Genomic DNA, 54,605 nt, shown 5'->3' with positions numbered 1-54,605 from the left:
CGTCGCCCTCAGCCCGCGCGGCGGCCTCTACCGGGGCGCGATGAACGTGCAGGACGGCCCGCTGAACCAGACCATCAAGCTTCCGCGCAGCGGCAACGCCCTCGCGCCCGATCAGCCCGTCTTGCTGTGGCGCTCGCAGACCGACCGCCTGCACATCGACTTCATCCCCGCCAGCGGGAGCAACCTGCCCGTCAGCCTCGTGTTCTACCGCGCCCGGACGCCACAGACGGGCGTGGGCGGCGTCGTCAAGACGTATCAGCCGTAGGGAGGGGAAAAGGGGCGGGGCCGGGTGGCTGGGGGTGATCCAGGCCCGGCCCCTACGCTTTGATTGTGGGAGTTGGGCGGTGGGGATGGTCGCACGCCCCCTCACCCCGGCCCTCCGCAAGCGGCTCTTCGAGTCACCCACGAGGGGAGAGGGAGAAAAGAAGCTGAGGCTTGGGCTTTTTGCTCCTCCCCCTTGATGGGGGAGGCTGGGACTGGCACAGCTCCGCAGGAGAGGGGGTGAACAGGCATTGCCACCCAGTCAACCCGCTCCCGACCTACTTCCCCTCCTCCTCGAAGTACTCGAAGCGGAAGTTGCCGATCTCCACGGTATCGCCCTCGCGTGCTCCGACCTTCTTGAGGGCGTTGTACAGCCCCTGCCGCTTGAAGACACCCGACAGGTACTCGGCGGCGTCGTCCATGTGGCGGGCGAAGCGCACCACGCGCTCCTCGAAGCCGCCGCCGTGGACCTCCCACACACGCTCGGGGGCCTCGCCGGGCTTGGCGGGGGCGTCCTCGCGGAAGGTGAGGGACAGGGCCTCCTCGCGCGTCTCCTCGGGTTCGACCTCCAGCGCGTGCGTCCGCGCCCACAGCTCCCGGTCGGGGAGAAGTTGGAAGAGGGCGGCGCGCAGTTCGTTCAGGCCCTGCCCCTCCCGCGCGCTGATCTGGAAGACGGGCAGGCCAAACTCTGCCAATTCGTCCTCCGCGAAGGCGGCGAGATCGGGGTCCACGAGTTCGACCTTGTTCAGCGCCACGCACGCGACCTGTTCGAGCAGGCTGGGGTCGTAGGCGCGCAACTCGGCCTGAAGCTGGCGCATCTCGCTCACGGGGTCGCGCGTCACGTCCAGCACGTACACGAGCAGGCGGGTGCGGCTGATGTGCCGCAGGAACTCCAGCCCCAGCCCCTTGCCCTCGCTCGCCCCCTCGATGATGCCGGGGATGTCGGCGAGCGTCAGACGTTCCTCGCCACCCACACTTTCGACCACCCCGAGGATGGGCGAGAGGGTCGTGAAGGGGTAGTCCGCGATGGCCGGATTTGCCCGCGAGAGGGCCGCGAGCAGGCTGCTCTTGCCCGCGTTGGGGTAGCCCACCAGCCCCACGTCCGCGATCAGGCGCAGTTCCAGCCGCACCCGCCGCCGCTGGCCCGGCGTGCCGAGTTCCGCGAAGCGCGGGGCCTGCCGGGTACTGCTGGCAAAGGTGGAATTGCCGCGCCCGCCGAAGCCGCCACGCGCGATCACCTGCTCCTGCCCCACCCGCACGAGGTCGGCGATGACCCGCCCGGAGTCGCTGTCGAAGGCGGTCGTGCCCACGGGCACCTCGATCACCACGTCCTCGCCGTCCGACCCCTGGCGCAGCCGTCCCTCGCCGTAGGCCCCGCTGGGTGCCTTGAACTTGCGCCGCCCGACGAGCCTCTCCAGGCTCTCCACGCCCTCGATGGCCCGCAGCACGATGCTGCCGCCGCGCCCGCCGTGGCCGCCGTCGGGGCCGCCCTTCTCCAGAAACTTGGCGCGGTGGAAGCTCATGCTCCCGTCGCCGCCGTTTCCGGCTTGGACCTCGATGTCCAGCACGTCTCGGAATGCCATAGGTTCACCTCCGTTGTCGGTGAGTCGAGGAGTCGAGGGGTCCAGGGGTCTAGAGGGGAGACTCGACTCCTCGACTCCTGACCTCTCGACTCAAAAAAAACACGCCCCGCCGCGTCATGGGCAGGGCGTGCCTGGAATCGCCGTGCTCAGTCGGCGGCGACCGCAGCAGCCGGAACCTGAACGCTGATGAAGCGCCCGCGCTCGCCCCGGTTGGTGAACACGACCTGGCCGTCCGTGAGGGCGAACAGGGTGTGGTCGCGGCCCATGCCGACGCCATTGCCGGCCTTGAACTTCGTGCCGCGCTGGCGCACGAGGATGTTGCCCGCGACGACCTTCTCGCCGCCGAACTTCTTCACGCCCAGGTACTTGGGATTGCTGTCGCGTCCGTTCTTGGACGAACCCACGCCTTTCTTGTGTGCCATGTCAGTCTCTCCTTAGCCCTGAATGCCCAGAATGCGGATCGCCGTGAAGCCCTGGCGGTGGCCGGTGCGGCGGCGGTACTGGATGCCGCTCTTGTACTTGCGGATGTAGATTTTCTTGCCCTTGCCGTGCTCGACGACCTCGGCGTTCACCGTGAAGCGGCCCGCGTCCTGCCCGAACACGACCTGCTCACCGCCCACGAAGATGGGGGTGAGGCTGAACTGATCGCCCGCCGCGCCCTGAAGGTTCTCGACGCGCAACACGTCGCCCTCCTGCACGCGGTACTGCTTGCCGCCGCTCTCGATAATCGCAAACATCCTGCTCTCCTCCTGCCGCGCCCGCCCGAAAAACGCTGCTCCGGGGGGCGCTCATGGTCCTTGCGAACCCGAGTCCGCCCCAGCGTGGGGGCGAGTCACCAGTGGAAAATCCTAGCACACCGCCAGCGGGCAGGCCAAACAAGAGCGCGCCCGAACCGGGAGGAGAGCACCGGAACGAGCCAAAGCATCACCCGCCCCCGTGTGGGAGCGTCTTTCTCGGTGATGTGCCGTCCGTCGTCTCTCGCGTGTCCTCGCGGTACACGCCCGCTCCCCCGTGGGAGAGCCGTCTTCCCGGTTGACCTCCAGGCGGGGCGCGCGGCCCCGAACCGGGGGAGAGTGTAGCAGGGGGCGCGGTCAGCCGTCAGCGCGGAACCTCCCACCCCCTCACCCCGTATTCCCTGCCGTGATCTCCCGACTTCGGCCCTTCTGGCGGGACGCGCTGGCGCTGCTGTTCGCGGTGGGCGACCGCCGGACGCCGGGGCGGGCGCGGCTGGCGGCGCTGTTCGCGCTCGTCTACGCCGTCAGCCCGGTGGACCTGTTGCCCGACCTGACGCCGCTGCTGGGGCTGGGGGACGACCTCGTGGTGGTACCGACCATCCTGGCGCTCGCGGCGCGGGGGTTGCCTGCTCCCGTCTTGGCGGACGCGCGGAGGCGGAGTGTGGACCTGCAAAGGCGGCTGCCGTGGTTGCTGCCGCTGCTGGGCGTGGGGCTGCTCGTCGGGGTGGGATTGGTGGGGTGGGCGCTCGTGCGTGCCTTGAACAGTTAACACCCCCTTCACCGCCGCCCCTACACTGACGCCCATGCGTCTGCTGCTCGTGGAGGACGACCCGCGCATCGCCGAACCCACGCTGGGGGCGCTGCGCGAGGCGGGTTACGTGCCGACCTGGGCACAGACCGGGCCGGAGGGGCTGGAGGCCGCCCTGCTCGGCGACTTTCCCCTGATCGTGCTGGACGTGATGCTGCCGGGGCAGGACGGCTTCGGGGTGGCGCGGGAGTTGCGGGCGGCGGGGGTGGAGGCCCCCATCCTCTTCCTGACGGCGCGGGGGGAGCTGAGCGACCGGGTGCAGGGGCTGGACCTCGGCGGGGACGCCTACCTCGTCAAGCCGTTTGCCATGCCCGAACTGCTCGCTACCCTGCGCGCCCTGAGCCGCCGCGAGCGGGGGCAGGGGGCGCCGCGCGTATCGTTCGCGGGCGGGCGCGGCACGCTGGACACCGTGGCGCGGACCGTCACCTGGGACGGGGCAGAGGTCGCCGTCACGGGCCGCGAATACGCCCTGATCGAGACGCTGGCGCTCTCGCCCGAACGCTGGTTCACCCGCGAGGAATTGCTCGACCGGGTGTGGGGGCCGGAGTTCGGCGGCGAGGCGCGTATCGTGGACGTGTACGTGCGCTACCTGCGCCGCAAGCTCGCGCCGGAGGCCGTCACAAGCGAGCGCGGGCGCGGCTACCGGGTGGAGCGGTGAGTGGGCCGGTGTTGGAAACGGCCCGCCTGTCGCTGCGGCGCTTCACTCCCGCCGACGAGGACGACCTGTGGAAGCTGAACAGCGACCCCGCCGTCATGCGCTTTCTGAACGGGGGGCGTCCCATCTCGCGCGAGACGGTTAAGGAGGAGCTGGCCCGTCTTATCGCGGAAGACGGAAGCCGTTCTGGTCGTTGGGCCGCCGAGGACCGGGAAACGGGTGGGTGCCTGGGCTGGTTCGCGCTGCGCCCTCTTCCAGACGCGGAGCCGGGGACCCTGGAACTCGGCTACCGCCTGAAGCGTTCCGCCTGGGGCCAGGGCTACGCGACCGAGGGGGCACGCGCCCTGGTGCGCCGGGCCTTCACCGAGTTGGACGCGGAGCGCGTTGTCGCCTGCACGATGACGGTTAACGTCGCCTCGCGGCGGGTGATGGAGAGGGCGGGGCTGCGGTACGTGCGGACCTTTTTTCAGGACTGGCCCGACGTGATCGAGGGATCGGAGCAGGGGGACGTGGAGTACGCCCTGAGTCGGGAAGAGTGGGCGGAACGTGGCTCCTAGCCTGACCCTCCGCGCCCGGCTGACCCTCTGGGCGGCGCTGGCGACCGGGCTGGCGGTGGCGCTCGTGGCGGCGGGGCTGTTCTTCGCGGTGAACGGCTTCCTCTTCGCGGCGCAGCGGGACCGACTGACGGGGGCGGTGGGCGTCGTGGAGGCGCGGGTGGAGGCGGCGCTCGGGCGCGAGGACGATCTGCTCGGGGCGCTGCTGGGGGTGGGGGCTACCCTGAGCGCGGCGGACCTGGAGGCCATGCTGAACGCCGATCCGCAGACCCGGAACCTCGACCTGCGGCTGATTACCGTGAGCGGCGGCGAGGTGCAGAAGGTGGCGACCTCGCGTTTCCCGGAAGAGGTTCCACCTCGCCTGCGCCCAGGCACCTACCGGACGGGGGACCGACTGGTGGCCGTGCGGATTGTGGCGGGGGGACGGGCGGCCCTGACCGTCGTATCGGACGCGCGGGCGCTCGGGGAGGCGCGCTCGGCCTTCGCGCGGGCGCTGTGGATTCTCGTTCCGCTGGCGCTGGGGCTGTCTCTTCTGCTGGGCTGGACGGTCGCCGGGCGGCTCCTCGCCCCGGTGCGGGCGCTGGAAGGGGCGGCGCGCGAGATCGGGGCGGGCGGCGACCTGCGGCGGCCCGTGCCCGGCGCGGGGGAGGGGGACGAACTCTCGCGGCTGGCGCTGACGCTCCAGGGTGCCTTCGCCCGCCTCGCCGACGCCCGCGAGCGCGAGCAGGACTTCATGCGGGCCGCCGCCCACGACCTCCGCAGCCCCCTCGCCGCCCTCACCGCCCGCGTGGACGCGACGCTGGCCCGCGACCGGGAGCCGGGGCGCTACCGCTCGGAGCTGCGCGAGATCGGCACCGACCTCACCCGGCTCGCCACCCTCGCCAATCACCTCCTGCTGCTCGCCCGCGACGCCTCGGCCCTGACGCGGGGGGACGTGCCCCTGCGCGACCTCGCCGCCGACGCCGTGGACCGCGCCCGCGAACTCGCCCCGGAGGCCGACGTGGACCTCCTCGCGCCCCAGCCCGTGAGCGTGACGGGCGACCGGGTGCTGCTGGGACAGGCGATCTGGAATCTCACCGTCAACGCCGTGGGGCACGCGCCGGGGGCGACGGTGACGGTCACGGTAGTGGGGGAGCGGGAGGGCGGGGCCACTGTCACCGTCCGCGACGACGGCCCCGGCGTCATGACCGACGTGCTGGCCCGGCTGGGGGAACCCTTCTACCGCCCGGACGCGAGCCGGAGCGCGGCGGGGCACGGGCTGGGTCTCGCGCTCGCCCGACGCGCGGCGGAGTTGCACGGCGGCACCCTGACGCTGGAGAGTGCCCCCGGCGCGGGCTTCACCGCCACCCTGCGTCTGCCTCCAGCGGGAGAGGAGCGGGTGCTACGCTCTCCGGCATGAGTTCCCCCGAGGCCGGGCTGTTTACCGCTTCCCCGGCTCCTTCCCTCCCCACCTCCCCCGGCCCGCGCTGGAGCGCCGTCGTGCTGGGCGGCGGCGACCCCGGCGACCCCTTCGCGGCGGCGCATGGCGTGGCGGTCAAGGCCCTGATCCCGGTCGGCGGCGAGCCGATGGCCCTCCACGTCCTGCGTGCCCTGCGGGGCAGCGGGCGGGTCTCGCGCGTCGCCTACGTGGGGCCGACCACACCCGCGCTTGACAAACTGATCGACGAGCGCGTCACCGACCACGGCACCCTCCTGAGCAACCTGGAGGCGGGCGTGGAGGCGCTCTCGCAGGCGGGCCTCACGTCCGGTGAGCGCGTTCTCGTCGTCACCGCCGACATTCCGCTGCTGGGGCCGGGGCAACTGGCCGAGGTCCTCGCCGCCGCCCCCGTGGACGCTGCCCTCGTCTACCCGGTCGTCCGGCGCGAGGACTGCGAGCGGGCCTATCCCGGCGTGCGGCGCACCTATGCCCGATTGCGCGACGGCACCTTCACGGGCGGGAACGTCTTCCTGCTCGACCCCCGGCTGGTCGGCCAGTTCCTCCCGAGGTTGCGCGAGGTGCTCGCCGCGCGCAAGGCCCCCCTGCGGCTTGCCGGACTGATCGGCCCCGGCGTCCTCGTGCGGCTCCTCACGGGCCGCCTCACCGTGGCCGAGTTGGAGGCCCGCGTCAGCACCATCCTCGGCGTGTCCGCCCGCGCCCTGATCACCCCGCACGCCGCCGTCGGCAACGACGTGGACGGGGAGGGGGACCTTCGGCTGGCCGAGGCGCACCTGCAAAGCGGCCCCGCTCCGACCCAATCCTGAGCCTGACGCTCGGCTTTTTTCCGCGCCCGGACGTAAAAAACACCTGACTAGCCCCATTGGGGGATTGTCCTTGTCAGGCCCCTGGGGGGTGTGCATACTGTCTCGCATGCCTCACGTGATTACCAGCCCCTGCATCGGCGTCAAGGACCAGAGTTGCACCGAAGTCTGCCCCGTGGAGTGCATCTACGACGGCGGCGATATGTACCTCATCCATCCCGACGAGTGCATCGACTGCGGTGCCTGCGTGCCTGCGTGCCCGGTCAGCGCCATCTTCCCCGAGGAGGACGTGCCCGGTGCCGAGACCGAGTTCATCGTCAAGAACCGGGCGTTCTTCGGGCTGTAAGCCGCCTCGGGTTGCTGCGCCCCGGTCCTCGTGCCGGGGTGTTTTTTGTGGCTGTGGGGCGGCTGGTCGAGGAGTCAAGAAGTCGAGGGGTCGAGGCGAGGAGGCGCGTGGGGTTGCTCGACTCCTGACCCCTCGACCTCTCGACCTTCCCTTCCCTCTGCTTGCCCGACTCCCACCCCGCCCGCTAGCATGACCCCTGCGCCTACGCGCGCCGAAGGAGGGGAGGTGATGAACGTGAACTTAGCCCTGGACGCCGAGCACGAGCCGCCCAGTTTCGCCCCCACGCCATCCCTTCCCCACCGGAGGACGCGCCATGCACCACACTGAGAAAGCGGGGGGGCACCCGTGCTGACGTACTACCGCAGCGTCGGCGGCAAATTGCAGGTCGTCGACGGCTACGTGGACGGCTGCTGGATCAACGCCACCGCCCCCACCGCCGAGGAACTCGCCCGCGTGAGCCGCGACACGGGCCTGCCGCTCGACTACCTCAGCTACCCCCTCGACCCCGACGAACGCTCCCGCTTCGAGCGCGAGGACGGCGACCTGCTCATCATCATGCAGACGAGCTACCGCCTCGGCGAGGACAGCGACATCCCCTACGACACCGTGCCGCTGGGCATCCTCCACACCGATCACTGCGTCGTGACCGTCTGCGCGCTGGAAAACCCCGTCGTCAAGGACGTGGTGGGCGGCCTCGTGCGGCGGGTCAGCACCGCCAAGAAAAACCGCCTGACCCTGCAACTCTTCCTCCGCAACGCCCAACGCTTCCTGATCGACGTGCGCCAGATCAACAAGCGGGTGGACACCATCGAGGACCGGATGGAGACGGCGACCCGCAACAGGGAGCTGATGGACCTCCTGAAGCTCGAAAAGAGCCTCGTGTACTTCATCACGGGCCTCAAGGCGAACGAGGCGATGATGGAGCGGGTCAAGCGCGACCGCATCTTCGAGATGTACGAGGAAGATTCGGACCTGCTCGACGACGTGCTCATCGAGAACCTCCAGGCCATCGAGATGGCGAGCATCGCCAGCAACATCCTCACGAGCATGGCGGGAGCCTTCGCCTCCGTCATCAGCAACAACGTCAATCAGGTCGTGAAGGTGCTGACGGTGACGACGATCCTCGTGGCGATTCCCACCCTCGTCACGAGCATTTTCGGCATGAACGTGCCCCTGCCCTTTCAGGAGAACTCGGTGGCCCTGTGGATCGTGTTGGGCATCGCCACGGCGCTCGCGGGGACGCTGGCCTTTTTGTTCTATCGGTGGCGGGTATTTTGAGGGGCGGTCAGCTTTCAGCCGTCAGCGGTCAGCTTCCGGCCCATCTCAGGTCCTCCCATGACTGAGCCGCGCACAGCTACGCGTTTCGCCGTCTACCTCTGCCCGCCGGGGGATAGCCCGTACTACCGGGCGGGGAGCGAACTGCTCGGCTACGACGTGCGCGAGGGTCGGGAACTCCCGCTGCCGAGCTTCCTGCGCCCGGAGGATCAGACGGACGCGGGACCCTATGGCCTGCACCTGACGCTCGTGGAGGGCTTCACCACCGACCCCGCGTGGTGGCCGGAGATCGAGGCGGAGGTGCGCGCCTGCGTCGCCTGCCTGTCGCCGGGCGCGGTCCTGACGCTGACGGGCGGGCGGGTGGAGGCCTGGGACGACGGCACGACCTGGGTTCACCGCTTCGATGCCAACACGCCGCTGACCGTCCTTCACACGCTGCTCCTCGCCCGGCTCGCGCGCTTCGTGACCGCCTCGCCGTTCGACGGGAAGGAGGACGAGTATGGCCGACCTTTCGAGCGGGCGCGCATGGCCCTGCTCCGCACGCCGCGCGGCCTGGATTCCTGGCAACCGCACTTCACGCTCGTCCAGCCCTACGGCGGGGACGACGCGTCGGGCCTGCGCGAGCGGCTGGAACGCCTGACCGCCGCGCACCACACCCAGACGTACCGCTCCGTGTCCCTCTTCGAGCGGCGGGAGGGCGAGACGCGGTGGCGGGTGCGGGCGGAGGTGCCGTTGGGAGGGGAGCGGTAGGCGGCCAGCTTCCAGCAGGACGGTGTGTTGGCTTGGGTGAAGTCTTCCCGACGTACCGGTGACAGATTACAGGGAGTTACGGTCCTCCTCTCTGGGAATGCCCCGCCTGTTCACCCCCTCTCCTGCGGAGCTTTACAAGTCCCAACCTCTCCCCTCAAGGGGGAGGGGCAAAAGAAGGCGAGCGCGCCAGATGTGCTTTTGCTCCCTCTCCCCCTGCGGGTGACTCGTAGAGCTGCGAAGCAGAGGGCTGGGGAGAGGGGTGGCGAGCAACGCTCGTCCTTCTGTCAGACAGGAGAATCGGTCCACCTCCTGATCCGTTGATGACATCAAACGCCCCGAAAGGACAAGCTGGAGGAGGTGAACGTGCCTAGCCCCCCGCTCAACGGCAGAAAGACCTTTGTGCCAACGCCTCACCTACACTCGGAGGTGTGACGAGTGAAGCGAGGCGGCTGGAGGACGGAACGCGGGTGGTCGTGGCGACCGGGAATGCGGGCAAGGTGCGCGAGATCGCGGCGGCGCTCGGCGGGCTGGGCTGGCAATTGGAGGGCCTGAGCGGGCTGCCGCTGCCCGACGAGACGGGCACGACCTACGAGGAGAACGCGGCCCTCAAGGCGTGCGCGGCGGCCCTGATGCGCGGCGTGCCCGCCCTCGCCGACGACTCGGGGCTGGAGGTCGCGGCCCTGGACGGCCAGCCCGGCGTCTACAGCGCCCGCTTCGGCAACCGGGCGAACGACAACGAGCGCAACCTGTACCTGCTGGAGAAGCTGCGCGGCCAGCGCGACCGCCGCGCGCGGTTCGTCTCGGTGGTCATCCTCGCCCACCCCGACGGCCACGTGGAGACCTACCGGGGCGAGCTGACGGGAAGGTTGCTGGAGGGTCCACGCGGCGAAAGCGGCTTCGGCTACGACCCCCTCTTCGTCCCCGACGGCGAGACCCGGACGCTGGCCGAGATGACGCTGGAGGACAAGCAGGCGATCAGTCACCGGGGGCGGGCGCTGGCGGGGTTGCTGGCGGCGCAGCGGAGCGCGTAGACGAGGGCTTGTGGCCTGTGGCCCGTCGCTTGTGGAAAAAGAAAGGGTCTCCCTCTACAAGCGACAAACTACGTGCCACACGCCTACGCGTGCTCCCGCACCTCGTTCTTCAGCCGCATCAGAATCGCGCCCATGCCGCGCAGCCGCATCGGCGTGATGAGTTCGGACAGGCCCATATCCATGTAGAACTGATCGGGCACGTTCAGGATCGTCTCGGGCGACTCGCCTTGCAGCGCCTCGTGGAGGATGCCCGCGTAACCGCGCACGGTGGGGGCCTCCTCGGGCACCTTGAAATACATGTTGACGCCGCCGTTCTCCGCCCGTTCGGTCACGAGGAAAAAGGGGCTGGCGCACTCGGGCACCGCTTGCAGGAACTCGGGGTGTTCGACGTACTTCTCGGGCAGGGGCGGGAGCTTGCGGCTGTACTCCAGCAGGGCCTGGAGGCGCAGGGGCTTGGGTGCGGACTTGAACAGCGAGACGATGCTCTGGAGCCGTTCGGGCAGGGGCGCGGACGCGGGCTGGGTCATGGGGCCAACTGTACCCCCGCCCCGCGAGGCGGTATGGTGAGCGGCGTCCAGTTGACCTTTTCGGTCAACGACTTGCCCGGCCCGTCATTCCCCTGAAGCTCAAGGAGGCAGACCATCATGGAATACGCGAAAGATGTGCTCGTCAGCACCGACTGGGTGGCCCAGAACCTGAACACGCCCGGCGTCCGGCTCGTGGAGGTGGACGAGGACATCCTGCTCTACGACACGGGCCACATCCCCGGTGCCGTGAAGGTGGACTGGCAGCAGGACTTCTGGCACCCGCACGAGCGCGAGTTCATCTCGGCGCGGGAGCTGTCGGCGCTGCTGGGTCGTCTGGGCCTGAAGGAAGGCGACCAGATCATCCTCTACGGCGACAAGAGCAACTGGTGGGCCGCCTACGCCTACTGGTTCCTGAGCTACAACGGGGTTCAGAACCTCAAGCTGATGAACGGTGGCCGCCAGAAGTGGGTGGCCGAGGGCCGCGAGCTGACGACCGACGCGCCGACCTTCGAGGCGACGACGTACCCCACCCTGCAACGTGACGAGAGCCTGCGCGCCTACCGCGACGAGGTGAAGGCGCACATCGAGACCGTGCGCGCCGGGCGGGGCGCGATGGTGGATGTCCGCAGCCCCGACGAGTTCTCCGGCAAGGTGACGCATATGCCCACCTACCCGCAGGAGGGCGTGCTGCGCGGCGGCCACATCCCCGGTGCCCGCTCGATTCCGTGGGCGCGCGCCACGAACGAGGACGGCACCTTCAAGAGCGCCGACGAACTCAGCGCCCTGTACGCCAGCGAGGGCGTCACCCCCGACAAGGACGTGATCGCCTACTGCCGCATTGCCGAACGCTCCAGCCACTCGTGGTTCGTCCTGCGCGAGCTGCTGGGCTACCCGAAGGTTCGCAACTACGACGGCTCGTGGACCGAGTGGGGCAACGCGGTCGGCATGCCGATTGAGAAGACGTACAGCGAGGCGTGAGGCGGTAAGCAAAAAGTTGAAGGCTGAGGGCAGAGGGCTGGGGCGTTCCCGGCCCTTTCTTTTGGACGGCCACAGGAGGACGTGGAGCTGTTGTGTTGCCCCTCCCCCTTGAGGGGGGAGGCCGGGTGGGGGTGAGCTGGCTTGGCGTCCTCGAAAAATAGACGCACCAATTATTCGAGATCATTCACCCGCACCAGCGGCCCGCCCAACCCGCTCAATCTCGCAGGCAGCGAGGCCGTCCTCACATCCGCGCCCGTGTCCGCGTCGAAGGTCTGGAAGGTGGCGGTGCCCTGCGCCGTGTTCAGGCTGAGCAGCGTGACCGTACTCCGCGCCGTGCCCGGATGGCCCACATAGTGCCGCCCGCCGATGCCGCCGCTGGCGAGGACGTTCAACCCGCCCAGCCGTCCGGGGTAGAAGGCGGCGTGGTGGCCGCTGACGTAAGCGAGGACCTGCCCCTCCTCCATGACCTCCCTCAGCGGGAGGGGGTCGCGGATGACCTCGCCGGGTTTGTTCTTGCCCTCGCTCACGCCCGCGAGCGGGAGGTGGCCGAGCACGAGACGGATGCCCGCGCGCCGCGCCTGCGGGGTGGCGAGTTGCCGGGCCAGCCACGCGCGTTGATCTGCACCCACGTTCGGGCCGCTCGCGTCCAGTACGGCGACGAACAGGCTGCCGCCGAAGGTGAAGCTGGAGCGGAAGGGGAAATTCGCCCGCTCCACGTAGTTCAACTTCGGTGCGTGTTCCCTCCAGTACTCGGCGGCCAGCCTCCGGTCCCGGCTCAGGCCCGCGTCGTGGTTGCCCAGCGCGGCGGCGAAGGGGATGCCCGCCTCCCGCAACGGCGCGTGAACGTCCCGGTCGAAGGCGGCCCACATCGCCCGTACCCGCGCGTCCGTCAAGCTCGCCTGCTGCCCGGCGATCAGGTCGCCCGCCGACAGCACGAGGTCGGGCCTCCACTCGCGCACGATTCGACCCACGCTGCGGGTCAGGGCCGCCGGGTACGCGGTGCTGCCGTAGGAGCCATTGAAGTCGCTCAGGACGACTACCCGGAGCGGTTTCGCCGGAACGGGCGCGGCGGCGACGAGCAGGGGGGTGAGGAGGAGGGGCAGGAGACGGCGCATCCTCCCCAGTCCATCACGAAACGTTGAGCTGCCCGTCAACCAGCCCTGACACGCGGGCGGCACGCTGGGGCATGACCCAGGACGACCACGACGCGCTGCCCGTCAACCCGACCCTCGCCGTTCGCACCGACGCACCGCCGGAAGACCAGCCTGCCGAACAGGGGGACGCGCCCGCCGACCTCGCCGAGCGTCCGGCCTCCGGTGCGCCGACCCCCTCCGGTGAGGGGTTGAATGCCGCACAAGTAAGCGCCCTGCTTGGTGGCAGCGAGGAGCAGGCCGAGACGACGCGGGCGTTGGAGTCGGCGGAGGGCCAGAACCCGGACACGGAGAGCTGAGGTCGGCCTAATCGGGCACGCGCACGGAGTCGATCTGCACCCCGTAGCGCAGCAGCACGGTCTTGAGCCGCTGCATCGCGTCCACGGCGCGGGTCCGGTCGGCGGGGCGGAACACCAGCGTCAGGCGGGCGGGGCTGCCGGGACGAGGCTCCTGCGCCTGCACTTGCAGGGGGCGGCGGAAGGCGGCGTCGCCCATCACGTCGCGCAGGATGCGGGCAAACGTCAGCTCGTCCACCCCCTCCAGCGTGAAGGCGATGCCCTGCGGCACGTCGGGCGCGTCGGTCATGGGGGGCAGGGTAACGCGGGAACGGGCGGACGGGCCGGGGCCGACCTGCTTTTCGCCCCGCCTAGAATGCCCGCATGACGTGGCAGGATGAGCCGACGACCGAGCGCCTGAACGGGGCCGACCTGTATTTCGAGGTGACGGGACCAGAGGACACGCCCCCCGAAGAGCCGACCGTGATCTTTCTGCACGGCGGCCCCGGCTACAACGCCTACACCTTCCGCAGCCTCTTCGGAGAGCGATTGGAGCACCGCCGGGTCGTGTACCTCGACCAGCGTGGCTCGGGCCGCAGCGGGGCACTTGCGGACACCGAGCAGGGCGGTGACACCCTCGACCTCGATACGCTCGTGGCCGACGTGGAGGCCGTGCGCGAATACCTGGGGGCCGAGAGCATCATCCCGCTCGGGCACGGCTTCGGGGCGCTCGTGGCGCTGGAGTACGCCCGGCGGCACCCGACCCGCACGCCGCGCGTGGTCGTCGTCAACCCGTGGGTGCATTTCCCGGACCTCGCCCTCACCCTCCTGGCCGAGGCGAGCGCCCGGCGCGGCGTGCCGCTGGACGACCCGGCGACGGAGGTGCGCGCCCGCACGCCGGAGGGGGAGTACGCCCCGGTCGGAGAGGCGCGCGTGGAGGCGGCCTTCCGCCTGCTCAACGCCCGTGACCTGCTCAACGCCCTGCACTTCCGCGACGCGGCGAGCCGGATGCGCCAGGAGTTCGCCGACGCCGAGGGGCAACTCGTGGGCGGCGGCGAGGTGCAGGAGGCATTGGTCCACCAGGGCCTGTGGGAGTTCGAGTACCCGCCCTTCCTCGCGGAATTGCGCCGCCCCGTCTTCGTGATCGCCGGGGTCCACGACCGCACGAGCTACCCCGAGCAGGTCCAGTGGCTCGCCGACCTCGCGGACGCCGACGTGACCGTGCTGGACGCCGGACACTCCCCCTGGCTCGACGACGAGGACGCCTTCGCGGAGGCGCTGGAGGAGGCATTGACGCGCTGAGGTCGGCCCTGTGCCGTACTCTGGGCCATGACCCACAATCCGGACGGCGAGGGGACGCAGGGCGAGCGGGCACACGGCGAGGTCGTCATCAGCGGCGTGGACACCGGACCAGACGGGGACACGCGCCAGAACCTGACCCCCACCGAGGACCACGCCCGCTTCCAGCCCACCGCCCACCCGGTCGGGGAGCCGGAGGACGAGGACGGGTGAGGGGTGAGGCGTCAGGACGAAGGCTGTTCTCCCCCCGTCCCTCACGCTCAATCCCTCCCTACGCCAGCAGGTCCCGCGCGATGATCAGCTTCTGAATCTCACTCGTGCCCTCGTAGATGCGGAGGAGCCGCTGGTCCCGGTAGTACCGCTCCACGGGGGAGTCCTTCATGTAGCCCATGCCGCCCGCGACCTGCACGGCCTTGTCCGCCACTTGCGAGAGCATCTCGGTCGCATGGTATTTGGCGACCGAGGCCATGCGGCGCACGTCCTGCCCCCCGTCCACCATCCACGCCACCTTCTGCCACAGGAGGCGGCTGGTCTGGATGGCAATTTCCATCTCGGCGAGCATGAACTGGACCGCCTGGAACTCCGCGATGGGCTGCCCGAACTGCTCGCGGGTCTTGGCGTGGGCGACCGAGAGATCGAGGAGGCGCTGCATCGCCCCCGTCGAGCGCGCGGCGATGCCCACCCGCCCGTTCGTGAGGATGCCCAGCGCCTCGCGGTAGCCCAGGTGTTCGGGGCCGAGGAGGTTCGCGGCGGGAATCTCGGCGTCCTCGAAGATGACCTCGGCGGACAGGGACCCCTTCTGCCCCATCTTCTCGTCGATCTTGCCGACCCGCACGCCGGGCGTGGTCTGCGGCTCGACGAGGAAGGCGCTCATGCCGCGCGTGCCCTTCGCCGGGTCCGTGACCGCGATGACCGTCAGCACCCCGGCGATGGGCGCGTTGGAGATGTAGTGCTTCGTGCCGTTCAGGACGTAGCACTCGCCCCTCTTCTCGGCCCGCGTGCGGATGTTCGCCGCGTCGGACCCGCTGCTCGGCTCGGTGATGGCGAAGCCCGCGACGCATTCGCCACTCGCCATGCGCGGCAGGAAACGCCGCTTCTGCTCCTCGGTGCCGAGCTTCACCAGCCCGCTTGTCCCAATGGAGGCGTGCGCGCTGATCACCCCGCCGAAGCCCATGTGCCCCTGCCCCAGCGCCTCGTACACGGCGCAGCGCCCCAGCGACCCCAGCCCCACCCCGCCGTACTCCTCGGGGATGCTCAGCCCGAACAGCCCCAGCTCGGCGGCCCCCCGCATCAGCTCGTCCGGCACTCTGTTCGTCGCCTCGATCTCGTGGGCGCGCGGCTCCACCACGTCCAGCATGAAGTCGCGCACCGTCGCCTGCACGTCCCGCAGGTCCTCGGGAAGATTAAAATTCATAGGTGGGAACAGGGTAGCGCCGGGAGGGGGTGTGGGGTGTGGGAAAAGATCGCCCTTCCTACAGCCCACAACCTGCAAGCCACACCCGCATTGACATCCCCCCGCTTCCCCCGTAAGATGTGTAGGCCCGCGTCAGAGGCGTGCGGTGGGTTTAGCTCAGTTGGTTAGAGCGCCGCTCTGTGGAAGCGGAGGCCGGGGGTTCAAGTCCCCTAATCCACCCCAGGTTGTCCCGGTCGCCGCCGCGTGTGGGGGCCGGGGCCTTTCTTTTGATCTCTGGGCGTGGGCGGCGTGCGGGGATGGCGGAATTGGTAGACGCACCAGACTTAGGATCTGGTTCCCGGAGGGAGTGAGGGTTCAAGTCCCTTTCCTCGCACCAACACAGAGGGCACCAACACGGCAAAGCGGCGGCTTCCGGTCCTCTCCGGTGGGCCGCCGTTCGCCTTGCCCCCGCCGGGAGTCGCGCGGCGGGCGTATCAGGCTCTATGATGCGCGGCGGCATGTCGCGCGCCACCCGGCTCACGGAGCGGGCGCAGGCGGCACAGGCACACACGAGGACACGCCCCACCCCTCCACCGCGTCCAGACGCGGGCCGGGCAGGCGGGGGCGTCAGGATGGGAGACGTATGGCAGAGCTGATCAGCAGGGAAGGCAACAAGGTGCAATTCCGGGTCGCGGTGCCCGCCGCCGAGGTGAACCGCGCCTACGAGCAGGTGTGGGCGGGTCTCGCGCGTGACGTGCGCGTGCCCGGCTTCCGGCCCGGCAAGGCACCGCGCAAGGTGCTCGAAGGCCGCGTCGGCAAGGGCTACGTCGAGAACGAGGTCCGCGACCGACTCCTCCAGGCGCACTACCCGCAGGCGGCCCGCGAACTCGGCCTCAGCCTCGTGGACGCGCAGATCGACCCCGGCACGCTGACGAGCGGCCAGGGCTTCGACTTCACCGTGAACGGCGAGACGTACCCCGAGGTCAAGCTGGGCGACTGGAGAGGCGCGCAGCTTACGGCGGCGTCCCCCGAGATCACCGACGAGGTGCTGGAGCGCACGCTCTCCGACCTTCAGGAGCGCAACGCGACCTTCACGGCGGCGGAGCGGCCCATTGAGGCGAGCGATCAGGTCACCATCGAGGAACTCGGTGAGGAGGGCGGCACCTACCCCGTGTACCTCGACGTGGCCGAGACGCACGTCCGCGACGCGCTGCTCGGCAGGAGCGTCGGCGACGAGGTGGAGATCACCGTGCCCGCGCACCAGCACGGCGACCACGAGCACCCCGCCCATACCGTCCGCGTGCGGGTGCAGGGCGTGCAGACCAAGCAGCTTCAGGAACTGAACGACGACTTCGCCAGGAGCCTGAACTTCGACAGCCTGGACCGCCTGCGGACCGATCTCAGGGGCGAGCTGGAGCGCCGCGCCCGCCAGGAGGGCGACGCCGCCCGCCGCGAGGAGTTCGTGACCGGGCTGGTGGAGAGGATGCAGGCCGATATTCCCCGCGCCCTCGTGGACCGCCGCCGCGAGGCGATGCTGGAGGAGATTCAGGACGACCTGAGTCGCCAGGGCGTGAAGTGGGGCGAGTACGAGGAGTTCATGCGCGAGCAGGGCAAGCTCGACGACTTCATGGCCGACCTCGCCAGGAATGCCGAGTCCCGCGTGAAGCGTGACCTCGCGCTGGAGCGGCTCGCCGAGGACCTGAACGTGCGCGTCACCGAGGCCGAGTTCAATCAGACCCTCGGCGCGCTCGCGCAGGGCAACAACATGACCGTCCAGCAGCTCCGCACCCAGCTCGGGCCGGAGGGCCTGAACGGCTACCTCGTCAGCCTCACCCGCGAGAAGGGGCTGGCGCAGGCGCTCGCCCAACTCGGCGGCGGGCAGGCGGCGCAGGCCCAGGGCGCGCAGAACGTCGTCAGTGAGCCTCAGACCGAGCAGGCCGAGCAGACCGAGCAGGCGGGCACCGAGCAGGCCGAGGACATGAGCGCAGGCAGTGACGCCACCGGGGAGACCCAGATCGAGGCGCAGGCCACCTCGCAGGAGGAGGGCACCGGGGCGACGGACTCTGAGACGGCGGATACTGGGATGACCGACGAGCTGACCGTCGGCACCGCCACCGACGACGCGGATGTGAGCGCCCAGGAGGCCGTCACCGCCCGGACCGGGGAGGTTTCGACGGGCACCGAGGGGACGACCGAGCAGGGCACCACCGAGCAGGGCGGGGAGCAGGGTCAGGAGCGGCAGGGCGAGTAGAACCCACGGCCCATCGAGGGCGAGGAGGGGGCGTGTCCGTCGGGGCGTGCCCCCTTTTTCGGGGGAGGGGCACAAGGACTCAGCCTCTCGTCTCTTCAACACACCCTCAAGCTCAGGCGACTCCTGCTGTTCTGCTGGCGGCTGGAAGCTGGCCGCTGGTCGCCCCCCGAACCACGTCCCCACTCCCAGATTATTCCTTGAACGTCTGTTCAAAGAATGCTACGGTTCGGGCATGACTGCACCCCAGGGCCAGCCCCCCACCCCCGCCCGCCCCAGCATCGGCATCACGGCCCTCGGCACGTACGCGCCCGCGCGGGTGGTCACGAACGCGGACTTCGAGGCGCGGATGGACACGAGCGCGGAGTGGATCGAGAGCCGCACGGGCATCCGCGAGCGCCGCTTCACGGAGGCCGAGGAGTACACCTCGGACGTGGGGGTGGCTGCCGTCCGCGACCTGCTCTCGCGCGACCCGGACGCCCTGGATGAAGTGGACGCCGTGATCTGCGCCACGGTCAGCCCCGACGCCCTGATGCCCTCGACGGCGGCCCTGATCGCCATGCAGGTGGGCCTGGCCGGGGCCGCTGCCTTCGACCTCTCGGCGGCGTGCAGCGGCTTCGTGTACGGCGTGAGCGTGGCGCAGGGCCTGATCCTGGCGGGCACGGCGCGGCGGGTCCTCGTGGTGGGGGCCGAGGCCCTCTCCAAGATCGTGGACCAGAACGACCGCAATACCGCCATCCTCTTCGGGGACGGGGGAGGTGCGGCGGTCGTGGGGCCGGTGCCGCAGGGCTACGGCTTTCAGGACTTCGTGCTGGGGGCCGACGGCGCGGGCGGCTCCAGCCTCTACCTGCGCTGTGCCGCCCCCCGGCTTCCCGGCGGCTTCGAGATGGGCGAGGCCGTCGGGATGAATGGCCGCGAGGTCTTCAAGTTCGCCGTGCGCGTCCTCGGCGACAGCGGCAATCAGGTTCTCGCCAGGAGCGGCCTGAGCAGCGCGGACGTGGACTGGGTGATTCCCCATCAGGCCAACATCCGCATCATCGAGGCCGCCTGCGAGCGCGTGGGCCTGCCCATGAGCAAGACGGTCGTGAACCTCGACCGCTACGGCAACACGTCGAGCGCCACCGTGCCCCTCGCGCTGCGGGAGGCCATCGACGACGGGCGGATTTGGGACGGCCAGCAGCTCCTCCTCGTCGCGTTCGGGGGCGGCCTGAGCTGGGCGGCCTCCACCCTGAAATGGTGGGCGGGTGCCCCCAGCTTGAAGGCTCGGGCGAGGCAGGAAGCGGTGGGCGTGTGACCATCGCCGCCCTCTTCCCAGGCCAGGGTTCGCACGCCGTCGGGATGGGCGCGGACCTCACCGCCGCCTTCCCCGAGGCTGAGGCCGTGTATGCCGAGGCCGAACGTACCCTGCCCGGCCTGCGCGCCCTGATCGAGACCGGGCCGCTCGACGAGTTGACCCTGACCGCCAACCAGCAGCCCGCGCTCGTGGCCGCGTCGGTCGCCGCGTACCGGGCGTGGCAGGCCAGGACGGGCCAGACCCCCGCCTACGCCGCCGGGCACTCGCTGGGCGAGTACAGCGCGCTCGTCGCTGCCGGGACCTTGAAGCTGGAGGGCGCGCTGACCCTCACCCGGCGGCGCGGCGAATTGATGCAGAAGGCCGTGCCCGTCGGCGTCGGGGCGATGAGCGCCGTCATGGGCGACCCCGCCGTGGTGCGCGAGGTCTGCGACTCGGCACCGGGCATCGTCCAGCCCGCCAACTTCAACGCGCCGACCCAGACGGTGATCTCGGGGGAGAAAGACGCCGTGGACGCCGCCGCCGCCACACTCAAGGGGCGGGGCCTCAAGGTCATCCCCCTCAAGGTGAGCGCCCCCTTCCACTGCGCCCTGATGCAGCCCGCGCAGGATGCCCTGACCCCCGACCTGCGGGCCACGGCCTTCGGTCCCCTCGCCTTTCCGGTGGTGGCGAACGTGACCGCCGAGGCGAACGGCGACCCCGCCGCCCTCCCCGACCTCCTCGCCCGCCAGATCACCGGGAGCGTGCGCTGGGTGGAAACTATTCAAACCCTCGCGGCCCTCGGCGTGGACACCTTTATCGAGTTCGGGCCGGGCGCGGTGCTCACCGGCCTCGTCAAACGTATCCTGCCCGACGCGCGGACCCTGAACGTCGGCAAGGCGGAGGACCTCGCTTGAGCGTCCCGCAGGCCCCGCACACCCGCGAGGAACTCCTTCAGGCGCTCAATCAGATGCAGGGCGAGCTAGGAACATACTTCCGCAAGCTGCCGGGGGACGTGTTCACGCGCGGTTCGGCGGAGGCATGGTCTCCGTCGCACCACCTCCACCACCTGACGCTCTCCAACGCGCCGGTCGCCAAAGCCTTGCAGATTTCCCGTGATCGGCTGGGACGGCGGAGTGGGGGCCGCCCCTCACGCTCCTTCCTCGACATCCGCGACGGGTACCGGGACGCGCTCGCGGGCGGGGCGAAGGCGTCTGGCCGCTACGTCCCCGATCCGCAGGGCGACCAGGCCGCGCTCGTGCAGGAGTACCTGGACGCCACCGCCGCCGTGAGAACGGCCCTCGCAGGGTGGACGGACGCCGACCTCGACCGCTTCGCCCTGACGCACCCCGTCCTCGGCGAACTCAGCGTCCGCGAGATGCTGCTCTTCACCCTCTACCACAACCAGCACCACCTCGGCGGCGTGAAGGCCAGTCTGGGGCAGGCGTGATGCCGTCCCGACCTCGACACGTCTTCCTCGTGACCGGCCCCACAGCCTGTACCCTGAGACGATCATGAGGAGACGACTGCTGCCCGTGCTGCTCCTTCCCCTCCTCTCGTCGTGTGACTACTACTCTCGGGACCTCCCGGAACCCACTCCCGTCTCGTTCAAGGATGACCCCCGCATCCTGCGCGGCGTCTGGGTGGGGCAGCTCAAGGCGTCGGACGCGGACGTGGGGCAAACCCTGCGTCTCGACCTGAAGGCTACCTACTTGAGTTCGTTTGAATACGCGGTGAGTGGAAGTGCCGCCATCGGAACGCAAACGTTCAGCGTGGAGGGGACGGTCTCGGGTGGGGCCGAACACTCCTACCTCCGTCCGCAGACCAGCCCGGTCCCAAGTGGTGCCCATCTGAACCTGCGGGGCGACGATGGCACGACGGCGAACACGATGTTCTGCGACGTGCTCAGCGAAAACGTGACCGACCCCCTCTGGAGGTGCTTTGCCAGCGCGACCTCCCAGAGCTTCGACCTGAAACGAGAGAATCCATGACCCAAGCTCAACCCCAGAAGATCGCCCTCGTCACCGGCTCCAGCCGTGGCCTGGGCCGCGCGATGGCCCTCGCACTCGCTCAGGCGGGCTTCGGCGTGGCCGTCCACTATGGCCGCAATCAGGTGGAGGCGGAGAAGGTCGCGGGGGAGATTCGTGCGCTCGGCGTGCCCGCCCAGGTCTTCGGGGCCGACCTCTCCACGCCCGCGAATGCCGGAACGCTCGTGGAAACCGTCATCGGGGAGATGGGCCGCCTCGACGTGCTCGTGAACAACGCCGGGATCACCCGTGACACCCTCGCCATCCGCATGAAGGACGAGGACTGGGACGCCGTGCTGGACACCAACCTGGGGAGCGCCTTTGCCGCCAGCCGCGCCGCCATCAAGCACATGATGCGCGCCCGCACAGGCCGGATCATCAACATTGCCTCGGTCGTCGGGCTGATGGGCAACCCCGGTCAGGCGAACTACGTCGCCAGCAAGGCCGGGCTGATCGGCCTGAGCAAGGCGTTGGCGAAGGAGTACGGCGGGCGCGGCATCACGGTCAACGCCGTCGCCCCCGGCTTCATCGAGTCGGACATGACGGCGGGGCTTCCGGGCGACGTGCAGAAGGCGTACCTCGGCGGCATCCCCCTGGGCCGCTTCGGGAGGCCCGAGGAGGTCGCCGCGCTCGTCGCCTTCCTCGCCTCGGACGCCGCCGCATACATTACCGGGCAGGTGATCGGGGTGGACGGTGGGCTGTACCCGCACTGACGGTATGGCTGAGAAGCGACACCGTTTGGCTTGGAACTCTGCCCATCTGAGGGAAACTCACCAGCGTTGGATCAGCCGAGGTTAGAGGTTATCAGTACGGCCCTGCCACTGAGGTAGATGAACCTCACCCGCAATGCTGGAGCTGCATCTATTACGTTGAGTTGACGGGCAAGTTCGCTTTGGACTGGGCGTTTGTACGAACGCGCTGTCGGCGATGGATCGCCGGGCCGTCTTCGAGCACGACGGCTGTGAACATCACGTCGAAACGACGGACGGCTGAGCCGCGACTTCGCCTCATTCCTGCGCCACAACCCGTATACTCCCCTAGTCCAGCACGGACGGGGTTCATGACAGGGGAACAAACCGAGAGGGGCCACTCCAAATGCGTAAGCGCCCGGAGTGTGCGGCTCCGGGCGCGGAAAGGGGGTGGGTGCTATGCCTAACCGCAGGCATCCTACCACGCGCGAGAAGCGGAAGAAAAGACCGCCGACGGTGGCTGAGGTCATGGCGATCCTCACGGCCACGGCAGGTTTGATCACCGCCATCACGCACCTGATTCAAGCCCTGAAGTAAGCCCTCTCGCCCCGTCATCCCGCCCCCGCGCCGGACGCCCCCTGGGAAACCGGGGGGTTTCTGCTGCCTTCCCGGCTTTGAACCCCGTCCAGCCTTTTCGGCGTTTCCGCGCCCCGCGTGTAGACTGGCGCAGACTTCAGACCAAGGAGGTATTCAACTGTGGCAACATTTGAGGACGTGAAGGACGTGATCGTCGAGAAACTCGGCGTGCACGGGGACAAGGTGACGCCCGAGGCCCGCTTCGTGGAGGACCTGGGGGCCGACAGCCTGGAGACGGTGGAGCTGATCATGGGGCTGGAGGACAAGTTCGGCATCACCATCAGCGACGAGGACGCGGAAGGCATCCGCACCGTGCAGGCCGCCGTCGATTACATCGGCTCCAAGCAGTAATCAGCGCCCGCGAGGGGCAGCGCCCGTGAGGGAGCGATCGGGAGCCGGGTGGGCGCGGGTCAGACCGTGTGCCCGCCCGGTTCCCTGTGAGGGGAGGGCAGCATGAGCGTGACGGGACTCAAGCGGGTGGTGATCACGGGCCTGGGGCCGCTGACGCCCATCGGGACGGGGGCGCGGGCCTTTGCCGAGGGGCAGCGCGCGGGCAGGAGCGGCATCGGCCACATCACGCGCTTCGACACGGAGGGCGTGGGCAGCAAGATCGCCGGGCAGGTGGACGACGACCTCGACGAGTTCGTGGACCCCCGCGAGGCGCGCAAGCTCGACCGCTACGTGCAGCTCGCGCTGGTGGCGGCGGAACTCGCCGTGCGCGACAGCGGCCTCCCGGAGGAGGAGTTCCGCAGTGAGCGCGTCGGCACCGTCATCGGCAGCGGCATCGGCGGGGTGAAGACCTTCGAGGACCAGGCAGGGGTGCTGCACTCGCGCGGGCCGGGGCGCATCAGCCCCATGTTCATCCCCATGATGATCGCCAACATGGCGACCGGGCACGTGGCGATGCGCTACGGCTGCACCGGGCCGAGCAGCACCGTCGTCACCGCCTGCGCGACCGGCACCGGGGCCATCGGCGACGCGGCGCGCTACATCCAGCTCGGCCTCGCCGACGTGATGCTCGCGGGCGGCACCGAGGCGGCCATCACGCCCATCGCCATCGGGGGCTTTTCCAACATGAAGGCCCTCTCCACCCGCAACGACGCGCCGGAACAGGCGAGCCGTCCCTTCTCCGCCAGCCGCGACGGCTTCGTGCTGGGCGAGGGGGCGGGCGTGGTCGTGCTGGAGGAGTTTGAAAAGGCCAGGGCGCGCGGCGCGACCATCTACGCCGAGGTCGTCGGCTACGGCACGAGCGCCGACGCGCACCACATCACCCTCCCCGCCCCCGAGGGACGCGGCGCGCAGGTCGCCATGCGAATGGCCCTCGCCACGGCGGGCGTCAATCCCGAACAGGTCGGCTACGTCAACGCCCACGGCACCAGCACCCACTTCAACGACCTGCACGAGACGCAGGGCATCAAGCACGTCTTCGGCGACCACGCGCACAAGCTCGCCATCAGCTCCACCAAGTCCATGACCGGGCACCTTCTGGGGGCCGCCGGGGCCATCGAGGCCATCGCCGTCGCACAGGCCCTTCACGACGGCGTGTTGCCGCCCACCATCAACCTCACCGACCCCGACCCGGCCCTCGACCTCGACTACATCCCGGAGGGGGCGCGTGAGGCGCGGGTGGAGTACGCGCTGAGCAATTCGTTCGCCTTCGGGGGACAGAACGCGGCGCTGCTGTTCAAGCGGGTGTGAGGGGTGAGGAGGGAGGAGGTTGGGCAGTGGGGCTGGTCACACGCCCCCTCACCCCGGCCCTCTCCCACGGGGGGAGAGGGAGAAAAGCATCTTCGGTCTGCGTCTGGTACGGCTTCAAGGGGAAGAACAGGGCGGCTGGCGAGGGGGAGACCTGCCGCCTCCGATCTGACCGCGCCTTCATCTTCCCCTCCTAATGTCGCCGACCTTTCGCCGGGGGTCGGCTTCGTTCATTACTCTGGGGCATGACCGTGCGCGCCGAGAAAGCTGCCTCGCCCTCTCCCGAGCCGCCCGCCAGGCGTGCGCGCCGCGCGAGGCGGGAGGACCGCGCCCCGTCCGCTGAGGGGCGGACCCTCAGCACCGTCGCCAACCCGGAGAGTTCCTTCCTCAACCGGGAGCTGTCGTGGCTGGCCTTCAACGAGCGCGTGCTCGCCGAGGCGCGTGACGAGCGCAACCCGCCGCTGGAACGGCTGAAGTATGCGGCGATCTGCGGCAGCAACCTCGACGAGTTCTTCATGGTGCGCGTGGCGGGCGTCCACCGCCAGATTGCGGCGGGAGTCAGCACGCCCAGCCCCGACGGGCTGCAACCGCGCGAGACGTTGAAGCTCGTGCGCGAGCGGACCCATACCATGCTGCGCGAGATCGAGCGTGCGGCGCGGGCGACCCTCAAGGTTCTTGCTGCCGAGGGCGTGCGGCTCGTGCGCGTGGCCGACCTGGGCAAGCGGGCGCGGGCGGCCTTGCGCGAGCATTACCTGTCGCAGATTCAGCCCGTGCTGACGCCCCTGATCGTGGACCCCAGCCACCCCTTCCCGTACCTGAGCAACCTCAGCCTCAACCTCGCCGTGCTGCTCGACGGCGGTGACGGCGAGGAACCGGAGTTCGCGCGGGTGAAGGTGCCCGTCGGCGTCCTGCCGCGCGTGGTGCCCGTCGGCGACGTGTTGCTGCTGCTGGAGGACGTGATCGCCGCGCACCTCGGGGACCTGTTCAAAGGGCGGACGGTGCTCGCCGCGCACGTCTTCCGCGTGACCCGCAACACCGACTACGAGTTCGAGGAGGAGGAGGCCGAGGACCTGCTCGCCACCATCGAGGACGGGCTGCGGCGGCGGCGGTTCGGAGCGGCGGTGCGGCTGGAGGTCATGACGGGCACGCCCCCCGCCATCGTGACCTTCCTGCAAGAGCGGCTGCGGCTCGCGCCCGAGGACATCTTCCTCCTCGACGGGCCGCTGGGCACCGCCGACCTGATGGGCTTCCCGGTACAGCGCCCGGACCTCGCCTTCCCGCCCTACGTGGCCGCCGTGCCGGACCTCGATGGGGACGAGGAGGGCGGCGTCTTCGACACGCTGCGTCAGGGCGACGTGCTGCTGCACCATCCCTACGACGGCTTCACGAACGTCCTGAACTTTCTGGAGGAGGCGGCGCGCGATCCCCAGGTCCTCGCCATCAAGCAGACGCTCTACCGCACCGGGGACGACCCGAGATTGCTGGGGGCACTCCGCACCGCTGCCGAGAACGGCAAGCAGGTCGTGGCCCTCATCGAACTCAAGGCCCGCTTCGACGAGCAGCGCAACATCTCGTGGGCACGCAAACTGGAGCGGGCCGGGGCGCACGTGGTGTACGGCATGGCGGGCCTCAAGACCCACGCGAAGGTCACGCTCGTCGTCCGGCGCGAGGAGGGGGGCCTGCGGCGCTACGTCCACATCGGGACGGGCAACTACAACCCCAAGACGGCGCGGCTGTACACCGACCTGAGCCTGCTCTCGGCAGACCCCGACCTCGGCGCGGACGTGGCCGAGCTGTTCAATCACCTCACCGGGTACGCGGAGGCCGGGTACAGCCGCCTGCTCGTCGCGCCCGACACCGCCCGCAGCGGCTTCGAGGCGTTGCTGGGGCGCGAGGTGGAACACGCGGAGGCGGGGCACGACGCCTGGGCGCGGATCAAGGTGAACCAACTGACCGACCCCGCGCTGATCGAGGCCCTGTACCGCGCCTCGCAGGGGGGCGTGCGGGTCGAACTCATCCTTCGGGGGGTGTGTTGCCTGCGGCCCGGCGTTCCGGGGCTGTCGGAGACGGTGCGCGTCCGCAGCCTGCTGGGGCGCTATCTGGAGCACGCCCGCATCTACGCTTTCGGGAACGCGGGCAGCCCGGAGGTCTACTTCGGGAGCGCCGACTGGATGAGCCGCAACCTCGACCGCCGGGTGGAGGTCATCGCCCCGGCCCTCGACGACCGCCACCGCGACCAGTTCCTGCGGATTCTGGACACCGAATGGGCCGACACACGCGGCTCGTGGGAACTCGGTCCGGACGGCGTGTACGAGAAGCTCGTCGGCGACTTCAGCGCGCAGGGTGCCTTCGCCGAGGCCCGCCACCCCGCCTGAAGGTGCCCGCCGCCGCCCCGGACGCCCTCTTCGACCTCGCCGTGAACCGCGCCCACGCCGCCCTGCGCGGGTTGCGCCCCGCCGACCCTGCCCCCGCCCTCGCCGAGTGGCACGCCCGCACCCGCTTCGCCCGCCGCGTGCCCCTCGCCGCCGTGGTCGCCGCCCTCGCCCTCAAGCCGGACGACCGGGGAGAGTGGCACTGGGCCGGAGGGCCGGGGGGGGGGTGGGTGACAGGGAAGGCACCGTTTCCGTGAGGAGTTGACGGACGAGTTCTCTTGGAGGCCGGGCCTGTTCACCCCCTCTGCTTCGCAGCTCTACGAGTCCCGGACTCCCCCTCAATACGCTTGATGTGAGTTGCGGTCGGGCAAAAGAAGCGTTTTCGCCGTCTGGCAGGAGGACGAGCGTTGCTCGCCACCCTTCTCCCCAGCCCTCTGCTTCGCAGCTCTACGAGTCACCCGCAAGGGGAGAGGGAGCAAAAAGCACATCTGGCACACTCGTTTTCTCTTGCACATCTGGCGTTCAAGGGGGAGGAGAAAACAAACCTATTCATCTCTTTAAGTGCGTGTCGAAGCCGTTCTTTTCCTACACCCTGCCCCCTACCACCTCCGCCGCCACCCGCACCGCCCGCGTGATTTCCTCCTGCGGCAGATAGGGCAGCGGCGGGCGGTCCTCCGGCACGGCGAGGGCCACCCCCGCGTTGGCGGGGACGTGAAGAAAGCCGCAGGGCACCCCGGCGCGGCCCGTGTGCGCGAGGTGGTCGAGGGCGTGGTAGAGCACGAAGTTGCAGAGGTACAGGCCCGCCGTGTTGCTGATATCGCCGGGGATGCCCGCCGCTCTCCACGCTTCCACGACGGCGCGCAGGGGCAGGGTGCTCATGTAAGCGGGCGGGGCCTCCGCGTGTCCGTGCGCCGGGTGGTCGCGGTAGACCCACCCGGCATTGTCGGGGATACGAAAATCCATGACATTCAGGGCGACCCGCTCGGCGGTGACGTGGGGCCGCCCCGCCGCGAGGCCCGTCAGGAGTACGGCGTCCGGCTGGTGGGCGTCCAGCAGGGTGAGCAGGGCCGCCGCCGCCGCGTGCGGTTCCACGGGCAGCAGCGCCGAGACGACGCGCGCCCCGCCGACCTCCGCCCCGTCCAGCGCCTCCGCCGCCTGCGCGCTCGGGTTGATGGGGTGCGTGTGGAACGGCTCGAAGCCGGTGAGCAGGAGCGTGGGCATAGGGGGGAGGATACGGCGGGAGTCGTGGAACAGGGAGGTGGGACGTTCGGACGAACCCTCAACCTCCGCCCGGTGTTCAGCGGGACGTGCTTATCCTGTGGGGATGACGCAGGCGGAGTTTTCCGACGCCGACCTCCATGATCTCGCTCGGGTCGAACGGTATCTGATTCTCTGCCTGATCGTCTTGTTCGTGTGCGGGGCCATGTTGGCTGGGTTGCCGGGCCTCTCCTGGGATGCGGCCACCTTCGTGGGTGTTCTCTTTCTCGCGGCCCGCATCCTGTCGTACTTCCTTTACTACTTTTTCCTCGAACTGGCACACGTCCGGTTCGGCTGGGCCTATGTTCTCCTGGCCCTCCTGCCCCTGCTGGCGAGCTGGCTTGGCCTTCCCAGAACGCCTCTGACCTCCGTTCTCCCCATTCTCGCCTGGTTGATGATGGTCCTACATCTCTCCTGGATCAATCGAACCGTGTTCAAACCTCGTGGCATCAGGATGGGGCTGTTGGGGCCACAGGTTTAGCGATGGTCCGTCAGGCTCTTGCGAGGGCGAGGCGACCGTCTTCTCCTCGTCCTCCCACTGTGCCCCGTCCCGCGCCACGGTTCACCCCTTGCCCCGCCCGCTATCCTCCCCGTGTGCCCGAACTGCCCGAGGTCGAGACCACGCGCCGCAAAATCGAGCCGCTGCTCGCGGGGCGCACCATCCTCAGCGTCACGCACGACGCCGCCCACCGCTACCGCGACACGCACCTCGCGCACGGGCGGCGGGTGAGCGGGCTGTCGCGCCGGGGCAAGTACCTGATGCTGCACCTCGCGGCGGCGGACGCGGCGGAGGGCGACCCCCACGACCTCGATTTCATCGTCCACCTGGGCATGACGGGCGGCTTCCGGCTGGAGGAGGGGCCACATACCCGCGTGACCGTGCAGACGGACGAGGGCAAGCTCTACTTCAACGACCCCCGCCGCTTCGGCAAGATGGCGGTCGTGCCCGCCGGGGAGTACGCGGGGATGCCGACCCTGCACGCGATGGGACCGGAACCGCTGTCGGACAGCTTCAACGAGGACGAGTTCGCCCGCCTCGCCGCGACGTGCGGGGCCGTCAAGCCGTGGCTCCTGTCGCAGAAGCCCGTGAGCGGCGTGGGCAACATCTACGCGGACGAGAGCCTGTGGCGTGCTCGGATTCACCCAGCGCAGACGCGCCTCGACCGTGAGGAGGCAGGCCGTCTCTACCACGCCATCCGCGAGGTCATGCACGAGGCGGTCGAGGCGGGGGGCAGTTCCCTGGGCAATGGGCTGGGCAACTACCGCCAGCACGACGGCGAACCCGGTGCCTTTCAGGTCCGCCACGCGGTCTACGGGCAGACGGGGAAACCCTGCCCCCGCTGCGGCACACCCATTAGGAAAATCGTGTTGGGACAGAGAGGAACGCACTTCTGCCCCCACTGTCAGAAGGTGCGGGAATGACCGACCTCACGGGCCTCCGCCTCTCCTACACCCGCGCCGAGTTGCGCCGTGAGAGCCTGAATCCCGACCCCCTCGCCCAGTTCCGGGCCTGGCTGGACGAGGCGCTGCGGGGCGGGCTGCGCGAACCCTACGCCCTGAGCCTCGCCACGGCGGACGCCGCGGGCAGGCCGAGCGTGCGGACGGTGCTCCTGCGCGGGGCGGAGGGGGGCGGGCTAACCTTCTACACGAACTACGACTCGCACAAGGGGCGCGATCTGGAGGCCAACCCGCAGGCCGAACTCCTCTTCCACTGGGCCGAACACGAGCGGCAGGTGCGCGCCTACGGGACGGTCGAGCGCCTGAGCGGGGAGGAGAGCGCCGCCTACTTCCATTCCCGCCCCCGTGAGAGCCAGCTTGCCGCCCTCGTGAGCGACCCGCAGAGCGCCCCGGTGGAGAACCGCGAGACGCTGGAGGCCAAGCTCGACGCCCTGCATACCCGTTTTCCAGATGGCACCACCGTTCCCAAGCCCGACTTCTGGGGCGGCTACCGGGTGCGCGTGCAGGAGTGGGAGTTCTGGCAGGGGAGGGCGAACCGGATGCATGACCGCTTCCGCTACGCGCGGGAGGGCGGAGGTTGGCGCGTCGAGCGGCTGATGCCGTAGGAGCGAGCCTCGGCACTTCCGGCAACCTCCTCCCCCTCCGCCGCGTAGTGTGGGGTGTGGAGGACATGAGCGAACGATGGACATCTATCTGGTATGCCTGATCGTGGGCGGCGGGCTGCTGGCCGTCTCCCTCTTCGGCGGGCACCACGGGGACGCGGCGGGGCACGACGGGGACCTCCACGATGTCGCCTCGTGGTTCTCGCTGCGGGCGCTCGTGAGCTTCGCGGCCTTTTTCGGCCTCGCAGGGGTGCTGGCGGGGCTGCTGGGGCTGGGGGGAGCGGGGCGGCTCGTCGTGGCCCTCGTGACGGGGCTGGGGGTGGGGGCGTTCACGGCCCTCGCCTTCAGCGTGGCGCGGACGCGCGGCGAGGTGAGCGGCGGCGCGGGGCGGCTCGCGGGCCGCACGGGGAAGGTCATCGTTCCGCCCGCCCCGGCGAGACCGGGCAAGGTGGCCGTCACGGTCGCCGGGCAGATCGAACACGCCCTCGCCCACAGCGACGACGCCCTGCGCCCCGGCGACGCCGTGATCGTGATCGGCACGCGGGGCGGCGTGCTGGACGTGAAGGCGTGGGACGGGCGGGAGGGGCTGTGAGTGTCCGCCGTCAGGAAACCGTGAGGACGTGTGTCGTCTCCTGGGAAGTGAAGCCGTGAGTGCAAGGAGGAGGAAAGCGTCGTGTTGACTGGAACCCTGATTACCGCCGTGCTGATCCTGCTGGGGATCGTGGTCGTGGTCGTCCTCATCCAGAACTTCCTGATCGTGGTGCCGCCCAACCGGGTGCTCGTGATCTCGGGCCGCAGCCGCACGACCGAGGAGGGCGACACGGTGGGCTACCGGGTCATCCGGGGCGGGCGGGCCTTCCGGGTGCCCGTGCTGGAGAAGGTGTCGTGGATGGACCTCACGACCATTCCCCTCGACCTGAGCATCGAGAACGCCTACTCGAAGGGCGGCATTCCCCTCAAGATTCACGCCGTCGCCAACGTGAAGATCAACGCGCAGGAGCCGCAGCTCTCGAACGCCATCGAGCGATTTCTGGACGTGCCGCGCGAGACGCTGACGAACATCGTGCGCGACACGCTGGAGGGCAACCTGCGCGGCGTGGTGGCGACCCTGACGCCCGAGGAGATCAACGAGGACCGCCTGCGCTTCGCCGAGGCCCTCATCGAGGAGGCCGAGCACGACACCAACAACCTCGGCATCAAGCTCGACACCCTCAAGATTCAGAACGTCTCGGACACGGGCGGCTACCTCAGCTCCATCGGGCGACGCAAGGCCGCCGAGGTCCTCAAGGAGGCCCGCGTCGCGGAGGCCGAGCGCAACGCGGAGGCGACGCAGGCCGAGGCTCAGGCGTTGCAGCGCAGCCAGGTCGCCCAGGCGATCAGCCAGCAGCTCATCATCGAGGAGCAGAACAAGCTGGAGGTCCGCCGCACCGAGCTGGGTGCCATCCAGCTCGCGCGCCAGAACGAGGCGGCGGTGGAATCCGAACTCGCCAAGGTGCGCGCCACCCAGGGCTTCGAGCAGGAGCGCGCGGCGCTGGAGGCCACCCTGCGCCAGCGCACCGCCGAGGCCCAGCGCCAGGCCCGCATCATCGAGGCCCAGCAGAACGCCGAGGCCGCCGAGGTCGAGGCCCAGGCCAAGCAGCGCGCGACCATCGCCCAGACGACCGCCCAGCAGGCGATTCTGGAGCGCGAGAACGAGCTGCGGATTCGCCGCGCCGAACTGGAGGCCATCTCCGCCGCCCGCGAGAACGAGGCCAAAGTGACCGCCGAGCGTGCCCGCGTGGTCGCCGAGCAGGAACTGGAGCAGGAGCGCGTGCTCCTCAATCAGAAGCGGCTGGAGGCCGACGTGGTGGCCCCCGCCCGCGCCCGCAGGGAGGCCGAACTCCTCGCCGCCCAGGCCCAGGCCGCGCCCATCGTGGAGGAGGGCCGCGCGAAGGCCCAGGCCGTGGCCCTGATGGTCGAGGCGTTCCGCAACGCCGGACCCGACGGCGAGCGTGCCTACGTGCTGAACATGCTTCCCGGCATCGTCGAGCAGTTCGCCGCCGCCGTTCAGGGAATGCAGATCGACAAGCTCACCGTCATCGACTCGGGCAACGGGCAGGCGACGAGGAGCGCCGTGCAGACCCTCCCCGCCAACATCATCGGCATGGTGGAGCAGGTCGAGAGCGCGACGGGCGTCAACCTCCTGAGCCTCCTTCAGGGTCGCGGTCAGCCCACTCCCGGAGGAAACGGCGCGAGCGCCAACCAGCCCAGGACGACCCCTCCCGCGAAGGGCGACGCTTAGGCCCATCCGCCGTACGTTTCTCTCCCCGCCCCGGCCCCTGCTGGGGCGTTGTCCTTTCCACGCTACCCTGATGGCCGTGAATGTCCTCGTCATCGTGGCGACCGCCGGAGAGGCTGCCCGCCTCGCTGATCTGCCCACCTGCGTGGTCGTGAGTGGGGTCGGTCCGGTCGCGGCGGCGCTCGCTACCCAGCAAGCCTTACTCACGAGCGACTTTGACCTCGCCGTGAGCGCGGGCATCGGCGGGGCGTATCCCGGCAGCGGCCTCGTCCCCGGCGACCTCGCCGTGTCGGGCGTGATCGTGCAGGCCGACCTGGGGGCACAGGACGGGGCGGCCTTCCTCGACCTCGCGGCGCTGGGGTTGTCCGTGTTGCCCGACTCGCCGCACGCAGGCGTTTTCTCCGTCTGGGAGGGCGCGGCGGACCTTGCCGGGCGACTCGGTGCCCCCTGCGGTCCGACCCTCACCCTGAACACGGTGACGGGGACGGCGGAACGTGCCCAAGCCCTCGCCCGGGTTTATCCTGACGCGCTCACCGAGGGGATGGAGGGGGCGGGGGTGGCCCACGCGGCGCTGCTGGCGGGCGTTCCGGCGCTGGAGCTGCGGGGCGTGAGCAATCCCGTGGGGCCGCGTGACCGGGCGGCGTGGCGCATCGGGGAGGCATTGGCCGCCACCCGGCGCGGGCTGGAGGAATTGCTCGGCCTGTGAGACCGGACCCGGACAGGCCGCCGCGCCCGCATTACCCTGCGTCCATGACTCCCCTTTTCCTGATCCCCCGGAGCCGCGCATGAACGCCCCCGCCTGGCGCGTGTGGCTGGTGGTGGCGCTGATGTGCGGGTGGGGCATCCTCGCCATCCGCTTCGTGCAGCAGGGCAACGTGGCGTTCGCCCTCCTGTGCGCGCTGCTGCTCGTCACGAACGGCGTGACCCTGTGGCGGCTGACGAAGAAGGGGAAATAGGACAGTCCACGTCCTCTAAAGCGGCAGGACGTACACCTCGCCGTCCTCCACCACCGTGCCGTAAATCTGCACCGCCTTCACGGCGGGGAGGGTCTTTGCCTTGCCCGTCGCCAGCTCAAACTTTGCTCCATGTTTCTCGCAGGTGATGCGGCCCTGGCTCACCTCGCCGCCCAGCAGCGGGTATTTCTGGTGGGTGCAGTTGTTCCGCAGGGCATAGAACGCGCCCTCATAGCGCACGACGACCACGCCCACGCCGTCCACCTGCACCTCCGTCTGGCTGCCCTCCGGCAACTCCGCCTCCGCGCCGACCCTGACCCGTTCACCCATGCGGGCGAGTCTAGCGGGGCGAGGGGGGAGACGGTCAGGCTCCGCAGCCCGTTTCCAGCCGCGTCTTCAGCCCACCGCCCGGCGTCCACTCGCTCGCCGTCAGCCCGTAGCCCTCGTAGTACGCGCCGAAGGTCAGTACCTCCATCCGCCCGTCGCCGTTGAGGTCCGCGAGTCCGGCGAGGGCGTGGAGGGTGGCGAGGGGCATCGGCTCGGTGCTGTCGGGGTCATATGCCTTCGAGACGACCTCCGCGCCGAGGACGCTCGTCCGCACCCGTCCCCCCACCACTTGCCGCAACAGGAGGAGGCTGTAGTCGCCCGGCTGCCCGGTCGGCGGCGGAAACAGGCCCGAGCGTTCGGCGAAGCGGCTCGCCTCCACGATCACCTCGTCCGTGCCGTTGCCGTCGAGGTCGGCGCGGACGACGCGGGTGAGGTGGACGACTGGGTTGGGTAGCCCGCGCCGCACGAGTTCGGCCCGCACGGCCTCCCGGTAGACGGCTCCCGTCGTCGGCAGCACGGTCACAGGGCGGGGGCGCGTCCTCACCCCGGTGGGCGTGACCACCGTGAAGTTGGCGGGCCGGACCTCCGGGGTCAGGGCCACCCCGAAGGCGTTCTCGCACGGCACTCCGAAGTACTCGGCCCGCCCGCCCCGCGCCGTGGTGGCCGGGCCGCTCAACCCCTGCACCCGGTAGGTCGCCCCGGCCCGCACCCGCCGCGCCGCGTTGCCGTCTCCCAGCCAGCGCCCGCCCTCCCACACGCCGAGCAGCGAGGCCCTCCCCTCATCCCCCGGCAGCAGCACGAACACCGGGACGGGCACCGTTGGGACCGCCGCGTGACCCGGTGACAGGGCCAGCGACAGGGCGGCGAGCAGGCCGAGGAGAGGGCGAGGCATGGCTCAGCCTACCCGGAACGGCTCCTCCTCCTTTCGTTGGATGAGTGAACACCGCCTTATAAGGTATGTACTCCATTGAGTACGCATCAACTCGGAGGCTCCTATGGTCCAGACCGCGCTTCATGCCCTGCTGGGTGCCGTCTCATGGCTTCTCTCCCTTGTCGTGCCGTTGCTGGTCTTTGGTGGGGTGGGATTGGTCGCGCTGCTCCTCGTCGGATCGCTGGACCGGGAACGCTTCCGGGCGGGGTTGGGATGGCTGGGCGCACGCCTGCCCGCGCTGGGGCGGTGGGCGCTCGTGGCGCTGGCGGTCGGGGTGGGGGCGCTGGCGCTGCACGTCACGCGGCGGGCGGTGGACGTGCGGCTGGGATTGCAGCAGAGTGCCCGTTCCACCAACGTCGCCGATCCCCAGGGCGGGCCGACCGTGCAGACCTCCCCGCGCGTGAGCCTGCTGGAGAGCCGGACCTACACCCGCACCCTGACCCTCCCCGCCGACGTGTACACGCGGCTGCAACTGGACGGCGGCTGGGAGACGCTGCTCCCGTACTTCGGCAGCGCTTCCGGCCCCAGCGTGGAGGAGTTGCGCGAGGGCTTCACGCGGCGGGGCGATACCCTCGTCTTCACCCGCGACGTGACCCTGCGGACGGAGCTTCCCCTCGGGCTGGACACCACCCGCGCCCGCGCCGACCTGCGCTTCGTGGACCCGGCGGGCGGACGCGGAACGTCCTACAACGCCGCCTTCACCGCCGATTACACCTTCACCAACCCGCGCGAGGAGGCCGTCACCGCGCGGTTCGTCTTCCCCCTGCCGCAGGGGAGCGGGACGCTGAGCGGCTTTCGCCTCACCGTGGACGGGCGGGTGGAGCGGGCGAGCGACCTCACGGGCGGCAGCGTTTGGGAGGGACTGGTGGGTGCCGGACAGACCGTCCGGGTGAACGTCATGTACCGGCATCAGGGGTCGCGCGGCTGGGCCTACCGCCTTGCCGACCGCCGCGAGCCGTTGCGGAACCTTGACCTCTCCCTCACCGCCGACCGGCCTGCCCGCTTCGAGCGGTACAGCCTCTTTCCGACGGAGGTGGGCCGCGACGCGCTGGGGCGACCCCGAACACTGCGCTGGCAGCTTCAGGACGTGATCACCGCGCAGAACGTCGCCGTCGTCTTCTCGCAGGGGAGTGTGCGGGAGATGCTCGCCAAAGTGGGCCTCGTCTCGCCGCTGGCGTTGGTGTTGGCCCCCCTCCTCGTCGTCGTGTGGGCGTGGCGTCGGCGTCGGGTCGTCCTGCCGTTGCCGCTGGTCGGGGCGGTGGTGGGGTTGGCGGTCGGGTTCGCGCTGGGTGGGGTGCTGACCGCCTATCTGCCGCCGCTCGTCGCGCTGCCGCTGGGGTCGGCGGTGGGGGTGGCCTTCGGGGTGGTGACGTTGGGGCGGGGATTCGTGGGACCGCTGCTGGTCGCCGCGCTCGTGCCGCTCGTGTTTCTGGCGGTGGGGCACGCGGGGTTGTTGCTGACGTTGCTTGCCGTGGTGGTGCTGGTGTTGCTGCTTGTTGGGGGGCGGAGGGGCAGGGGGACTTGATTCGGTTCGCCCCCACTCCCCTCTGGGGGTAGGGGGCTGGGGGAGTGGCGCTGCGCTGGGCAAAGGGCCTGTTGTCCGCGCCCGTGGTCGAATTCTTGGCGTGGCAAGGTTTGATCTTGTTGCGCTCTATTTGGAAGGCCCAGCCAGGAAGCTCCGCGAGCAAGGCGTGGTGGTGGGAGTGGGCCGTCCGCCCACGGGTAAGAATCGGGCGTCGAGAGTGACGGTTTTAGAAAGCAAAAGCCGTCGCTTTTCTCTCCCTCTCCCCCCGTGGGAGAGAGCCGGGGTGAGGGGGCGACGTGACGACTCTCCTGCCCACTCCCCACGAACAGCACTTCTGCACCTCCCCTTGAGTGGAGAAGTTGGGACCCGTAGAGCTGCGAAGCAGAGGCGGTGAACGGGCCTGGCAAAGAAGAAAACCCGTCCGTCAACCCCTCATCGCTAACGCCTCACTCCTCACCCCTCACCGGCAACACCACCGTGAACCTCGCCCCCCCCAGCGGCGACTCCCCCGCGCTCGCCTGTCCTCCATGAGCGAGGGCCAGCGCACGGACGATGGCGAGGCCGAGGCCGCTGCCGCCCGTGTCGCGGGCGCGGCTCTCGTCGAGGCGGGTGAAGCGGGTGAACACGAGGTCGCGGCCCTCCTCGGGGATGCCGGGGCCGTCGTCGTCCACGTGGAGGCGGGCGGCCCCTGCCCCCTGCTCCACGCACACCTCCACATGGGCGCGGGCGTGGCGCAGGGCGTTCTCAATGAGGTTGGCGGCGATCTGGCGCACCCGGTCGGGGTCGGCGGTGAGGGGGGCGGGGTGGGCGGCCAGGGTCAGGCTCACGCCGCGCGCCCCGGCCCGGTCGCTGAGGTCGCGCACGACCTGTCCGGCGAGGGCGGCGAGGTCCACCTCCTGCATGTGCAGCCCCAGCCGCCCCGCGTCGGCGAGGGTCAGCGTCCGCAGATCACCGACGAGGCGGGTCAGGAGTTGCGTTTGCCCGCTCAGCAGGGCGATCTGCTCGGGGGAGAGGGGGTACACGCCGTCCTCCAGCGCGTCCAGCCGGGCCTGCATGATGGCGATGGGCGTCCTCAATTCATGGGCGATGTCGGCCACCGCCTGCTGGCGCTCGCGCTCCAGGGCTTGCAGGCTGACTGCCATCTCGTTGAAGGTCCGGGCGAGGTCGGCCACCTCGCGCTCGCCGCTCAGCACGGGCGCGCGGGCCTCCAGGTCCCCGCCTGCCAGCCGCGCGGCGGCCAGGGAGACCGCCGTGACGGGCCGCGCCACCCGCCGCGCGAGGAGCAGCCCCAGCGTCGCCGCCGCCGCCGCCGCGAGCAGGCCCGCCTGCACGAGGCTCGTCTGCACGTCGCGCACGAAGTCCTGCGTCCGGGGATTGAGGACCGCCGGGAAGGCCCCGTCGTCGCGGCGGCGGGGTTCCGACTCGCGCTGCCCGTCCGTCACCGTGATCACCATGCCGTTTGGTAGGGGGACGGTGCCACTCACGCCCGCGCTGGATTGTCCCGGCGGCAACCCCTCGCGGTCGGCCTCACCGATGCGGATTTCGGGAGCGAAGGGGCTGGGCGCGAGTTCCTGCCCGAGGCGCTGGGCCTCCTCGCGGGCGCGCAGGTAAGCCTGCACCTCGGGCGGCAGCCGGGCGACCTCGCGCTGCACGGCGAGGTTGGAGAAGAGGAACATCCCGCCCACCGCCAGCGCCACCGTGAGCAGCATGGCGAACATCAGGGTGACGGCGAGGCTCGGCCCGCGCCACCCGGCACCCGGCGGGGGAGGGGCTGGGGTCAAGCGGACGCCTCCAGGCGGTAGCCCACCCCGCGCACGGTATGAAGCAGCCCGCCCGCCCGCACGGCGTCGAGCTTGCGGCGCACGGAGGCGAGGTGCGCGTCCACCACCCGCTCCAGCGCGTCGCTGTCGGGCAGGGCGGCGGCGAGGAGTTCCTCGCGGGTAAAGGCCCGCCCCGGCACCTGCGCCAGGTGCGCGAGCAGCCGGAACTCGGCGGGCGTCAGATTCAGGGGCTGCCCGTTCACCCGCGCCACGACCGCCCGGCGGTCCACTTCCAACGGCCCGACCCGCAGGGGGCGTTCGGTGTCGCCCTCGGCGGCGTTCACCCGGCGCAGCACGGCCTTGACGCGCGCCATCACCTCGCGCGGGCGGAAGGGCTTGACCACATAGTCGTCCGCGCCGAGTTCGAGGCCGACGATCTGGTCGGTCTCCTCCGCGCGGGCCGTCACGAGGATGACGGGCGTCGAGCCGTCGGCGCGCACGGTCTTGAGCACGTCGAGGCCGCTGCGGCCCGGCAGCATGATGTCGAGCAGGATCAGGTCGGGGCTGGCGGCGCGGTAGGCGGTCAGGGCGGTATGGCCGTCCCCCGCCCGCTCGGTGCGGTAGCCCTCCTGCCGCGCGTAGGCCTCCAGCACCTCCGCGAGCTGGGGTTCATCCTCCACAATCAGGATCAGGGCACTCATGACCGCATGGTAGGCGCAACGGGCGAAGGTTATGCGAAGGTCCGGGGCCGGGCCGTGGCGCGTGCCAGGAAGAAAAACCGCGTGTGCGACCCGCCCAAGCCGTCTTCGACAAACCTTCAAGAAAGGTGAGCGCGCCGTTCGTGCGGACGCGGCAGGCTGAGCGGCATGACCCTCCCCCTCACCCCGCCCGCCCGCGCCCCCGGTGCGCGCCTCGCCCTGACGCTCGCCCTCGCGCTCGGTGTGGGCGGCGCGGGGGCGCAGACCAGTCAGACCACGACCCCGGCGCGGACGACCCAGACCCAGACCACGACGACTCAGACCACGACCCAGACGACCACCCAGACGGGCACGACCCTCACGCTGGACGCCGCGCTCGCCCGACTCGCTCAGGCCCCCAGCGTCACCCAGGCGCAGCTCAGTGTGCAGGTCGCGCAACAGAACCTGAACGCGGCCCGCAGTGCCCTCGGCCTGAGCGTGAGCGTGACGGGCAGCACGACCTACACGGGCGGCTACACGACCACGGGGGACGACGGCACGACGAGCGCCACGGCAGCGAGCCTCGGCGGAAGTGCGGGCGTGCAGGCGAGCCTCGGGCTGCTGCCGTGGTCGAGCGGGCAGTCCACCCTGCGCCTCGCGCAGCGCAGCCTGACGCTCGCGCAGGCCAGCCTTCAGGCGGCGGGGGCGAGCGCGCGGCTCAACGTGTATCAGCAGTACCTCGCCGCCGTCGTCGCCCAGCGGGACGTGGCCCTCGCCACCGACACCGTGGCCCTGCGCCAGCGCCAACTGGAAATTGCCCAGACCCGCCGGGCGCAGAACAACGCCACCCAGGAGGACGTGCTCACCGCGCAGGCGAACGTGCAGCTTGCCCAGGCGTCGTTACTGGAGGCGCGCAGCAACCTCGAAGTCGCCCGCCTGAACCTCGCGGCGGTGCTGAATCAGACGCTGACGGGCGTGACCTTCTCCACCACGCCAGCAAGCACCTTCACCCTGCCGGACCTGAATACCCTCGTCACCCGCGCCCGCACGGCTACGGTGGATGTCGTGGACGCGCAAAACGACCTCGCCGCCGCCCAGGAGACGCTGGAGGAGCAGCGGCGCAACGCCCGCCTCCCCGACCTGACGGCCAGCCTGCGTTACGGCCCGGCGAGCAGCGGCGGCGTGAACGCGAGCGTCAGCGTGCTGGAGGGCGACGCGGCGGTGGGCTACAGCGTGCCCTTCGGCGGCAGCGGCGTGAGTGCCACCAACCGGGTCGTCGCCAGCGTGACGGGGAGTTACGTGGTCTACTCACCCGCCCTGCGCGCCCAGATTTCCGCCGCCGAGGCGAACGTGACCCAGGCGCAGCTCACCCTGAACGTGGCCCAGCAGAACGCCGAGCTGAACGTCCGCACCCTCTACAGCACCGCCCAGACGAACATCACCGCCCTGCAAACGAGCGCCACGCAGGTGGAGGTCGCCCAGGCCACCCTCACCGCCGCGCGCGCCCGCCTCGCCGCCGGGACGGGCACCGCCGACGCCGTGACGAGCGCCCAGATCGCCCTCGCCCAGGCCCAGCGCGACCTCGTGCAGGCCCGCGTCACCGTGCAACTCGCCCTCATCCGCCTTGTCAACGCCGCCGGAGGCACCCAGTGAAGCGCGTCCTCGCCACCCTCTCCCTCGCCCTGCTCCTTCCCACCGCCGCCGCCCAGACCAGCGTGACCGTCACCCGCGCCGTCACCTCCGCCCTCGCGGGCGGCACGGACGTGCGGACGGCGCAGGCCAACCTGGAGAAGGCGACCGCCACCAACCGCGCCGCCCAGGCCGACCCCAGCACCCTCGCCGCCGCGAAGCTCGCCGCGCAGAACGCGCAGGCCCTCGCCACGGTGCAACTGCGAGCGGCCCGCCTCTCGACCCTTCAGAACACCGTCACGGCCTACACCGCCCTGCTGGAGTCGCAGGAGAACGTGGAACTCCAGACGTTGCAGGTGCAGGTGGACCGCAAGGCCCTGCAAGTCGCCCAGGTCAAGCTCAGCGTGAGCAATGCCACTCAATTGGACGTGCAGCGGGCGCAGAACACCCTCTCCGGCAGCACCCAGGACCTCGCCGACGCCCGCGCCCAGGTCAACCTCGCCTCCGCGCGCCTCGCCACCCTGACCGCGCTGGGGAGCAACGTGCGGGCGGCGGCCCTGACGGGCGTGCCCACCCTCAAGACCAGCCTCGCCACCCTTCGCTCGGCCCTGAACGCCAACCTCACGGGCGTGGTGAGCGCCCAGCAGGCCGTGACGGAGGCGCAGCTCGACGTGCGGCTCGCCGACAACGACTTCACGCCCGCCCGCACCCTCGCGGACGCGCGCACGACGCTGGCGAACGCCCAGCGCACCCTCGACGCCGCGCAGAAGAACGCGGGCACCACGCTGGCGAGCGCCTACCAGACGGCCCAGAACGCCGCCGAACAGCTCCGGGTGGCCCAGAGCCGTGAGGCCGCCGCGCAACGGGCTTATACGCAGGACGCCGCCCGCCTGAGGAGCGGCACGATCAGCGCCGTCACCCTTCAGGAGACGCAACTGGCGCTCAAGCAGGCCCAGTACGCCCGCGTGCAGGCACAGGACGCGGTGCTCGAATCGCTCGCGGCCCTCTCGGTGGCGGCAGGCCAGAACCTGACGGGCATCGGCGGAACACTGTAGGCCGGATGGGGAGGAGGAGGCCGAGTTGAAGCCTCCCCCTCCTCGTTTGCTGGCGACTGGCGGCTGGCGGCTGGCGGCTCTCCATCTCAAAGCTGCCGCTGCAACTCCCCCAGCAGCCCCCGCACCGCCTCCGCCCCCGCCGTGAGCAGCCGCACGTACTCCCCCGGCGTGATCGGCCCCTCCTCCGCCCCGCCCTGCGCCTCGATCAGCAGCCCCGAGTCGGTGGCGACCACGTTCAGGTCGGCGCGGGCCACCCGGTCCTCGGCGTAGTCGAGGTCCACGCGCAACTCGTCGCCGACGAGGCCGACGCTCGCCGCCCCGACGACGTGGGTGATCGGCCACTCCGAGAGCTTGCCCAACAGGATCAGCCGGTCGGAGAGGTCGTGGAGGGCCGCATACCCGGCCAGAACACTGGCGACGCGGGTGCCGCCGTCGGCCACGAGCACGTCGCAGTCCACATAGAGCGTCTGGTTGCGGAAGTGGCGCAGGTCCACCGACGCCCGCAGCGCCCGCCCGAGCAGGCGCTGAATCTCGTGGCGGCGGCCATTCTGGAGGTTGCGCTCGCGGGCCTGACGGTCGGTCGTGGCGCGCGGAAGCATGGCGTACTCGGCGGTGAGCCAGCCCTCCTTCTTGCCGCGCATGTGCGGAGCGGGCTTGTCTTCCACGGAGACGGTGGCGAGAATCTCGGTGCGCCCGAGCTTGAGGTGCGCGCTGCCGGGCGCGTGCGGATTCACCCCGCGTTCCACCGTCAGTGGTCGGGGAGTCAGGGCGTCGCGGCCCGTGCGGGCGGGAAGGGAAAGGGTCAAGTGCTTACCTGCATAACAGACACATTCTGCCCGCCTTCGCCCACGAGCGTGGTGATCACGGTCCGGGACGCCTCCGGGTCGCCCGTCACGAGGTAGGAGACAGTGCCCGGCCCCTCCTCCGCCCGCAGCAGCCCGGCCCCGCACAGCACGTTCCGGGTGTGCCGCGCGACCGCCGCCCCGCTGTCCACGAGCGCGAAGGTCTCCCCGAACTCGGCGCGGATGCTCCCCGCGAGGAAGGGATAATGGGTGCAGCCCAGGACGAGTTGATCGGCCCCGGCCTCCGCGAGCGGCGTCAGGACTTCTCTCAGCACCGCCCGCGCCTCCGCGCCGTCCGCCCGCCCCAATTCCACGAGCGGCACGAGGTCGGCGCTGACGGCGGTGAGGACCCGCACCCCGCCGGGGTCGGCCCACTGCCGGATCACGTCGCGCAGGAGCGAGCCGCGCAGAGTGCCGGGGGTCGCCAGCACGCCCACCACGCCCGACCGGGTGGCGGCCACGGCGGGCTTCACGGCAGGAACGAGGCCGATGATCGGGAAGGGGTCCCGGCCCGCCCCGTACCGCTCCCGCAGGTGCATCAGGCTGAATGCCGAGGCCGTGTTGCACGCGACGACGACGCCCTTTGCTCCCCGCGCGTGGAGTGCGGCCACCGCCCGCGCCGTCAGGTCACGGATGGTCTCGTCCGGCAGCGCCCCGATGGGCACATGGGCCGTGTCCGCCAGATACAGGAAGCCCTCGCCCGGCAGCTCCCGCCGCAGCTCCGCGAGGACGCTCAGGCCGCCCACGCCGCTGTCGAAGACTCCGAGTGGGCGGTCTGCGCTCATCGGGGAGGATGATAGTGCGCGGGAAGCGGGACGCGGTACGTAGGGAAGAACGCCGTTCCCGCGTCCCGCTTCCCGCGTCCCTTCAGTCCATCGCCTCCCGGATCGTCTCGCCCAACGCCCGCAGGCCCCGGTCGATCTGCTCCGGCGTGGCGCTCGAATAGCTCAGGCGCATGGTGTTCGCCCCGCCGCCGAGCGCGAAGAAGGGGCTGCCGGGCACGTAGGCGACCTTGCGCTCCACCGCCCGCGCGAGCATGGGCTGGGTGTCGATGCCCTCCGGCAGCGTGACCCACAGGAACATGCCGCCCTCGGGGGTGGTGTGTTCTATCCCCGCCGGGAGGTGCTCCTGAATGCGCGCCACCATGTCCCGCGCCCGCTGCCCGTAGGCCCGCTTCACACGCTCGATCTGGCGCGGCAGCACGTCGTCCACGAGTTCGGCGACGATCATCTGGTTCAGGGTCGGCGTGTGGAGGTCGGCCCCCTGCTTGGCCTGCACGAGCTTCTCGATGATGGGCCGGGCCGCCTGCACCCACGCGTCACGCAGTCCGGGCACGAGCGTCTTGGAAAAGGACCCCGAGTAGATGACGTGGCTGCGCTCCGGCCCGCCCATCATCTCCAGCGCGAGGTCGTAGAGGTTCGGCAGCTCCTCGCCCGTGAAGCGCAGCTTGCCGTAGGGGTCGTCCTCGATGACGAGCACGCCGTACTGCGCCGTCAGCTCCAGCAGGTGGCGGCGGCGCTCCAGACTCAGGGTGCGGCCCGTCGGGTTCTGGAAGTTGGGGATGGCGTACAGCAGCTTGGCGGGCTGGGAGGCCAGCACCTCCTCCAGCGCGTCCGTGTCGATGCCGTGGTCGTCGGTGGGAAGCTGCACGTAGCGCGGGCCGTAGGGCTGGAAGGACTGTAACGCCCCCAGGTACGTGGGCGACTCCACCAGCACCACGTCCCCCTCCGAGATCAGGATTTTGCCCAGGAGGTCCAGCCCCTGCTGGCTGCCCGTCACGATCTGCACGTTCTCCGGCCCGATGCCCGCACGCCCCGCGATCCAGCGCCTCAGTGGCGGGTGCCCCTCGGTGGTGGAGTATTGCAGCGCCGCCGCCCCGTAGCGGGTGAGCACGGCGTCGGTGGCCCGCCGCACGTCCTCGATGGGGAAGAGTTCGGGGGCGGGGAGGCCCCCCGCGAAGGAGATCACGTCGGGTTCCTGAGTGATCTTGAGGATTTCGCGGATGGCGCTCGCGTTCATGCGCCGCGCCCGGTCGGAGAGCCGCGCCGTGAAGTCGGGCACGGGCAGGGTGGAGGCTGTCATGGGGCCATCCTACCGCCCCGTGTGGGGGTGCTGTCCCCGTCCGGCAGAGCCGGGCACCCCCCCACCCCTCCCCGTGCGGGTTAAAGTGGGCGTTGCCAAAGGAGGCCCACCCATGCTCGTGACCGGCAACGACATCCTGGTTCCCGCCCGCGCAGGCAAGTACGGCGTCGGCGCGTTCAACACCAACAACATGGAGATCACCCAGGCGATCATCCACACCGCAGAACGGCTGCGCTCCCCCGTGATCGTGCAGATGTCGGAGGGCGCGATCAAGTACGGCGGGCAGGACCTCGCCAACATCGTCATCGACATCGCCACCCGCGCCACCGTGCCCGTCGCCCTCCACCTCGACCACGGCTCGTCCTACGAGAACGCGCTGAAGGCGATCAGGATGGGCTTCACCTCCGTCATGATCGACGCCTCGCACCACGGTTTCGAGGAGAACGTCCACGAGACGCGCCGGGTCGTTGAGGCCGCGCACGCGATGGGCATCAGCGTCGAGTCCGAACTCGGTCGCCTCGGCGGTATCGAGGAACATATCGTCGTGGACGAGAAGGACGCCTTCCTGACCGACCCCGACGAGGCCGTGCGTTTCGTGGAGGAGACGGGCACCGACTACCTCGCCATCGCCATCGGCACCTCGCACGGGGCGTACAAGGGCAAGGGCCGCCCCTACATCGATCAGGCGCGCATCGAGCGGATCGGCGACCTCGTGAGCATCCCCCTCGTCGCGCACGGGTCGAGCGGCGTGCCCGCCGAGATCGTGGGCCGCTTCCGCACCTCCGGCGGGGAAATCGGCGAGGCGGCGGGCATCGCGGACGAGGACCTGGGCCTCGCCACCCAGCACGGCATCGCCAAAGTCAACGTGGACACCGACCTCCGGCTCGCCATGACCGTCGGCGTGCGCGAGGTGCTGACGAAGACCCCCAAGGAGTTCGACCCCCGCAAGGTCTTCGGCCCCGCCCGCGAGGTCATGAGCAGCGTCATCGAGCACAAGATGCGGGTGCTCGGCAGCGTCGGCAAGGCGTAACCTCCCACAATCAAACCCCAGTGGGTGCCCGGCCACAAGCTGATGGGCACCTGACCGCCTTATCCCTTCAAATGAGCATGGGGACGGACAATTCTCACCCGCCGGACGTATCCTCACGTTCGGCATGAAGGCCGCCTCCGTCCCCTTTTCCTCTCCCTCGCGGGCGCTCCTGACGCTGGCCGGGGTGGCTTTCGCCTCGCTGGCGCTGGCGGGCACCACCTCGCTGCCCGGTTCGGGCTGGATGGCAAAACTCGCGGCGCTGCTGCCGCAGCCGGGACAGGTCGTGCAACTGATGGAGCAGCGCCCGAACCTGACGCTGGTGGAGCTGCAACGCCGGGTAACGCTGAGGGGCGGCAGTCCCGACGCCCTGAAGGCGGTCATCGCCAGCGCCGCGAAGGGCCAGAAGCCGAGCTACGACGAGCGGCTGGGGATTCCCCGCGCGGAGTTCGAGCGGTATCTGGTGTTCCAGCCCGTGCTGACGCCCACGGGCAAGGTCGTCAGGCTGCCTCTGACACGAGAGGGCAACCGCCTGCGCTTCGGGGATGCCCCGGCCCTCGGCGGCGTGTTGCGCGGGCTGGTCCTCGACCTCGGCACCGGGGAGTTGCGGACGCCCGAGGGCTTCGTCACCAAACCGCGCCCGATCACCCCCAGCGAGGCCCCCGACCGCACGCTCGACATTCGCGGCGGCTACGAGTGGGTGGTGAAGGGCAACAGCCCCGTCACCCAGAATGGCGTGAACGGCCAGTTGCAACTCCTGCACCTCACGGGCGGGCAGGTCATCTTCAGCTACTACCGCCTGAGCATGATGCGCGGCACGATTCAGGAGGGCGGCATCATCTTCGGGTACAGCCGCTGAGGGTGGGTTCGCCAGGGTGAGCGCTTTGGGGGGCGTTCGCCCTTTTTCATGCGTGCGCCTCGCGTTGAGGATCGTTGGGGCGGGAGGGGCGGCGACGTGAAGACCTGCACCCTGCCCGTTCCCCTCCGAAAGGACAGCCACGCGAATGAGAGGTGGCTGGTCAGGCATCCGACCTCGCCCCACGCCGCGCCCTTCGTCCACCCTCCCCCCAAGATGACGCGCCCCTGACCCCGGTTCAAGAACTCCTCATGTGGGCTTCAGGGCGCGTCACCGGGGGGTCGCTAGGCTGCGGGCATGAGGACAACGAAAGCCATTCTGGCCCTCGCGGCGGCCCTGTCATTGGGGGGCGTGACGACGGCGAACGCGGGGACCATCTCGCCCACGCTGCTGGAGCGGGCCAAGCGCGGCGACCAGAGCACGGTCGGCGTGATCGTGCGCTTCCGCTTCGCCAACGACGCGCGGGGCCGGGCCTTTTTCCGGGAAGCCCGCCAGCAGCTCGACGCCCGCATCCGGCAACTCGGCCCCGCCGCCGGGATCGTGACGCAGGCGCTGGGGTCGGGTCGGGCCACCCAACTGTGGCTCGACCAGAGCGTGTACCTGCCCATGACGCCCGTGCAGGCGCGGGTGCTCGCGGCGCTGCCCTTCGTGGACGCCGTCTTCGAGAACTTCCGGGTGCGGGTGCCGCGTGCGGCGGCCCTCAGCGCCGCGTCGGCCCCCAACGGCACGCCCTGGCACCTCCAGAAGATCGGGGCACCCCAGGCGTGGGCGGCGGGATTGCGCGGGCAGAACGTCCGCATCGGGCACCTCGACACGGGCCTGGACCCCAACCACCCGGAGATCGCCGGGAAGCTCGCCGCCTTCGCGGAGTTCAACGCGGACGGCGACCGCACGGGGGGCGGGGCGCGTGACACCACCAACCACGGCACCCACACGGCGGGCCTGCTCGTCGGCAAGAGCGTGGGCGTGGCCCCCGACGCGCGGCTGATCAGCGCGCTCGTGCTGCCGAACAACGAGGGCACCTTCGCGCAGGTCATCGCGGGGATGCAGTACGTCCTCGACCCGGACAACAACGCCGACACCGACGACGGGGCCGACGTGGTGAACATGAGCCTGGGCATCCAGGGCACCTACGACGAGTTCCTGCCGCCCGTGCAGAACATGCTCAAGGCGGGCGTGGTGCCGGTCTTCGCCATCGGCAACTTCGGCCCGAACGGCTCGACCACGGGCAGCCCCGGCAACATCCCCGACGTGATCGGCGTCGGCGCGGTGGACCAGAACGGCAACGTCGCCAGTTTCAGCAGCCGGGGGCCGGTCGCGTGGCAGGGCAAGATCAACGGCGTGTTCGTGAAGCCCGACGTGGCCGCGCCCGGCGTGGCGATCACCAGCGCGTTCCCGAACGGGCAGTACGGGGCGCTGAGCGGCAGCTCGCAGGCCAGCCCCATCGCGGCGGGGGCGGTCGCCCTGATGCTGGGGGCCAAACCCGGCACGGGCGTGGACGCGATCAAGAGTGCGCTCTACGGCAGCGCCAGCAACGGTTCGAACAAGAACAACAGCGTCGGCCACGGATTGATCAGCGTGCCCGGTGCCCTGAGCCGCCTCGGCGTGAACATCGGCAACCAGGGCAACCAGCCCGCGCCCAGCCCGTCGCCCTCTCCGGCCCCATCCCCGGCCCCCGCCCCCACCCCAAATCCCCCCGCCGCTGGTCGGCCCACGGGTCCGGCGGGCTTCGCGTTCTGCTCGATGGAGTTCGAGGACTGCAAGTTCCAGGGCAAGAAGGAGGCCGCCTTCGGGGCGCAGGGCAAGTTCCTCACGGGCGTCGGCACCGACGGCTTCAAATGTACGGTGCAGGAGTGGGGCAACGATCCCATCGTCAACGTGAAGAAGGCGTGCTTCATCCGCGACGTGCAGGGGTCCGGCTCCGCCCCGGCCCCGACTCCGGCTCCCACCCCCGCGCCGAGCGGGAACAACGGCAAGAAGCCCTCGGTCCTCCTCGTGGACGACGACATGGGCCAGGGGGCCGACGTGACGGCGGCGTTACGTGACGCCGTGAAGAACAACGCCGCGTCCGGCGGGGCCTTCGTGTGGAACGTGCAGGCGCAGGGTCCGGTGCCCCTCAGCGAACTCAAGCAGGCCGACATCGTGGTGTGGGCGACGGGCGAGCAGTACCAGAACACCCTGACGGCGGCGGACCAGAACACGCTGCGTCAGTACCTCTCCGGCGGCGGTCGCCTCCTCGTGACCGGGCAGGACATCGGCTACGACATCGGCACGGGCGACTTCTACCGCGAGACGCTGAAGACCCGCTTCGTCGCCGACTCCTCCGGCAATCCCAAGTTCGTGACGCGCGGAGCCTTCGGCAACACCGCCTTCACCCTCAACGGGCAGGGGAGCGCGGGCAACCAGTACTACCCTGACGTGATCGCCGACCTGAACGGCAGCGCGGTCGTGGCGGGCTGGGGCAACGCGAACGCGAACGCGGGCACCATCAACGCCCAGAGCATCCGGGTGGACCGCAACCGCGCCCGCGCCGAGCAGAAGATCGAGAACCCGCGCGGCCTCGTCGAGCAGCTCGCGAAGGGCGTGATCGGCTCCGTGCTGCGGCAGGTGCTTCAGGGCCAGCAGCAGACCCAGCGCCCCCGCGTCACCGCCCAGAACGCGACCGAGAACGCCGGGGCCATCGTGACGAACGACGCGGGCCGTTACCGCACGATCAACATGGGCTTCGGGCTGGAGGGCCTGTCGCCGCAGAGCCGCGCCGCGTTGATGAAGACGAGCTTCGATTGGCTGATGAGGTAAGCGGTCAGCTCTCAGCCGTCAGCCGTCAGCAAAAAGGGGGAGGGGCCATGTTCGGTCACCTCCCTCTCTCTGTTCTGCTTCACGGGGTTCCCACGAGGGTTAACGGACGGATGAGTACGGTTCAGGCATGCCGACCCTTCGAGAGATCATGACGCCCCACCCCATCACGGTCGATCCGCAGGCCACCTTGCAGGAGGTCGCCACGCTGATGCTGGAGCAGGACATTGGCGCGGTCCTCGTGATGAAGGGCGACCAGCCCACGGGCATCATCACCGACCGCGACATCGTGATCCGGGCGGTCGCCTACGGGCACGGCTCGGGCACCGCCGTCACCGACTACACCACCGGGGACGTGTTCACGATGGAGGCCGACACCTCCGTCGAGGACGCCGCGCAGGAGATGGCCCGCCATCAACTGCGCCGCCTGCCCGTCACCGAGGGCGGGAAGGTGGTCGGAATGGTCAGCCTCGGGGACCTCGCCGTGCGCGCGAGCGGGAATGCGGACGAGGAGGCGCTCCGGGGCGTGAGCGTGCCGAGCGACAACAGCTAGGCAAGAACACAACGCCGAGAGTGCGGGCCACCTTCGAGGGCTGGAGGGTGGCCCATCTCTTTTAACCCCCCCTTTGAACGCTTGATGTGCTCGCCGCCTGTTCTCCCTCCCTCCTTGTGGGAGAGGGCCGGGGAGGGGGTGAACGAGCCTGGCCTCCCAGAACACGCGCCCGTCAACTTCTCCCCATCACCCAACACAAACGGGAGAGGGCCGCCTCCACTCCGAAGACGGCCCCTTTCCACCGCTTCACTTCCGCAATTCACCCAACCGCCGGTATAGCTCCCGCTCCTCGTCGCTCATATCGCCGGGGACGGTGAGGTTCAGGCGCACGTAGAGGTCTCCCCGCGTGCCGTCCTTCCTCGGCCAGCCCTGCCCACGCAGGCGCATCCGGCGTCCGCCGCTGCTGCCGGGGGGGACCCGGAGATTGCCGCTGCCGCCCAGCGTCCGCACGGTCACGTCCCCGCCAAGCGCGGCCACAGGCGCGGGCACGTCCACGGTGGTCGTCACGTCGTCGCCGTCGAGGTCGAAGCGGGCGTCCTCCAACACGCGGATGGTCAGGAGCACGTCGCCGCCGCCCGGTGCCTGCCCGGCGAGGCGCAGCCTGGAGCCGTCGCGCGTTCCGGCGGGCACCCGCAGGCTCAGGCGCTTGCCGTCCACGTTGATCACCTCGTCGGACCCGGCGAAGGCCTCCTCCAGCGTGACCTGCAACTCGCCCTCGACGTTCTGCACGAAGCGCCGCCCCTGGCTGCCCCCCATGCCCGAGAGCAGGTCCTCGATGTTGACCTGAGTGCCGCCCGGTCCGCCTACGCTCCCGCCTCGCCGCCCGCCCATCCCGAACAGGCCCTGGAAGAAGTCGCTGAATTGAGAGGGGTCGAAGCCGCCGAAGTCGCCCCCTTGAAAGCCCCCGCCCGCCCCGCCGTAGCCCGGCGGCACCTGCCCGGTGTGCCCGAACTGGTCGTAGAGCTTGCGTTTCTCCGGGTCACTCAGGACCGCGTAGGCCTCGCCGATCTCCTTGAAACGTTCGGCGGCCTTCTCGTCGCCCTGGTTCTTGTCGGGGTGGTACTGCTTGGCGAGCTTGCGGTACGCGCTCTTGATATCGGCGTCCGAGGCGCTGCGGGGGACGCCGAGCAGGTCGTAGTAGTCCTTGTATGCCATAGGTAGCCTCCAGCTTCCAGCGACCAGCCGCCAGCGAAGGAGAGGGTGTGCTGGCCGCTGGTCGCTGGCGGCTGGCCGCTCTTACCCCTTCCTGCTCACCACCACCCGCGCGGGCCGCACCAGACGGTCGCCCATGCGGAAGCCGCGCTGGTAGACCTGCACGATCACGTCGTCCGCGTCGCCGGGCACCACCTGAAGGGCCTCGTGCCACTGGGGGTCGAAGGTCTCGCCCTCCCGGCCCGTCGCCTCCAGGCCGAGCTGGCCGAAGACACGCAGCACGGTGGACTGCACCGCCTGCACGCCGGGGATGAGCTTGGCCGGGTCGCCACTGCCCATCGTCACGGCGCGGTCGAGGTCGTCGTAGACGGGCATCAGGGACTCGGCAGCCCTGGCGACCCCCTGGCCCTGCGCCGCGTCCACGTCACCCTGGGTGCGGCGGCGGTAGCTCTCGAAGTCGGCGGCGAGGCGGCCCAGCTTGCCGCGCAGGTCGGCGTTCTCACGCTCCAGCTCGTCGGCGCGCTCCAGCTTCGCCATCATCTCCTGCACCTGCCCGAACATGTTCTCGTCCATGCCGGGGAAGCCGTCCAGATCGGCGTCCTCGTCCATGTTGTCGGTCTCGGTGTCGAGGGTGTCGGTGTCCGTGTCCGCGTCGATGGTCTTCGTCTCGCGGCGCGTGCTGTTGGATTCGGTGGTCGCCTGCTCGTTCGTGGTCTTGAGATCGTCGCTATTCGTCATGGTGGGGCCTCGCCTTCTGAACATGGGAAGAAGATAGGGGAGAGGGGGCACGCTGGCCGTCCTCTCCCCCCTGATGTGTTGATGGAGCGGACGTTTACTCGGCGGGCTTGAAATCCGCGTCGATCACGTCGTCTTCCTGCCGGGCCGCACCCCTGCCACCCTGGGGGCCGTCCTGCGGTCCCTGGCCGCCCTGGCTCTGGCTGGCGGTCATGAAGGTGCGGAGTTCCTCCTCCAGCCGCTTCTGGGCGTCGGCGATCTTCTGGTCGTCGTCGCTCCGCACGGCCTCCTCGGCCTCGTCGGCGGCGGCCTTCAGCTTGGTCTTGGCGTCCTCGCTCGCCCCGGCGTTCTCCTCGATCTGGCCGAGGGCCTGCACGCGCAGGGAGTCGAGGTTGTTGCGCTTCTCCACACGCTCGCGGCGCTTCTTGTCGGCCTCGGCGTTCTGCTCGGCCTCCTGCACCATCTTCTCCACGTCGCTCTTGTCGAGGGTCGTGGTGTTCTCGATGCGGATGCTGGCCTCCTTGCCGCTCGTCTTCTCCCGCGCGGTCACGTGCAGGATGCCGTTGGCGTCGATGTCGAACGTCACCTCGATCTGCGGGCGACCGGCGGGCATGGGCGGGATGCCCTCGAGCTTGAAGCGGCCCAGGCTCTTGTTGTCGGCGGCCATCGGGCGCTCACCCTGAAGGACGTTGATCTCCACGCCGGGCTGGTTGTTCTCGGCGGTCGTGTAAATCTCGGTCTTCTTGGCGGGAACGGTCGTGTTGCGCGTGATCATCGGGGCGATCATGCCGCCCTTGACCTCCACGCCCATCGTCAGCGGGGTCACGTCCACCAGCACGATGTCGCCGAGGGACGAGTCGCCCTGGATAATGCCCGCCTGCACGGCGGCCCCGAGCGCCACGGCCTCGTCGGGGTTGACCGACTCGTTGGGCGTCTTGCCCGTCAGCTCCTGCACGATGCGCTTGACGGCGGGAATGCGGGTCGAGCCGCCGACGAGGATGATCTCGTCGATGCCGGAGGCGCTGAGCTTGGCGTCACTGAGGGCCTGCTCGACGGGCTGGCGCACGCGGCGCAGCAGGTCGGCGGTCAGCTCCTCGAACTTGGCACGGCTGAGGTTGCGCTCCAGGTGCTGCGGGGTGCGCGTCTCCGGGTCGAAGGTGATGAAGGGCAGGCTGATGGTCGTCTCGGAGGCGTTACTCAGCTCGATCTTCGCCTTCTCGGCGGCCTCGATCAGGCGCTGGAGGGCCTGCGGGTCCTTGCGGAGGTCGAAGCTGTTCTCCTTCTGGAACTCCGTCGCCAGCCAGTTCACGATGCGCTGGTCGAAGTCCGCGCCGCCGAGGTGGGTGTCACCGCTCGTGGACTTGACCTCGAACACGCCGTCGCCCAGCTCCAGAATCGTCACGTCGAAGGTGCCGCCACCGAGGTCGAACACGAGGACCGTCTCGTTGCCCTTGCGCTCCAGCCCGTAGGCGAGCGCGGCGGCAGTCGGCTCATTGATCACGCGCAGCACGTTCAGGCCCGCGATCTCGCCCGCCTGCTTGGTCGCCTCACGCTGAGAGTTGTCGAAGTACGCGGGAACGGTGATCACCACGTCCCTGATCTTCTCGCCCAGCTTGGCAGAGGCGTCCTGCACGAGCTTCCGCAGCACTTCCGCGCTCACCTGCTCGGGCGCGTAGTCCTTGCCCGCGACCTCGATGCGGACGGACCCGCCGGGGCCTTCCTTCACCTTGAAGGGGCTGCGCGCGGCCTCCTCGCTCACCTCGTCCCAGCGGCGACCGATGAAGCGCTTGACCTCGAAGAGGGTGGCCTGCGGGTTGAGCGCGGCCTGACGGCGGGCGATCTGCCCGACGAGGCGCTCGTCGCCCTTGAAGGCCACGACGGACGGCGTGGTCCGCGCGCCCTCCGCGTTCACGATGACTTCGGGCCGTCCGCCCTCCATCACGCTGATCACACTGTTGGTGGTGCCCAGGTCGATTCCAACGGCTTTTGGCATGGTTGACTCCTTGAAGGGGTAGGATGCTGCGCCCGTATGGGGAGCAGTCCTGTACGTGCGCTCATCATAAGGCCACAGTTCCAAACAGTCAATAGAGTTGAGTGGAGTACGCTCAGGTTGAGGTTGGGCCAGATAGGAGAAGAGGACTCTTTTGCACCTCACCCGCAGGAAGAAACTTCTCCGGTCCGTTCTGCAGCGGAGGGAGAGGGGCGGAAGTCAGCCCCGGCCCCAGCGGAGGTGCCCTGTCCCGTTCTCCTGACCACATCGCCACTTCGGTTCCAGAGTTTCCCGGCCCGCGCGCCCTACACTGGGGTATGACGCCCGGAACCTGCCGCCAGGGGAGCCAGCGACGCGGATGAAACGCGCCACGTGGGGATGGGGCCTCGGTGCCGCCGTGATCGCGCTGCTGCTGATCATCAGCCTCGTCGCGCCGCGCGGTCGCCCGAACGAGCTGCCGCTGGAGGACTTCACGGCGGCGCTGCGGGCCGGGGACGTGGCGACGGCAAGTGTGCAGTACCAGAACAACACGGCCCTGCTGACGGGCGAACTCGGGAGCGGTCAGAATTACCGCACCCGCACTCTCGCCGCCGATCCCGCCGTCACGCTGGCCCGCCTTCAGGCCGCCGGGGTGAACGTCTCCTACGCCTCCAGCACCCGCCTCAGCCCACTCGCCGTCCTCAGCGGCCTGCTGACTCTGCTCCTCATCGTCGGCCTCGTGGTGCTGCTGCTGCGCGGGCGGCAGAACGGGGGCACCGACGCGGCGTCGACGTTCGGGAAGTCGAAGGCGGCGGTGATCAGCGAGGGCCAGATCAAGCTGACGTTTGCGGACGTTGCTGGTTGTGACGAGGCAAAACAGGACTTGCAGGAGGTCGTGGACTTCCTCCGCCAACCAGAGCGGTATCACCAGCTCGGTGCCCGCATCCCCCACGGCGTCTTGCTCGTCGGCCCTCCCGGAAGCGGCAAGACCTTGCTCGCTAAGGCTGTGGCAGGAGAAGCCAAAGTGCCGTACTTCTCCATCTCAGGCTCTGACTTCGTGGAGATGTTCGTCGGCGTCGGTGCCGCCCGCGTCCGTGACCTGTTCGAGCAGGCCCGCAAGAGTGCCCCGTGCATCGTCTTCATCGACGAGATCGATGCGGTGGGACGCAAGCGCGGTGTCAATCTTCAGGGGGGGAATGACGAGCGGGAACAGACGCTGAATCAACTGCTGGTGGAGATGGACGGGTTCGGGAGTGGGCAGGAGGTGATCATCCTGGCGGCGACGAACAGGCCCGACGTGCTGGACGCAGCGTTGCTGCGTCCCGGACGCTTCGACCGTCAGGTGG

58 protein-coding genes and 2 tRNA genes (1 of these 60 running past the window's edge) are annotated in these 54,605 nt (G+C 69.9%); 42 read left to right on the top strand and 18 right to left on the bottom strand.

Annotated features, from left to right (window positions below):
* A protein-coding gene (locus V3W47_RS15910; protein WP_331826208.1) for a copper amine oxidase N-terminal domain-containing protein crosses the window boundary here: on the top strand, positions 1-265 show its 3' portion. Its footprint begins 1,469 nt before the window's first position; the window shows 265 of its 1,734 coding nt (coding positions 1,470-1,734); its start codon lies beyond the left edge, outside the window; it ends in the stop codon at positions 263-265.
* Between the two features lie 274 nt (positions 266-539).
* Here V3W47_RS15910 and obgE read toward each other — a convergent pair whose 3' ends face one another.
* From obgE to rplU, 3 genes are all read right to left on the bottom strand, one after another.
* Positions 540-1,844 carry a GTPase ObgE gene (gene obgE, locus V3W47_RS15905; RefSeq protein ID WP_331826207.1) on the bottom strand — a complete coding sequence of 435 codons (1,305 nt, stop codon included), beginning with the start codon at positions 1,842-1,844 and terminating at the stop codon, positions 540-542.
* Between the two features lie 146 nt (positions 1,845-1,990).
* Positions 1,991-2,266 carry a 50S ribosomal protein L27 gene (rpmA, locus tag V3W47_RS15900; protein ID WP_331826206.1) on the bottom strand — a complete coding sequence of 92 codons (276 nt, stop codon included), beginning with the start codon at positions 2,264-2,266 and terminating at the stop codon, positions 1,991-1,993.
* 12 nt (positions 2,267-2,278) lie between these two features.
* Complete coding sequence (gene rplU, locus V3W47_RS15895; protein WP_331826205.1) at positions 2,279-2,581, bottom strand: 50S ribosomal protein L21; 303 nt, start codon at positions 2,579-2,581, stop codon at positions 2,279-2,281.
* Between the two features lie 403 nt (positions 2,582-2,984).
* On the opposite strand from rplU, the gene V3W47_RS15890 reads away from it, so the two are divergent.
* The 9 genes from V3W47_RS15890 to rdgB all read left to right on the top strand — a co-directional run bounded on the left by V3W47_RS15890 (position 2,985) and on the right by rdgB (position 10,235).
* Positions 2,985-3,347, top strand: coding sequence for a YkvA family protein (locus tag V3W47_RS15890; RefSeq protein WP_331826204.1), 363 nt, complete (start codon positions 2,985-2,987; stop codon positions 3,345-3,347).
* 34 nt (positions 3,348-3,381) lie between these two features.
* Positions 3,382-4,044, top strand: coding sequence for a response regulator transcription factor (locus V3W47_RS15885; protein WP_331826203.1), 663 nt, complete (start codon positions 3,382-3,384; stop codon positions 4,042-4,044).
* Positions 4,041-4,598, top strand: coding sequence for a GNAT family N-acetyltransferase (locus V3W47_RS15880; protein WP_331826202.1), 558 nt, complete (start codon positions 4,041-4,043; stop codon positions 4,596-4,598). Before V3W47_RS15885 ends, V3W47_RS15880 begins: the two co-directional genes overlap by 4 nt.
* Positions 4,588-5,994 carry a sensor histidine kinase gene (locus V3W47_RS15875; protein ID WP_331826201.1) on the top strand — a complete coding sequence of 469 codons (1,407 nt, stop codon included), beginning with the start codon at positions 4,588-4,590 and terminating at the stop codon, positions 5,992-5,994. The genes V3W47_RS15880 and V3W47_RS15875 overlap by 11 nt, the downstream gene beginning before the upstream one ends.
* Entirely contained in the window at positions 5,991-6,836 is an 846-nt protein-coding gene (locus V3W47_RS15870; protein ID WP_331826200.1) for an NTP transferase domain-containing protein, read from the top strand. Before V3W47_RS15875 ends, V3W47_RS15870 begins: the two co-directional genes overlap by 4 nt.
* Positions 6,837-6,942: 106 nt before the next feature.
* Entirely contained in the window at positions 6,943-7,179 is a 237-nt protein-coding gene (locus V3W47_RS15865) for a ferredoxin (RefSeq protein ID WP_331826199.1), read from the top strand.
* Positions 7,180-7,524: 345 nt separating this feature from the next.
* Entirely contained in the window at positions 7,525-8,457 is a 933-nt protein-coding gene (locus V3W47_RS15860; protein ID WP_331826198.1) for a magnesium transporter CorA family protein, read from the top strand.
* A gap of 57 nt (positions 8,458-8,514) precedes the next feature.
* The gene (locus V3W47_RS15855; RefSeq protein WP_331826197.1) at positions 8,515-9,204 is read left to right on the top strand and encodes a hypothetical protein; all 690 of its coding nucleotides are present in this window, start codon (positions 8,515-8,517) and stop codon (positions 9,202-9,204) included.
* Between the two features lie 428 nt (positions 9,205-9,632).
* On the top strand, positions 9,633-10,235 hold the full coding sequence (gene rdgB, locus V3W47_RS15850; RefSeq protein WP_331826196.1) for an RdgB/HAM1 family non-canonical purine NTP pyrophosphatase: 603 nt from the start codon (positions 9,633-9,635) through the stop codon (positions 10,233-10,235).
* An 83-nt stretch (positions 10,236-10,318) separates the two neighbouring features.
* Here the strand turns inward: rdgB and V3W47_RS15845 are convergent, their stop codons facing one another.
* On the bottom strand, positions 10,319-10,762 hold the full coding sequence (locus tag V3W47_RS15845) for a SufE family protein (RefSeq protein ID WP_331826195.1): 444 nt from the start codon (positions 10,760-10,762) through the stop codon (positions 10,319-10,321).
* A 117-nt stretch (positions 10,763-10,879) separates the two neighbouring features.
* Here V3W47_RS15845 and V3W47_RS15840 point away from each other — a divergent pair, with 117 nt between their 5' ends.
* Positions 10,880-11,740, top strand: a complete 861-nt coding sequence (locus V3W47_RS15840) for a sulfurtransferase (protein WP_331826194.1) — start codon at positions 10,880-10,882, stop codon at positions 11,738-11,740.
* A 170-nt stretch (positions 11,741-11,910) separates the two neighbouring features.
* Here V3W47_RS15840 and V3W47_RS15835 read toward each other — a convergent pair whose 3' ends face one another.
* Positions 11,911-12,855: a metallophosphoesterase family protein gene (locus V3W47_RS15835; protein WP_331826193.1), complete on the bottom strand. Its 945-nt coding sequence runs from the start codon at positions 12,853-12,855 to the stop codon at positions 11,911-11,913.
* A 71-nt stretch (positions 12,856-12,926) separates the two neighbouring features.
* Here V3W47_RS15835 and V3W47_RS15830 point away from each other — a divergent pair, with 71 nt between their 5' ends.
* Positions 12,927-13,190, top strand: a complete 264-nt coding sequence (locus tag V3W47_RS15830; protein ID WP_331826192.1) for a hypothetical protein — start codon at positions 12,927-12,929, stop codon at positions 13,188-13,190.
* A 7-nt stretch (positions 13,191-13,197) separates the two neighbouring features.
* Here V3W47_RS15830 and V3W47_RS15825 read toward each other — a convergent pair whose 3' ends face one another.
* Positions 13,198-13,476 carry a hypothetical protein gene (locus V3W47_RS15825; protein WP_331826191.1) on the bottom strand — a complete coding sequence of 93 codons (279 nt, stop codon included), beginning with the start codon at positions 13,474-13,476 and terminating at the stop codon, positions 13,198-13,200.
* Positions 13,477-13,550: 74 nt separating this feature from the next.
* On the opposite strand from V3W47_RS15825, the gene V3W47_RS15820 reads away from it, so the two are divergent.
* Positions 13,551-14,468 (top strand): alpha/beta fold hydrolase, encoded by a 918-nt coding sequence (locus tag V3W47_RS15820; RefSeq protein ID WP_331826190.1) that lies wholly within the window; start codon positions 13,551-13,553, stop codon positions 14,466-14,468.
* Positions 14,469-14,495: 27 nt separating this feature from the next.
* The gene (locus tag V3W47_RS15815) at positions 14,496-14,678 is read left to right on the top strand and encodes a hypothetical protein (RefSeq protein ID WP_331826189.1); all 183 of its coding nucleotides are present in this window, start codon (positions 14,496-14,498) and stop codon (positions 14,676-14,678) included.
* A 58-nt stretch (positions 14,679-14,736) separates the two neighbouring features.
* Here V3W47_RS15815 and V3W47_RS15810 read toward each other — a convergent pair whose 3' ends face one another.
* On the bottom strand, positions 14,737-15,879 hold the full coding sequence (locus V3W47_RS15810) for an acyl-CoA dehydrogenase family protein (RefSeq protein ID WP_331826188.1): 1,143 nt from the start codon (positions 15,877-15,879) through the stop codon (positions 14,737-14,739).
* Between the two features lie 145 nt (positions 15,880-16,024).
* On the opposite strand from V3W47_RS15810, the gene V3W47_RS15805 reads away from it, so the two are divergent.
* The 13 genes from V3W47_RS15805 to V3W47_RS15745 all read left to right on the top strand — a co-directional run bounded on the left by V3W47_RS15805 (position 16,025) and on the right by V3W47_RS15745 (position 27,052).
* Positions 16,025-16,101, top strand: a tRNA-His gene (locus V3W47_RS15805).
* A 68-nt stretch (positions 16,102-16,169) separates the two neighbouring features.
* A tRNA-Leu gene (locus V3W47_RS15800) sits at positions 16,170-16,255 on the top strand.
* A gap of 246 nt (positions 16,256-16,501) precedes the next feature.
* Entirely contained in the window at positions 16,502-18,109 is a 1,608-nt protein-coding gene (gene tig, locus V3W47_RS15795; protein ID WP_331826187.1) for a trigger factor, read from the top strand.
* Between the two features lie 232 nt (positions 18,110-18,341).
* Complete coding sequence (locus V3W47_RS15790; protein WP_331826186.1) at positions 18,342-19,400, top strand: beta-ketoacyl-ACP synthase III; 1,059 nt, start codon at positions 18,342-18,344, stop codon at positions 19,398-19,400.
* Positions 19,397-20,293: an ACP S-malonyltransferase gene (gene fabD / locus V3W47_RS15785; protein WP_331826185.1), complete on the top strand. Its 897-nt coding sequence runs from the start codon at positions 19,397-19,399 to the stop codon at positions 20,291-20,293. The genes V3W47_RS15790 and fabD overlap by 4 nt, the downstream gene beginning before the upstream one ends.
* Positions 20,290-20,826, top strand: a complete 537-nt coding sequence (locus tag V3W47_RS15780; protein ID WP_331826184.1) for a DinB family protein — start codon at positions 20,290-20,292, stop codon at positions 20,824-20,826. The genes fabD and V3W47_RS15780 overlap by 4 nt, the downstream gene beginning before the upstream one ends.
* Before the next feature lie 64 nt (positions 20,827-20,890).
* Complete coding sequence (locus tag V3W47_RS15775; RefSeq protein WP_331826183.1) at positions 20,891-21,367, top strand: hypothetical protein; 477 nt, start codon at positions 20,891-20,893, stop codon at positions 21,365-21,367.
* Entirely contained in the window at positions 21,364-22,116 is a 753-nt protein-coding gene (fabG, locus tag V3W47_RS15770) for a 3-oxoacyl-[acyl-carrier-protein] reductase (RefSeq protein ID WP_331826182.1), read from the top strand. The genes V3W47_RS15775 and fabG overlap by 4 nt, the downstream gene beginning before the upstream one ends.
* 435 nt (positions 22,117-22,551) lie before the next feature.
* Positions 22,552-22,689 carry a hypothetical protein gene (locus V3W47_RS15765; protein ID WP_331826181.1) on the top strand — a complete coding sequence of 46 codons (138 nt, stop codon included), beginning with the start codon at positions 22,552-22,554 and terminating at the stop codon, positions 22,687-22,689.
* Between the two features lie 159 nt (positions 22,690-22,848).
* On the top strand, positions 22,849-23,079 hold the full coding sequence (gene acpP, locus V3W47_RS15760) for an acyl carrier protein (protein ID WP_331826180.1): 231 nt from the start codon (positions 22,849-22,851) through the stop codon (positions 23,077-23,079).
* 102 nt (positions 23,080-23,181) lie between these two features.
* Positions 23,182-24,426 (top strand): beta-ketoacyl-ACP synthase II, encoded by a 1,245-nt coding sequence (gene fabF / locus V3W47_RS15755; RefSeq protein ID WP_331826179.1) that lies wholly within the window; start codon positions 23,182-23,184, stop codon positions 24,424-24,426.
* Positions 24,427-24,668: 242 nt separating this feature from the next.
* A complete protein-coding gene (gene ppk1, locus V3W47_RS15750; protein ID WP_331826177.1) occupies positions 24,669-26,798 on the top strand; it encodes a polyphosphate kinase 1 in 2,130 nt (709 codons plus the stop codon).
* Between the two features lie 2 nt (positions 26,799-26,800).
* Positions 26,801-27,052, top strand: coding sequence for a hypothetical protein (locus V3W47_RS15745; protein ID WP_331826175.1), 252 nt, complete (start codon positions 26,801-26,803; stop codon positions 27,050-27,052).
* Positions 27,053-27,380: 328 nt separating this feature from the next.
* On the opposite strand, the gene V3W47_RS15740 is transcribed toward V3W47_RS15745, so the two are convergent.
* On the bottom strand, positions 27,381-28,016 hold the full coding sequence (locus tag V3W47_RS15740; RefSeq protein WP_331826174.1) for a pyroglutamyl-peptidase I: 636 nt from the start codon (positions 28,014-28,016) through the stop codon (positions 27,381-27,383).
* A gap of 103 nt (positions 28,017-28,119) precedes the next feature.
* Between V3W47_RS15740 and V3W47_RS15735 the strand changes: the two genes are divergently transcribed.
* From V3W47_RS15735 to V3W47_RS15705, 7 genes are all read left to right on the top strand, one after another.
* The gene (locus tag V3W47_RS15735) at positions 28,120-28,533 is read left to right on the top strand and encodes a hypothetical protein (protein ID WP_331826173.1); all 414 of its coding nucleotides are present in this window, start codon (positions 28,120-28,122) and stop codon (positions 28,531-28,533) included.
* A gap of 113 nt (positions 28,534-28,646) precedes the next feature.
* A complete protein-coding gene (locus tag V3W47_RS15730; RefSeq protein WP_331826172.1) occupies positions 28,647-29,474 on the top strand; it encodes a DNA-formamidopyrimidine glycosylase in 828 nt (275 codons plus the stop codon).
* Positions 29,471-30,115: a pyridoxamine 5'-phosphate oxidase gene (gene pdxH / locus V3W47_RS15725; RefSeq protein ID WP_331826171.1), complete on the top strand. Its 645-nt coding sequence runs from the start codon at positions 29,471-29,473 to the stop codon at positions 30,113-30,115. The genes V3W47_RS15730 and pdxH overlap by 4 nt, the downstream gene beginning before the upstream one ends.
* Before the next feature lie 76 nt (positions 30,116-30,191).
* Entirely contained in the window at positions 30,192-30,704 is a 513-nt protein-coding gene (locus V3W47_RS15720; RefSeq protein ID WP_331826170.1) for an NfeD C-terminal domain-containing protein, read from the top strand.
* Between the two features lie 81 nt (positions 30,705-30,785).
* Complete coding sequence (locus V3W47_RS15715; protein ID WP_331826169.1) at positions 30,786-32,393, top strand: flotillin family protein; 1,608 nt, start codon at positions 30,786-30,788, stop codon at positions 32,391-32,393.
* A gap of 76 nt (positions 32,394-32,469) precedes the next feature.
* On the top strand, positions 32,470-33,096 hold the full coding sequence (gene mqnB / locus V3W47_RS15710) for a futalosine hydrolase (RefSeq protein ID WP_331826168.1): 627 nt from the start codon (positions 32,470-32,472) through the stop codon (positions 33,094-33,096).
* 79 nt (positions 33,097-33,175) lie between these two features.
* On the top strand, positions 33,176-33,346 hold the full coding sequence (locus V3W47_RS15705) for a hypothetical protein (protein ID WP_331826167.1): 171 nt from the start codon (positions 33,176-33,178) through the stop codon (positions 33,344-33,346).
* 15 nt (positions 33,347-33,361) lie between these two features.
* Here the strand turns inward: V3W47_RS15705 and V3W47_RS15700 are convergent, their stop codons facing one another.
* Together V3W47_RS15700 and V3W47_RS15695 are read right to left on the bottom strand one after the other, a co-directional pair.
* Complete coding sequence (locus V3W47_RS15700) at positions 33,362-33,673, bottom strand: Rieske 2Fe-2S domain-containing protein (RefSeq protein WP_331826166.1); 312 nt, start codon at positions 33,671-33,673, stop codon at positions 33,362-33,364.
* Between the two features lie 34 nt (positions 33,674-33,707).
* Positions 33,708-34,562 (bottom strand): hypothetical protein, encoded by an 855-nt coding sequence (locus tag V3W47_RS15695; protein ID WP_331826165.1) that lies wholly within the window; start codon positions 34,560-34,562, stop codon positions 33,708-33,710.
* 103 nt (positions 34,563-34,665) lie between these two features.
* Here V3W47_RS15695 and V3W47_RS15690 point away from each other — a divergent pair, with 103 nt between their 5' ends.
* Entirely contained in the window at positions 34,666-36,126 is a 1,461-nt protein-coding gene (locus V3W47_RS15690; protein ID WP_331826164.1) for a hypothetical protein, read from the top strand.
* A 446-nt stretch (positions 36,127-36,572) separates the two neighbouring features.
* On the opposite strand, the gene V3W47_RS15685 is transcribed toward V3W47_RS15690, so the two are convergent.
* The gene (locus V3W47_RS15685; RefSeq protein ID WP_331826163.1) at positions 36,573-37,907 is read right to left on the bottom strand and encodes a sensor histidine kinase; all 1,335 of its coding nucleotides are present in this window, start codon (positions 37,905-37,907) and stop codon (positions 36,573-36,575) included.
* Complete coding sequence (locus V3W47_RS15680; protein ID WP_331826162.1) at positions 37,904-38,587, bottom strand: response regulator; 684 nt, start codon at positions 38,585-38,587, stop codon at positions 37,904-37,906. Before V3W47_RS15680 ends, V3W47_RS15685 begins: the two co-directional genes overlap by 4 nt.
* Before the next feature lie 165 nt (positions 38,588-38,752).
* Between V3W47_RS15680 and V3W47_RS15675 the strand changes: the two genes are divergently transcribed.
* Positions 38,753-40,216, top strand: coding sequence for a TolC family protein (locus V3W47_RS15675; RefSeq protein WP_331826161.1), 1,464 nt, complete (start codon positions 38,753-38,755; stop codon positions 40,214-40,216).
* A complete protein-coding gene (locus tag V3W47_RS15670; protein WP_331826160.1) occupies positions 40,213-41,247 on the top strand; it encodes a TolC family protein in 1,035 nt (344 codons plus the stop codon). The genes V3W47_RS15675 and V3W47_RS15670 overlap by 4 nt, the downstream gene beginning before the upstream one ends.
* An 86-nt stretch (positions 41,248-41,333) precedes the next feature.
* On the opposite strand, the gene rph is transcribed toward V3W47_RS15670, so the two are convergent.
* From rph to V3W47_RS15655, 3 genes are all read right to left on the bottom strand, one after another.
* Positions 41,334-42,053, bottom strand: coding sequence for a ribonuclease PH (rph, locus tag V3W47_RS15665; protein ID WP_331826159.1), 720 nt, complete (start codon positions 42,051-42,053; stop codon positions 41,334-41,336).
* Complete coding sequence (gene murI, locus V3W47_RS15660; RefSeq protein WP_331826158.1) at positions 42,050-42,874, bottom strand: glutamate racemase; 825 nt, start codon at positions 42,872-42,874, stop codon at positions 42,050-42,052. The genes rph and murI overlap by 4 nt, the downstream gene beginning before the upstream one ends.
* Positions 42,875-42,956: 82 nt before the next feature.
* A complete protein-coding gene (locus V3W47_RS15655; protein ID WP_331826157.1) occupies positions 42,957-44,171 on the bottom strand; it encodes an aminotransferase-like domain-containing protein in 1,215 nt (404 codons plus the stop codon).
* Between the two features lie 112 nt (positions 44,172-44,283).
* On the opposite strand from V3W47_RS15655, the gene fba reads away from it, so the two are divergent.
* The 4 genes from fba to V3W47_RS15635 all read left to right on the top strand — a co-directional run bounded on the left by fba (position 44,284) and on the right by V3W47_RS15635 (position 49,403).
* Positions 44,284-45,201: a class II fructose-1,6-bisphosphate aldolase gene (fba, locus tag V3W47_RS15650; RefSeq protein WP_331826156.1), complete on the top strand. Its 918-nt coding sequence runs from the start codon at positions 44,284-44,286 to the stop codon at positions 45,199-45,201.
* 124 nt (positions 45,202-45,325) lie between these two features.
* On the top strand, positions 45,326-46,057 hold the full coding sequence (locus V3W47_RS15645; RefSeq protein ID WP_331826155.1) for a hypothetical protein: 732 nt from the start codon (positions 45,326-45,328) through the stop codon (positions 46,055-46,057).
* A 294-nt stretch (positions 46,058-46,351) separates the two neighbouring features.
* Positions 46,352-48,853 (top strand): S8 family peptidase, encoded by a 2,502-nt coding sequence (locus tag V3W47_RS15640; protein ID WP_331826154.1) that lies wholly within the window; start codon positions 46,352-46,354, stop codon positions 48,851-48,853.
* Between the two features lie 127 nt (positions 48,854-48,980).
* On the top strand, positions 48,981-49,403 hold the full coding sequence (locus tag V3W47_RS15635; protein ID WP_331826153.1) for a CBS domain-containing protein: 423 nt from the start codon (positions 48,981-48,983) through the stop codon (positions 49,401-49,403).
* Between the two features lie 246 nt (positions 49,404-49,649).
* On the opposite strand, the gene V3W47_RS15630 is transcribed toward V3W47_RS15635, so the two are convergent.
* The 3 genes from V3W47_RS15630 to dnaK form a co-directional block, all read right to left on the bottom strand.
* Entirely contained in the window at positions 49,650-50,558 is a 909-nt protein-coding gene (locus V3W47_RS15630) for a DnaJ C-terminal domain-containing protein (protein ID WP_331826152.1), read from the bottom strand.
* 81 nt (positions 50,559-50,639) lie between these two features.
* Entirely contained in the window at positions 50,640-51,293 is a 654-nt protein-coding gene (locus V3W47_RS15625) for a nucleotide exchange factor GrpE (protein WP_331826151.1), read from the bottom strand.
* A 94-nt stretch (positions 51,294-51,387) separates the two neighbouring features.
* On the bottom strand, positions 51,388-53,283 hold the full coding sequence (dnaK, locus tag V3W47_RS15620; protein WP_331826150.1) for a molecular chaperone DnaK: 1,896 nt from the start codon (positions 53,281-53,283) through the stop codon (positions 51,388-51,390).
* A 355-nt stretch (positions 53,284-53,638) separates the two neighbouring features.
* On the opposite strand from dnaK, the gene V3W47_RS15615 reads away from it, so the two are divergent.
* On the top strand, positions 53,639-54,605 hold a 967-nt coding region (locus V3W47_RS15615; protein ID WP_331826149.1), incomplete at its 3' end, for an ATP-dependent metallopeptidase FtsH/Yme1/Tma family protein.

Source organism: Deinococcus sp. YIM 134068, assembly GCF_036543075.1.
GTDB classification, from domain to species: domain Bacteria; phylum Deinococcota; class Deinococci; order Deinococcales; family Deinococcaceae; genus Deinococcus; species Deinococcus lichenicola.
The sequence above is the reverse complement of the archived record's forward strand: the minus strand, read 5'-3'. Positions and strand labels throughout refer to the sequence as shown.

What these genes read in the sequence shown, in the direction of transcription:
- V3W47_RS15845 (WP_331826195.1), bottom strand. Translation starts at nt 10,762, where the DNA reads ATGACCCAGCCCGCGTCCGCGCCCCTGCCCGAACGGCTCCAGAGCATC.
- V3W47_RS15675 (WP_331826161.1), top strand. Translation starts at nt 38,753, where the DNA reads ATGACCCTCCCCCTCACCCCGCCCGCCCGCGCCCCCGGTGCGCGCCTC.
- V3W47_RS15885 (WP_331826203.1), top strand. Translation starts at nt 3,382, where the DNA reads ATGCGTCTGCTGCTCGTGGAGGACGACCCGCGCATCGCCGAACCCACG.
- fabG (WP_331826182.1), top strand. Translation starts at nt 21,364, where the DNA reads ATGACCCAAGCTCAACCCCAGAAGATCGCCCTCGTCACCGGCTCCAGC.
- V3W47_RS15840 (WP_331826194.1), top strand. Translation starts at nt 10,880, where the DNA reads ATGGAATACGCGAAAGATGTGCTCGTCAGCACCGACTGGGTGGCCCAG.
- V3W47_RS15680 (WP_331826162.1), bottom strand. Translation starts at nt 38,587, where the DNA reads ATGAGTGCCCTGATCCTGATTGTGGAGGATGAACCCCAGCTCGCGGAG.
- tig (WP_331826187.1), top strand. Translation starts at nt 16,502, where the DNA reads ATGGCAGAGCTGATCAGCAGGGAAGGCAACAAGGTGCAATTCCGGGTC.
- V3W47_RS15870 (WP_331826200.1), top strand. Translation starts at nt 5,991, where the DNA reads ATGAGTTCCCCCGAGGCCGGGCTGTTTACCGCTTCCCCGGCTCCTTCC.
- V3W47_RS15865 (WP_331826199.1), top strand. Translation starts at nt 6,943, where the DNA reads ATGCCTCACGTGATTACCAGCCCCTGCATCGGCGTCAAGGACCAGAGT.
- V3W47_RS15705 (WP_331826167.1), top strand. Translation starts at nt 33,176, where the DNA reads ATGAACGCCCCCGCCTGGCGCGTGTGGCTGGTGGTGGCGCTGATGTGC.
- murI (WP_331826158.1), bottom strand. Translation starts at nt 42,874, where the DNA reads ATGAGCGCAGACCGCCCACTCGGAGTCTTCGACAGCGGCGTGGGCGGC.
- dnaK (WP_331826150.1), bottom strand. Translation starts at nt 53,283, where the DNA reads ATGCCAAAAGCCGTTGGAATCGACCTGGGCACCACCAACAGTGTGATC.
- V3W47_RS15630 (WP_331826152.1), bottom strand. Translation starts at nt 50,558, where the DNA reads ATGGCATACAAGGACTACTACGACCTGCTCGGCGTCCCCCGCAGCGCC.
- V3W47_RS15720 (WP_331826170.1), top strand. Translation starts at nt 30,192, where the DNA reads ATGGACATCTATCTGGTATGCCTGATCGTGGGCGGCGGGCTGCTGGCC.
- V3W47_RS15740 (WP_331826174.1), bottom strand. Translation starts at nt 28,016, where the DNA reads ATGCCCACGCTCCTGCTCACCGGCTTCGAGCCGTTCCACACGCACCCC.
- V3W47_RS15655 (WP_331826157.1), bottom strand. Translation starts at nt 44,171, where the DNA reads ATGACAGCCTCCACCCTGCCCGTGCCCGACTTCACGGCGCGGCTCTCC.
- V3W47_RS15790 (WP_331826186.1), top strand. Translation starts at nt 18,342, where the DNA reads ATGACTGCACCCCAGGGCCAGCCCCCCACCCCCGCCCGCCCCAGCATC.
- V3W47_RS15765 (WP_331826181.1), top strand. Translation starts at nt 22,552, where the DNA reads ATGCCTAACCGCAGGCATCCTACCACGCGCGAGAAGCGGAAGAAAAGA.
- rpmA (WP_331826206.1), bottom strand. Translation starts at nt 2,266, where the DNA reads ATGGCACACAAGAAAGGCGTGGGTTCGTCCAAGAACGGACGCGACAGC.
- fba (WP_331826156.1), top strand. Translation starts at nt 44,284, where the DNA reads ATGCTCGTGACCGGCAACGACATCCTGGTTCCCGCCCGCGCAGGCAAG.
- V3W47_RS15855 (WP_331826197.1), top strand. Translation starts at nt 8,515, where the DNA reads ATGACTGAGCCGCGCACAGCTACGCGTTTCGCCGTCTACCTCTGCCCG.
- V3W47_RS15640 (WP_331826154.1), top strand. Translation starts at nt 46,352, where the DNA reads ATGAGGACAACGAAAGCCATTCTGGCCCTCGCGGCGGCCCTGTCATTG.
- V3W47_RS15695 (WP_331826165.1), bottom strand. Translation starts at nt 34,562, where the DNA reads ATGCCTCGCCCTCTCCTCGGCCTGCTCGCCGCCCTGTCGCTGGCCCTG.
- V3W47_RS15815 (WP_331826189.1), top strand. Translation starts at nt 14,496, where the DNA reads ATGACCCACAATCCGGACGGCGAGGGGACGCAGGGCGAGCGGGCACAC.
- fabF (WP_331826179.1), top strand. Translation starts at nt 23,182, where the DNA reads ATGAGCGTGACGGGACTCAAGCGGGTGGTGATCACGGGCCTGGGGCCG.
- V3W47_RS15690 (WP_331826164.1), top strand. Translation starts at nt 34,666, where the DNA reads ATGGTCCAGACCGCGCTTCATGCCCTGCTGGGTGCCGTCTCATGGCTT.
- V3W47_RS15700 (WP_331826166.1), bottom strand. Translation starts at nt 33,673, where the DNA reads ATGGGTGAACGGGTCAGGGTCGGCGCGGAGGCGGAGTTGCCGGAGGGC.
- V3W47_RS15820 (WP_331826190.1), top strand. Translation starts at nt 13,551, where the DNA reads ATGACGTGGCAGGATGAGCCGACGACCGAGCGCCTGAACGGGGCCGAC.
- V3W47_RS15775 (WP_331826183.1), top strand. Translation starts at nt 20,891, where the DNA reads ATGAGGAGACGACTGCTGCCCGTGCTGCTCCTTCCCCTCCTCTCGTCG.
- pdxH (WP_331826171.1), top strand. Translation starts at nt 29,471, where the DNA reads ATGACCGACCTCACGGGCCTCCGCCTCTCCTACACCCGCGCCGAGTTG.
- V3W47_RS15810 (WP_331826188.1), bottom strand. Translation starts at nt 15,879, where the DNA reads ATGAATTTTAATCTTCCCGAGGACCTGCGGGACGTGCAGGCGACGGTG.
- V3W47_RS15735 (WP_331826173.1), top strand. Translation starts at nt 28,120, where the DNA reads ATGACGCAGGCGGAGTTTTCCGACGCCGACCTCCATGATCTCGCTCGG.
- V3W47_RS15830 (WP_331826192.1), top strand. Translation starts at nt 12,927, where the DNA reads ATGACCCAGGACGACCACGACGCGCTGCCCGTCAACCCGACCCTCGCC.
- ppk1 (WP_331826177.1), top strand. Translation starts at nt 24,669, where the DNA reads ATGACCGTGCGCGCCGAGAAAGCTGCCTCGCCCTCTCCCGAGCCGCCC.
- V3W47_RS15635 (WP_331826153.1), top strand. Translation starts at nt 48,981, where the DNA reads ATGCCGACCCTTCGAGAGATCATGACGCCCCACCCCATCACGGTCGAT.
- V3W47_RS15825 (WP_331826191.1), bottom strand. Translation starts at nt 13,476, where the DNA reads ATGACCGACGCGCCCGACGTGCCGCAGGGCATCGCCTTCACGCTGGAG.
- V3W47_RS15835 (WP_331826193.1), bottom strand. Translation starts at nt 12,855, where the DNA reads ATGCGCCGTCTCCTGCCCCTCCTCCTCACCCCCCTGCTCGTCGCCGCC.
- rplU (WP_331826205.1), bottom strand. Translation starts at nt 2,581, where the DNA reads ATGTTTGCGATTATCGAGAGCGGCGGCAAGCAGTACCGCGTGCAGGAG.
- V3W47_RS15645 (WP_331826155.1), top strand. Translation starts at nt 45,326, where the DNA reads ATGAAGGCCGCCTCCGTCCCCTTTTCCTCTCCCTCGCGGGCGCTCCTG.
- obgE (WP_331826207.1), bottom strand. Translation starts at nt 1,844, where the DNA reads ATGGCATTCCGAGACGTGCTGGACATCGAGGTCCAAGCCGGAAACGGC.
- V3W47_RS15625 (WP_331826151.1), bottom strand. Translation starts at nt 51,293, where the DNA reads ATGACGAATAGCGACGATCTCAAGACCACGAACGAGCAGGCGACCACC.